37 protein-coding genes and 1 pseudogene are annotated in these 48185 nt (G+C 59.9%); 15 read left to right on the top strand and 23 right to left on the bottom strand.

Features of this window, described 5'->3' with window-relative positions; all coding sequences use genetic code 11:
• Positions 1–96: 96 nt before the first annotated feature.
• The 7 genes from A462_RS27610 to A462_RS27640 are packed head-to-tail and all read right to left on the bottom strand — an operon-like array spanning position 97 to position 9069.
• A complete protein-coding gene (locus tag A462_RS27610; protein WP_008431781.1) occupies positions 97–1497 on the bottom strand; it encodes an LLM class flavin-dependent oxidoreductase in 1401 nt (466 codons plus the stop codon).
• A 37-nt stretch (positions 1498–1534) separates the two neighbouring features.
• Complete coding sequence (locus A462_RS27615; RefSeq protein WP_008431779.1) at positions 1535–3193, bottom strand: dipeptide ABC transporter ATP-binding protein; 1659 nt, start codon at positions 3191–3193, stop codon at positions 1535–1537.
• Positions 3190–4053: an ABC transporter permease gene (locus A462_RS27620; RefSeq protein ID WP_003219920.1), complete on the bottom strand. Its 864-nt coding sequence runs from the start codon at positions 4051–4053 to the stop codon at positions 3190–3192. The genes A462_RS27615 and A462_RS27620 overlap by 4 nt, the downstream gene beginning before the upstream one ends.
• A 15-nt stretch (positions 4054–4068) precedes the next feature.
• Positions 4069–5121 carry an NADP(H)-dependent aldo-keto reductase gene (locus A462_RS27625; protein ID WP_008431776.1) on the bottom strand — a complete coding sequence of 351 codons (1053 nt, stop codon included), beginning with the start codon at positions 5119–5121 and terminating at the stop codon, positions 4069–4071.
• A 32-nt stretch (positions 5122–5153) separates the two neighbouring features.
• Positions 5154–6407, bottom strand: coding sequence for an acyl-CoA dehydrogenase family protein (locus tag A462_RS27630; RefSeq protein ID WP_003219924.1), 1254 nt, complete (start codon positions 6405–6407; stop codon positions 5154–5156).
• A 23-nt stretch (positions 6408–6430) separates the two neighbouring features.
• Positions 6431–7363 (bottom strand): ABC transporter permease, encoded by a 933-nt coding sequence (locus A462_RS27635; protein ID WP_008431773.1) that lies wholly within the window; start codon positions 7361–7363, stop codon positions 6431–6433.
• A complete protein-coding gene (locus A462_RS27640; RefSeq protein WP_443200822.1) occupies positions 7360–9069 on the bottom strand; it encodes an ABC transporter substrate-binding protein in 1710 nt (569 codons plus the stop codon). Before A462_RS27640 ends, A462_RS27635 begins: the two co-directional genes overlap by 4 nt.
• 427 nt (positions 9070–9496) lie before the next feature.
• On the opposite strand from A462_RS27640, the gene A462_RS27645 reads away from it, so the two are divergent.
• The 6 genes and pseudogenes from A462_RS27645 to A462_RS27670 all read left to right on the top strand — a co-directional run bounded on the left by A462_RS27645 (position 9497) and on the right by A462_RS27670 (position 16254).
• Positions 9497–11647 carry a TonB-dependent receptor family protein gene (locus A462_RS27645; protein WP_008431769.1) on the top strand — a complete coding sequence of 717 codons (2151 nt, stop codon included), beginning with the start codon at positions 9497–9499 and terminating at the stop codon, positions 11645–11647.
• 92 nt (positions 11648–11739) lie between these two features.
• A complete protein-coding gene (locus A462_RS27650) occupies positions 11740–12480 on the top strand; it encodes an SDR family NAD(P)-dependent oxidoreductase (RefSeq protein WP_008431768.1) in 741 nt (246 codons plus the stop codon).
• Between the two features lie 28 nt (positions 12481–12508).
• Positions 12509–13351 (top strand): CmcJ/NvfI family oxidoreductase, encoded by an 843-nt coding sequence (locus A462_RS27655; RefSeq protein WP_008431766.1) that lies wholly within the window; start codon positions 12509–12511, stop codon positions 13349–13351.
• Between the two features lie 246 nt (positions 13352–13597).
• Positions 13598–15052, top strand: coding sequence for a tyrosine-type recombinase/integrase (locus A462_RS27660; protein WP_008431764.1), 1455 nt, complete (start codon positions 13598–13600; stop codon positions 15050–15052).
• Between the two features lie 185 nt (positions 15053–15237).
• Positions 15238–15477 (top strand): annotated as a pseudogene (locus A462_RS27665) (IS5/IS1182 family transposase); the annotation flags it as partial.
• A gap of 243 nt (positions 15478–15720) precedes the next feature.
• Positions 15721–16254, top strand: coding sequence for a phosphate-starvation-inducible PsiE family protein (locus A462_RS27670; RefSeq protein WP_050550297.1), 534 nt, complete (start codon positions 15721–15723; stop codon positions 16252–16254).
• 439 nt (positions 16255–16693) lie between these two features.
• On the opposite strand, the gene A462_RS27675 is transcribed toward A462_RS27670, so the two are convergent.
• Positions 16694–17425, bottom strand: coding sequence for an IclR family transcriptional regulator domain-containing protein (locus tag A462_RS27675; protein WP_032898827.1), 732 nt, complete (start codon positions 17423–17425; stop codon positions 16694–16696).
• Between the two features lie 193 nt (positions 17426–17618).
• Here A462_RS27675 and A462_RS27680 point away from each other — a divergent pair, with 193 nt between their 5' ends.
• The 8 genes from A462_RS27680 (at position 17619) to A462_RS27715 (ending at position 25956) form a co-directional block, all read left to right on the top strand.
• Positions 17619–18878, top strand: coding sequence for an aromatic ring-hydroxylating dioxygenase subunit alpha (locus A462_RS27680; protein WP_008431757.1), 1260 nt, complete (start codon positions 17619–17621; stop codon positions 18876–18878).
• Positions 18879–18892: 14 nt separating this feature from the next.
• A complete protein-coding gene (locus A462_RS27685) occupies positions 18893–19363 on the top strand; it encodes an aromatic-ring-hydroxylating dioxygenase subunit beta (RefSeq protein WP_032898825.1) in 471 nt (156 codons plus the stop codon).
• Between the two features lie 23 nt (positions 19364–19386).
• Positions 19387–20358 (top strand): PdxA family dehydrogenase, encoded by a 972-nt coding sequence (locus A462_RS27690; RefSeq protein WP_238544208.1) that lies wholly within the window; start codon positions 19387–19389, stop codon positions 20356–20358.
• Positions 20355–21365: a 2Fe-2S iron-sulfur cluster-binding protein gene (locus A462_RS27695; protein WP_008431749.1), complete on the top strand. Its 1011-nt coding sequence runs from the start codon at positions 20355–20357 to the stop codon at positions 21363–21365. Before A462_RS27690 ends, A462_RS27695 begins: the two co-directional genes overlap by 4 nt.
• A gap of 71 nt (positions 21366–21436) precedes the next feature.
• Positions 21437–22780, top strand: a complete 1344-nt coding sequence (locus A462_RS27700) for an MFS transporter (protein WP_008431747.1) — start codon at positions 21437–21439, stop codon at positions 22778–22780.
• 230 nt (positions 22781–23010) lie between these two features.
• The gene (locus tag A462_RS27705; protein WP_008431745.1) at positions 23011–24444 is read left to right on the top strand and encodes an alginate export family protein; all 1434 of its coding nucleotides are present in this window, start codon (positions 23011–23013) and stop codon (positions 24442–24444) included.
• A gap of 479 nt (positions 24445–24923) precedes the next feature.
• On the top strand, positions 24924–25595 hold the full coding sequence (locus A462_RS27710; protein ID WP_238544207.1) for an SPOR domain-containing protein: 672 nt from the start codon (positions 24924–24926) through the stop codon (positions 25593–25595).
• A 70-nt stretch (positions 25596–25665) separates the two neighbouring features.
• A complete protein-coding gene (locus A462_RS27715; RefSeq protein ID WP_008431741.1) occupies positions 25666–25956 on the top strand; it encodes a DUF6388 family protein in 291 nt (96 codons plus the stop codon).
• 104 nt (positions 25957–26060) lie between these two features.
• Here A462_RS27715 and A462_RS27720 read toward each other — a convergent pair whose 3' ends face one another.
• Together A462_RS27720 and A462_RS27725 are read right to left on the bottom strand one after the other, a co-directional pair.
• Positions 26061–26915: a helix-turn-helix transcriptional regulator gene (locus A462_RS27720; RefSeq protein WP_008431739.1), complete on the bottom strand. Its 855-nt coding sequence runs from the start codon at positions 26913–26915 to the stop codon at positions 26061–26063.
• 189 nt (positions 26916–27104) lie between these two features.
• Positions 27105–28076: an XdhC family protein gene (locus A462_RS27725; RefSeq protein ID WP_008431737.1), complete on the bottom strand. Its 972-nt coding sequence runs from the start codon at positions 28074–28076 to the stop codon at positions 27105–27107.
• 90 nt (positions 28077–28166) lie between these two features.
• On the opposite strand from A462_RS27725, the gene A462_RS27730 reads away from it, so the two are divergent.
• Positions 28167–28946 carry an alpha/beta fold hydrolase gene (locus A462_RS27730; protein WP_008431733.1) on the top strand — a complete coding sequence of 260 codons (780 nt, stop codon included), beginning with the start codon at positions 28167–28169 and terminating at the stop codon, positions 28944–28946.
• A gap of 16 nt (positions 28947–28962) precedes the next feature.
• Here A462_RS27730 and A462_RS27735 read toward each other — a convergent pair whose 3' ends face one another.
• From A462_RS27735 to A462_RS27795, 13 genes are all read right to left on the bottom strand, one after another.
• Positions 28963–29586: a UbiX family flavin prenyltransferase gene (locus A462_RS27735; RefSeq protein WP_008431731.1), complete on the bottom strand. Its 624-nt coding sequence runs from the start codon at positions 29584–29586 to the stop codon at positions 28963–28965.
• Positions 29570–30523, bottom strand: coding sequence for a LysR family transcriptional regulator (locus A462_RS27740; RefSeq protein WP_008431729.1), 954 nt, complete (start codon positions 30521–30523; stop codon positions 29570–29572). The genes A462_RS27735 and A462_RS27740 overlap by 17 nt, the downstream gene beginning before the upstream one ends.
• A 20-nt stretch (positions 30524–30543) precedes the next feature.
• Entirely contained in the window at positions 30544–31986 is a 1443-nt protein-coding gene (locus tag A462_RS27745; RefSeq protein WP_008431727.1) for an aldehyde dehydrogenase family protein, read from the bottom strand.
• A gap of 14 nt (positions 31987–32000) precedes the next feature.
• Positions 32001–32759, bottom strand: a complete 759-nt coding sequence (locus A462_RS27750; RefSeq protein WP_008431725.1) for an SDR family NAD(P)-dependent oxidoreductase — start codon at positions 32757–32759, stop codon at positions 32001–32003.
• 11 nt (positions 32760–32770) lie between these two features.
• On the bottom strand, positions 32771–34117 hold the full coding sequence (locus A462_RS27755; protein WP_008431723.1) for an MFS transporter: 1347 nt from the start codon (positions 34115–34117) through the stop codon (positions 32771–32773).
• Positions 34118–34195: 78 nt separating this feature from the next.
• Positions 34196–35629 carry a UbiD family decarboxylase gene (locus tag A462_RS27760; RefSeq protein WP_008431721.1) on the bottom strand — a complete coding sequence of 478 codons (1434 nt, stop codon included), beginning with the start codon at positions 35627–35629 and terminating at the stop codon, positions 34196–34198.
• A 74-nt stretch (positions 35630–35703) separates the two neighbouring features.
• The gene (locus A462_RS27765) at positions 35704–37122 is read right to left on the bottom strand and encodes a sodium:solute symporter family protein (RefSeq protein WP_008431718.1); all 1419 of its coding nucleotides are present in this window, start codon (positions 37120–37122) and stop codon (positions 35704–35706) included.
• 194 nt (positions 37123–37316) lie between these two features.
• Positions 37317–38120 (bottom strand): enoyl-CoA hydratase/isomerase family protein, encoded by an 804-nt coding sequence (locus tag A462_RS27770; protein WP_008431717.1) that lies wholly within the window; start codon positions 38118–38120, stop codon positions 37317–37319.
• 19 nt (positions 38121–38139) lie between these two features.
• Positions 38140–39678, bottom strand: a complete 1539-nt coding sequence (locus A462_RS27775) for an AMP-binding protein (protein WP_008431715.1) — start codon at positions 39676–39678, stop codon at positions 38140–38142.
• A gap of 5 nt (positions 39679–39683) precedes the next feature.
• Positions 39684–40184, bottom strand: coding sequence for a (2Fe-2S)-binding protein (locus A462_RS27780; protein ID WP_008431714.1), 501 nt, complete (start codon positions 40182–40184; stop codon positions 39684–39686).
• 2 nt (positions 40185–40186) lie between these two features.
• Positions 40187–40993, bottom strand: coding sequence for an FAD binding domain-containing protein (locus A462_RS27785; RefSeq protein WP_008431712.1), 807 nt, complete (start codon positions 40991–40993; stop codon positions 40187–40189).
• Entirely contained in the window at positions 40990–43989 is a 3000-nt protein-coding gene (locus tag A462_RS27790; protein ID WP_008431710.1) for a xanthine dehydrogenase family protein molybdopterin-binding subunit, read from the bottom strand. Before A462_RS27790 ends, A462_RS27785 begins: the two co-directional genes overlap by 4 nt.
• A 163-nt stretch (positions 43990–44152) precedes the next feature.
• Positions 44153–46366, bottom strand: a complete 2214-nt coding sequence (locus tag A462_RS27795) for a bifunctional diguanylate cyclase/phosphodiesterase (RefSeq protein WP_032898812.1) — start codon at positions 46364–46366, stop codon at positions 44153–44155.
• Between the last annotated feature and the right edge of the window lie 1819 nt (positions 46367–48185).

Here is a 48185-nt window from a genome sequence, read left to right as displayed (position 1 = left end):
GCTGGGCCGGCATTCCGGGCGTTTGCCAAAAGTGACCCGCTGTAAGAGCGGAACCATAAGCCGCCGTTACCGCAGCAACGGATATGTACACAAACCTCACGCCGGAAACCGCAATGGCAACGCCGGCTTCAGCAACGCCGCCGGATCCCGATAACGCGCCCCAAAGTGGTCCCCCGGCAACCGCGCCCGCCCAGCCCCAAACAACCGCTCCCGCAACGTCTCCCCCTCGTTGTACCGCTCACGAAACCGCCCCCGACGACGCAACTCCGGCACCACCAATTCAATAAAGTCCCGCGCCGTCTCAAACGACAAATACTGCCTCAGGTTAATCCCGTCGATCCCATCCTCATCCAGCCATTTCTCAATCGCGTCCGCCACCACCGTCGGCGTACCCGCGACAAAAAACCGCTCGCGATTAAACCCACCCAGCTGCGCCAGTACCGCCCCAACAGTGGAGTCCGCCTTGTACCGGCTCAAACTCTCCCACCCCTTGACCTGCCGACTCACCAGATCACTGATCAACGTATCCCGCGGATACGCCGTCAAATCAATCGCCGACTGCCCGTGAGCCAGCGACGCCTCGACACTCACCAACTTGCGATAACTGTCGAGCTTGGCACTCACCTCCTCATCCGTCCGCCCAACGATCACCCCCGCCATCACAATAAACTTCAACCCCGCCGGATCGCGATCATGCTCAACTGCCTTCTGCCGCATCGCCTGGATATTCGCCCGCACCGCCGGCGCATCATTACCACCGGTAAACACCACTTCGGCATGCCGCCCGGCAAACTCGATCCCGGCCGGTGACCCCGTAGCCTGAAACAACACCGGCGTACGCTGCCGCGAAGGCTGGCACAAGTGTGGGCCGGCAACCTTGAAGTGCTCCCCCACATGGTTGATATAGCGCACCTTGTCCGGATCGGTGTAGATCCGACGCTCACGGTCGACAATCACCGCGTCATCGTCCCAGGAGCCTTCCCAAAGCTTGTACAGCACGTCGAGGTATTCATCGGCGATCTCGTAGCGGTGATCGTGAACCACCTCAGTGTCGTGCCCGAAGTTGCGCGCCGCATTCGGCAAATACGAGGTGACGATGTTCCAGCCCACCCGCCCCTTGGTCAGGTGATCGAGGGTACTCATGCGCCGCGCAAACGCGAACGGCGGTTCGTAGGTGGTGGAAAAGGTCGCGCCGAAACCCAGGTTCTTGGTCACCCCGGCCATCGCCGGAATCACCAGCAGCGGGTCGTTGCTGGGAATCTGCATGCCCTCACGCAGCGAGGTCTCGGGGCCGTCGCGAAAGCGGTCATAGGTGCCAATCACATCGGCCAGGAACACGCCGTCAAAGGTGCCGTATTCCAGCAACTGCGCCAGCTCGGTCCAATAGTCCAGGTCATTGAAACGGTGCCGGTTGTTGTCCGGGTGCACCCACAAACCATGGACGATGTGGCTGACGCAGTTCATCTCAAACAAATTCACGTGCAGTTGCTTGGGCACCAGGAGCACTCCTTTCGTAGATACGTTTTCCAATACGTCAGATCGCGACATTCAGGTAGAACGGGATCGGCGTGTAGTCGGTTTCAAGGGTCGGGATCGCATCGATCAGCGCGCGGGTATAGGCATGGGCCGGACGGTCGAACACCGCGCGTACCGAGCCGGACTCCACCACTTCACCGGCCTTCATCACCAGCACGCGCTCGCTGACGTGGTTGATCACGCCGAGGTCATGGGAAATGAACAGGCAGGCCAGGCCGAGGCGGCGCTTGAGGTCGTCGAGCAGTTCGAGAATCTGTGCCTGTACCGACACGTCGAGTGCCGACACCGGTTCATCGCAGATCAGGATCTGCGGCTCGGAAGCCAACGCTCGGGCAATCGCGATGCGCTGGCGCTGGCCACCGGAAAGTTCGATCGGCCGGCGCGACAAGGCGCTGGCATCAAGGCGTACCAGTTCCAGCAGTTCCAGGGCACGGTCGCGCCGGGCATGACGCGGTACGCCAGCCACCACCAGCGCTTCGAACAGCACACGCTGCACGGTGTAGCGTGGGTCGAAGGAGCTGAGCGGGTCCTGGAACACCACTTGCACCGCACGCCGGGCTTCGCGTTTTTGCCTGGCGTCGAGGTCGGACCAGCGCTGGCCCTTGATCCACACCTCGCCGGCATCGGCGGTTTCCAGGCCGAGTATCAGGCGGGTCAAGGTGGTCTTGCCGCAACCGGATTCGCCCACCACCCCGAGCGTCTCGCCGCGACGCAGCTGTAGCGACACCTGGTTCAGCACCGTGCGGGTTTTGCCGTCGGGGCCGATAAAGGTTTTGGACAGCTCGCGTGCTTCAAGCAGTATTTCGCCCTGGGGCGCCGGCTCGGGCTCCACCGCCGTGAGCAACCGGCGCGTAGGCTGGAAGTGCACGGCCTTGGCGGCCCGCAGCAGCAGTTGGGTATACGGATGACGCGGGTCTTGCAGGACCTGTTCGGTGCTGCCCTCCTCCACGATCACCCCGTGGCGCATCACGGCCACGCGATCGGCCAGGCGCGAGACCACCGACAGGTCGTGGCTGACCATCAGCAGTGCATTGTCTTCACCGCGCAGGCTCTCCAGCAGGGCGATGACCTGGGCCTGCACCGTGGCATCCAGTGCCGTGGTAGGTTCATCGGCAATGATCAGCCGCGGATTGCAGGCAATCGCCGAGGCGATCAGCGCCCGCTGGCGCAAGCCGCCGGAAAGTTGCCAGGGGTATTGGCTGGCGCGCAGTTCCGGTTCCGGCACACCGACATCCCGCAGCAGTTCCAGCACCCGCAGGCGGCGCGCTTCCAGGCCCAATGCGGTGTGCAGGTGCAACGGTTCTTCGATCTCGGCACCGACGCGGCGCAGCGGGTCCAGCGCGCCCAACGCATCCTGCATCACAAAGCCGATGCTCGCGCCGCGCAGTTGCTGCCAGGCCCGCTCGTTGAGCTGGCGCAGGTCGACGCCCTGGAAGGCCAGCTTGGCAGCCTGGACATGGGCGTCCTTGCCGGTGAGGCCAGCCAGGGTGCGGGCGGTGACGCTTTTGCCGGACCCCGACTCCCCCACCAGCGCGAGGCATTCGCCCCGGTTCAACTGCAGACTGACACCGTGCAACACTGGCTCGGCCTGGCCGAAACGTACTGTGAGGTCGCGGATATCGACCAGCGGGCCGAGGGTATGGATGTTCATCGTCATAGAGGCTTTCCTTCGCTGCGGCGCAAGAGTTCGCGGCCGATGGCACTGATGGAAACAACGGTCAGGGTGATGATCAGGGCGGGCCAGGCCACCAGCCACGGCGCATTGGCCAGGAAGCTGCGCCCGATGGACATCATCCCGCCCCACTCCGGCGCAGGCGGCGGTGCGCCGAAGCCGAGGAAACTCAAGGCGGCACCGGCAGTGATCGCGCCGCCGATGCCGATGGTGGCGAGGATCAACACGGGCTTGAACGCATTGGGCAGGATGTGCCGCAGCACCACCGCCAGCTGCGATTGGCCGAGGGTGACGGCGGATTCGACGTAGCCGGCATTACGTACGCTGAGGGTTTGCGCCCGCACCAGGCGCGCATAACGCGGCACGCCAGCGATGCCTATCGCGAGAATCAGATTGGCCGTGCCCTGACCGAAAAACGTGATGATCACCAGCGCCAGCAACAGGTCGGGAAACGACAGCAACACGTCGATCCCGCGCATCAAGGCGCCGTCCAGCCAGCGCGGCCCAAGGCCTGCGATCAAGCCGAGCAAGGTGCCCCAGGCCAGTCCCAGCGCAGTGGCGGCGAGGCCCATGAACAGCGACGAACGCACGCCATAAATCAATCGGCTGAGCACATCGCGCCCGTTCTCATCAGTGCCCAGCCAATGCACATTGCTCGGCGCCTGGAACGCCATGCGCGCCGACGCCTCCAACGGGTCATACGGGGCCAGCCATTGCGGAACAACGGCGGCCAACAGCAACAGCCCGACAAATACCCCGGCGAGCAACAGACCCGGCCGCAGTTGGGTAAACCCGACAAGACGCAACGGGCGATTGCCGATCAACGTTTCAATGGTTTGCGTCATGCCAGGCTCCTGGTGCTAGGGCGCGGGGTTGGGGATGCGCTGGTGGATGGCCTGGATCTGCGCCTTGATCTCATCGCCAAGAGTCACGTCCAGCGCGCCGAGGTTGTCGCGCAATTGCGCCAGGCTGGTTTGCCCGGTCAGTGCGCTGGTGACGAAGGGTTTGTCGATGATGAAGGCCAGGGCCAGTTGGGCCGGGGTGAGGCCATGTTGCCGGGCTATCTCCACGTAGCCGGTGATGGCCTCCTGGGCCGAGGCACTGTCGTAGCGATTGAAAGTGCGGTACACCGCCGACAGCCGTGAGCCCTCGGGCCGTGCGCCGCCCAGGTACTTGCCGGTGAGCGCACCGAAGGCCAGCGGCGAGTACGCCAGCAGGCCGACGCCTTCGCGATGGGTGAACTCCGAGAGGCCGCCTTCGTACAGGCGGTTAAGCAGGCTGTAGGGGTTTTGCACGCTGGCAATGCGCGGCAGGCCAAGGCGTTCGCTTTGCTTGAGAAACTCGGCGACGCCCCACGGGGTTTCATTGGAAACCCCGATGTGGCGCACCTTGCCGGCCTTGACCTGATCGGCCAGCACCGCCAGGGTTTCCTCGATGGCGACGCTCTGGGTGTCTGCCTGATACGGGTATTCGCGCTGGCCGAAGATGTTGGTGGTGCGGTCGGGCCAGTGCAGTTGGTACAGGTCGAGGTAGTCGGTGTTCAGGCGTTTGAGGCTGCCGTCGAGGGCTTCGACGATGTTGCGCCGGTCGTGGCGGCTGAGGCCGTCGCGGATGTGCTGCTGGCTGCTGGGGTCACGGGCCGGGCCGGCGATTTTGCTCGCCAGGATCACCTCGTCACGTCGACCACTGGCCGCCAGCCACCTGCCGATGTAACGCTCGGTGGTGCGCCAGGTTTCGGCCTTGGTGGGCGTGGGGTACATCTCGGCGGTGTCGATGAAATTGATACCTTCGGCCAGTGCCAGGTCGATCTGTTGATGGGCATCGTTTTCGGTGTTCTGGTGGCCCCAGGTCATGGTGCCGAGGCCCAGTACGCTGACTTGGATGTCGCTGTTGCCCAGTTGGCGGTAACGCATGGGTGATCCTTTTTTCTTCAAGGGTTGATGGCTCATACCGCACTCGCTTCGTCGCGGGCGGCCTGCTGCTCGGCGTCGGCGGCTTGCAGGCTGCGCCAGGCGGCGTTCGGGGTGACGTCATTGAGGTAGTAGTTGCCCAGTGCCCGTTCGCGAAAGATCGCCGGGTTGTGGGAGGCCAGGGTTCGCGCGTTGCGCCAATGCCGGTCGAAGCGACGCGACTCGCTGGTGGCGGAGGCGCCGCCGACTTCGAACAGCAGCGTGGTGGCTTCCAGCACCTGTTCCAGCACGATCTGTTGCGCCTGAAAAGCGCGAATCTCGGCCTCGGTGTAATGCTGTTCGGTTGCGTGCCCGCCCTGCTCCGCCTCGTGCACGTCCTGCAGCACCTCGGCGACGGCCAGCACCTGGGTGCGTGCGGCATAGGCCAGGCTCGACAAGCGGCCAATCACGCGCTGCACCAGCGGGTCATCCTTGGGGCTCGATTGCCCCGGCACACCAAACGCGCGGGTGCGGCCCTTGACGAATTCGGTGGCGTCACGCAGCACGGCGTTGGCGATGCCGGCCAGGGTCGCCAGGTGGAACAGCTGGTAGAAAGCGCTCAGGTAGGACTCGGCGCGCAGTTCGTCTTTCTTGAAGCGCCGCACAATGTGCTGCTCCGGTACGTTCACCGCCTTGAAGCGGGTGGTGCCGCTGCCGGTGAGTCGCTGGCCAAAGCCGTCCCAGTCATCCTCGACGGTGACACCCGGCGCGTCGGTGCGTACCGCCAGGCTGACAAAATCTTCGCCATCCAGGGCCACGGCGGCGATCCAGTTGGCGTACAGCGTGCCGGTGCAGTAGTACTTCTCGCCGTCCAGCTGCCAGCCGGAGTCGACCGCGCTGAGGGTCACCGAGTTGCGGGTGGTGTCGGTGCGCTCGGCCATCGCGGCGCCCCACAACTCGCCGTCGACGACTTTGGCGAACCAGTAATCCTGGGAAGCGCTGTCGCGGCTGGAAAGCCGGCCTTCGACAAAACCAAAATGCGCGCGCACGATCTGCGGCAGGTTTGAATCGGCCTCTCCCAGTTCAATCAACAGGCGAAACAGCTGCGGCAGGCTTGCACCCAGGCCGCCCAAGGCCTGCGGCACACGCAGTGCGCCAAAGCCGGCCTCGCGCAGCCAAGCCACCGCGTCATGGGCCAGCTCGCGTTGCTGCTCGCGGGCGACGGCGGTGTCGGCTATCCGGGCAAATACGTCAGCGAAACGCTGGTGCAAGTCGGCATAACTCACTTCAGCGGGGATCGAAGCACTCATGGTTTTTCCTTCTTCAAAGGCACTCACGCTTGGTTGGCCCGAGGGTCAATCCAGCGGTTGATCAAATCGACGGCCAGGTTCACCAGCACATAGACGGTGGCGGCCAGCAAGGTCACGCCCAGCACCACCGGCACGTCTTTGTTGCTGGTGGCATCGAGCATCAAGCGCCCGATGCCCTGGCGTGCAAACAGCAACTCCACCACCACCGCGCCGCCCAGCAGGCTGGCGAACACGAACCCGGCCAGGGTCACCAACGGCACCAGCGCATGGCGCAAGGCATGACGCAGGCGCACAGCGGTTTCGGACAAGCCACGGGCACGGGCCATGGCAATAAAGGGTTGTTCGAGGGTGTCTTCCAGGGACTGGCGCAGCAGCTGGGTCAGCACTGCCGCCACCGGCAACGCCAGCGCGATCGAGGGCAGGATCAATGAGCGCCAGCCAACGGAACCGGAGGGCGGCAACCAGTGCCAATGAAACGAAAACACCAGCAACAACAGCATCCCGATCACAAACGAAGGTGCTGAAGACAGCACCAGCTCGCTGCCTGAAACGGCTGAACGCACCCAACGCGAACGGTTGGCGGTGAGGATCGCGCACACCAGGGCCAATACCACCGCCAGCAACGCCGCGCTCAGGGACAGTTGAATGGTTGCACCGATCTGCTCGGCAATCGCCTGCTGCACCGGGATGCGCAAGCGATAGGACTCGCCCAGGTCGCCATGGGCCAGGCGCACCAGGTAATTGCCGTATTGCACTATCAGGGGTTGGTCCAGGCCGTACTCGGCACGTACCCGGGCCAGCAGCTCCGGGGTGGGCATCGAATCCGGCCCGCCGAGGATTGCCAGCGCCGTGTCACCGCCGCTGAAATTGACCGCGAGGAACGTCAGCGTCGCCGCGCCCCACAGCACGCCAATGCCCGCCAGCAGGCGCCAGGCGATGGATTTGAACAGGCTCATGGTTGCCCCCGGTCCAGCCAGATGCTGGTGAAGAACGGTACGTTGTGGGAGGTATCGAAAATCACGCCCTGGACCTGCCGGCCATACGCGGTGAGCACCTGGCTTTCCACCGAAGGCACCGCCGGGACGGTTTCGGTCAGGCGCTTTTGCGCCTCGCCATAGAGCGCCTGCAATTGCACCGGGTCGCGGGATTGGCGGGCGGCGCTGAGCACGCGATCCAGTTCGGCATCACGGAAGCGCCCGACGTTCTGGCCGATGATCTTGTCGGTGCTGATGGCCTGGCTGTGATAGAGCACAAACAGGCCATCGGGTGTGTTGGTGTGCCAGTAACCGCCCGCCAGCGCCTGGAACTTCCCGGCGTAGCGTTTCTCGGTCACGCGGGTCAGCGGCAGCATTTCGATGGGCATCTCGAAGCCGACTTTTTTCAGGTCGGCCTGGATGGCCACCGAAACGCTGGCGGGAAACGCCGGGTTGTCATAGGACAGCATCGTTGCATTCAGGCGCTGCCCGTCCTTGGTTCGATAGCCCTGGGCATCGCGCCCGGTCCAGCCGGCCTCGTCCAGCAGCGCATTGGCGGCTTTCACGTCGTAGGCCAGGGCGTCGTTGTTGGGTTGATAAAACCGGGTGTTGGCCGCCAGGAAATCCGCCTTGGCGATGTATTCGCCGAAGCCGGAAATCCACGCCAACCCTTCGCGGTCAATGGCCTTGGCCACTGCGCGACGCACCCGTACATCGTCGAACGGTGGCTGCTCGACGTTGAAGGTCATGCTGCGGCTCGGGTTTCCCTTGCGAATCCGGCTGCGCATCACCAGGTTCGGGTTGGCGCGGATGGCGGCGGCATTCTGGGCCGGTGCATCAAGCGCGAAATCCGACTGGCCGGACTCTAGCGCCGTGAAGCGGATCATGGCTTCGGGGACGTAGCTCAGTTCGATACGGTCCAGGTAGGCCTCGCCCGCGTGGCGCGTCACCGGTGGCGCCCAGTTATAGCCGGGGCGCTTGATGAACACCGCGCCCTGGTCACGGGTGTAGCTCTGCAACGTAAACGGCCCGCTGCCGATGGGGTGCTCGGCGATGGTCTTCGGCGCCTCGCGAATCTGCCTGGGGGAGATCATGCTCAGCCAGGACTGCGCCAGCACATCCAGGAACGGCGTATAGGGTTCGCGCAAATGGGCTTCGAAGGTGTAGTCGTCGATGACCTTGCCATCCAGGTACGGCGCGATATAGGCCGCGGCCAGTGGGGACTTGGTCGCCGGGTCGCGCATGTGTTCCAGGTTGGTTTGCAGCGCCTGGGCATTGAATTTCTCGCCGTCGCTGAAGGTCACGTCGTCGCGCAGGTGAAAGGTGTAGGTCTTGCCGTCGTCGGAGATGTCCCAGGAGCGGGCCAGCCACGGGCTGATATTGCCCTGCTCGTCCTGGTACACCAGGCAATCGAAGAGAATCCGGCCCATCCACTGGATGTTGCCGTTAGACAGTGCATGAACATCGAAACTGCCGGCGTCGGAGGCGGCTGAGACGCGCAAAGTTCCGCCACTGCGCCCCGGTGACGACTCATGAAAGTCCGTCGCCGAATAAGTCACTACACCGTTGGTGACCGTGCCATCAGCCGCAGACGTTTCATGTTTCGGTGCCGCAGCCGGTGAGCAGGCATTGACTGCCAGGCACAGTGAAATAACCGCCGAAAGTTTCAGGATGGTTGTCAATGACACTTCCTTAGAGGAACTCGATGAACACTGAAAGTTTGCAATTACGGGGTGTAATGCAGTGAGCATGCCAGTCTTCAAGAAACGCCATATTGACCACAAAACCAGCGCAAAACCCTTGTAAAACGGGGCGAACACTGCCAAACACTTATATGGTTATACCCGTTATACACCCCGGGATTGTTGGTAGCCTTACACACTGCTTATCAACTGTTGCGTTCGCGACAGCTGCAGCAATCCCAGCCATTAAAGTTGACTGTTGAGAATCAAACACCGATTCAAAACAAAGTATCCCGCAGAACACTTAACCTTAACTAAGCGCCCGTATTCCTTGGCCAATAGTCTTGGCATAGAAACTGCTCAGAGCGAAACAGGCATGACTATTCGAATAGAAAGCTGGGGCTCTTTTATCTATTCACAAGGAACACGCTTAATGGATCCAATCTTTCGGGGAGAGTTGCAAAAGTTGACACTTGCCGTGCGGCAAGCAACTTGGCTGGCGATGGTGGGGCTGGGCTCAGCCCTGGTTTTTTCCGCCAGTGTGCAGGCAGATGATGAGGTCACACCGACGACCGGAACACGGCTAAAGACGGTGACAGTAGAGGCACAAAAAATCACGCCCGTTGAGGCAGCCAAAAGTCAGCTGTCCGAAGTGCCAGGCGGCACCAGCGTGGTCGACAGCGAACAGGTGGCCAAGGGACGCACCGCCACCTTGCAGGACACCCTCGCCTATCAGCCGGGGGTGTTCGTGCAGTCCACCGGCGGCAACGACGCGGCCAAGATCTCCATCCGTGGCTCGGGCGCCAACACCTCGCCGGGGTATTTCCGTGAGGGCATCAAGTTCCTGTTCGACGGCCTGCCGATCACCGGCCCGGGCGGCACACCCTATGAATTCCTCAACGGCTCGGGGGTGAACTACACCGAAATCCTGCGGGGTGCCAACGCCTTCCAGTACGGCGCGCTGAGCCTTGGCGGCGCCATCAACTTCGTCAACCAGACCGGCTACACCGCACCCGGCCTGCGGGTGCGGGCGGAAACCGGGAGCTACGGCTACAACAAGCAAAGCCTGAGCGTCGGCGGCGTCGAGGGTGCGTTCGATTACTACCTGAATGCCGACAACTACCGCAGCGACGGCTACCGCGACTACAGCCTGTCGAAGAGCCAGGGCGTGGTGGCCAACTTTGGCTACCGCTTCAGCCCGCAACTCGAAACCCGGGTGATGCTGCGTTACCGCGACGAGTTCCACAACGACCCGAGCGCCACCACCCTGGATGCGGTCAAGCACCATTCCGACCGTGCCAGTGCCACCGCCGAAAGCAGCGGCGCCGGCAGCCGTCGCCCCGGCAGCGTATGGCTGGGCAGCAAGACCACCTACACCTTTGAGGACGACGCCACCCTGTCGGTGGGTTTCGTCTACTACCAGTACGCCCACAACAACAGCCCGAACAGCCCGAGCAACCCCAGCTACTGGGACTGGCATGACCTGAGCGCGGTGATCAACTACGACCGCCGCGACACCCTGTTCGGCCACGAAAGCCGCTCCAGCCTGGCCTTCACCTCCACCGAGCACCTCAAGGGCCAGGTCGACTCCACCTTCGCCAACAAACAGACGCGCAAGTTCGTCGACTACAGCTCCTCGTTCGATCACGTGTTCTCCGTGGGCAACGACCTGGAACTGGTAGACGGCCTGTGGCTGACCAGTGGCGTCTCGGCGATCAACGTGCGCCGCCATGCCGACGTCAAGGAAGCCCTGGTGGCCAACACCACCACCTACCCGAGCGACGTGACCTACGACAACTGGAGCCTGGCACCGCGAGTGGGCGTGCGTTACGAGTTCAACCCACAACTGCAAGTGTTTGCCAACGTCAGCCGCTCCGTCGACCCACCGGCGTCGTGGGAATACTCCGGCTCCGGGCCGACCACGCCGTACGTACGGCCGCTGGTGGAACAGAAAGCCAATACCGTGGAAGTCGGGATCAAGGGTTCATCGGGCATCTTCGACGGCAGCCTGGCGCTCTACCGCTCGTGGGTGAAAAATGAATTGCTCAACGTACAGATCATCCCGGCCACCTCCACGGCTGCTGCGGTCACCGGTGCATTCAACGCCACGCCGACGATCCACCAAGGGATCGAGGCCGGCTTGAATACACGCCTGTGGGAAAACACCTCGGGTGAAAAAATCACCCTGCGCCAGGTGTACACCTATAACGACTTCTACTACCGCCACGACCCGACCTTCGGCGACAACCAACTGCCGGGGATTCCGAAGCATATCTATCAGGGCGAAGTGCAGTATCAGCACCCGGCGGGCTTCTATACCGGGGTGAATGTGCAATCGGCTTCGCGTACGGCGGTGGACTATGCGAACAGCTTCTATGCGCCCTCCTACACAATCTTCGGGGCGAACGTGGGGTATGAAACGCCGAGCAAGGACTGGAAGGTATCGCTGGATTTGAAGAACCTGACCAATCAGAAATACGTGACGGCGGTGCAGCCGTTGTATGACGCGAAGGGGCAGGATACGGCATCGTTGTATCCAGGGGATGGGATTGGGGCTTATGTGGCGGTGGAAATGCGCTATTGAGTCAGCGCATAACCTTAGCTGTCGATGTTCTTATTCCTCACGCCCGGCGATGGGTAAATTGTTAGCCACGTATCTCATTGAGGAAGTGGCTAATGTCTGAGTCTCGATCCGAGCCTGTGGTGTGGATTGCCGGTGTGGGTGCCGTGGCCGGCCTGGGAGCGGCGCTGGCGCGACGCTTCGCGCGGGAGGGTTTGCAGGTGGCCGTCAGCGGCAGGAGCCCGGACAAGTTGCAGGCTGTGGTCGAGGGCATCCGTGCGCTCGGCGGGGAAGCGGTGGCTATCGTGGCGGACTCGGGAATCGAGTCCGAGGTGATCGCCGCCAGCCAGCAGATCAGCCAGTTGGGCCCCCTCAAGGCCGCGATCTTCAATGTCGGCAACTCCGTCGCAGCGCCCACCCTGGAGTTGAGCGCGCAGTTGTTCGAGCAGACCTGGCGGGCATCGACCCTGGGTGGCTTCCTGTTTGCCCGCGAGGCCACCCGCTTGCTGCTCGCCAGTGGTGGCGGCAGCCTGTTGTTCACCGGGGCTACCGCTTCATTGCGAGGCAAGCCACCGTTCGCCGCCTTTGCTGCCGCGAAGGCGGGACTGCGCTCACTGAGCCAGTCATTTGCCCGCGAGTTCGGGCCACAAAACGTGCACGTCGCCCATGTGGTCATCGATGGCGCCATCGACGGTGAGCGCGTGCAAAGCCGGGCACCGGATTACCTGGCGCGACTGGGGGAAGACGGTGCGCTGAAACTCGAAGACATCGCCGACGCCTATTGGTACCTGCACACCCAACCGCGCAGCGCCTGGACCCAGGAACTGGACCTGCGGCCCTTCAAGGAACCCTTCTGAAAACCGCCTCACGCCTGGAGGATTGTTCATGGGAACTCATCAGACTCATCTCGCCCCGCCATCGGTCATCGGCGAACTCAACTACCTGCTGGACACCGGCGAGCGACCGGTGAACTACACCTTCCCGCAGCCAGACGGCACACCCAAGCGCAACGGCGTGCTGGACCCCACCCAAGTGAGTATTCACAACGCCCGGTTGCTCGACGAACCGGCTTATCTGGATCGCAACGGTTTCGAAAGGATCGACCACACCAGCTCGGTGCCTGACCTGGAAAACGATGATCAGGTCCGTGAACACTACTATCCGGAAACCGAAGCATTGCTCAAGCAACAGACCGGTGCGGTGAAAGTGGTGATCTTCGACCACACCATCCGGGTAGACGAGCACGGACGCGAGGACCGCGGGCTGCGTGAGCCGGTGCGGTACGTGCATAACGACCAGACCGAGCGCTCGGCGATTCGCAGGGTACGTGATCATTTGCCTGCGGATGAGGCTGAACAGCGGCTGCTGGAGCGGTTTGCGATTATTAACGTCTGGCGGCCGATTGGTGCGCCGGTCCTGAGTACCCCACTCGCCCTGTGCGATGCGCAAAGCATGGCCGAGAGCGACTTGCTGCCCAGCGACCTGGTGTATCCGGACAAGGTTGGCGAGACTTTTTCGGTCAAGGCCAATCCCGCACATCGCTGGTATTACTACCCGCAGTTGCGGCCGGATGAAGTGCTGCTGTTGAAGATCCATGACTCGCGTGGCGATGTTGCAAGGCGCAGCGCACATACGGCGTTTGATGACCCGACTACGCCGGTGGATGCACCGCCAAGGAGGAGTATCGAGGTGCGGGCGTTGGTGTTTTTTGGGAATGCAGGGAAATAAAAAAGGCCGCGAGATAAATCTCGCGGCCTTTTTAAATTATATGGTCGGGACGGAGTGATTCGAACACTCGACCCCTAGCACCCCATCTCCTTTTTCATACTTCTTGATAGCTTCCAAAATTTTACTCTGGATTTTTCTAAGCTAGTATTTACTTGAGCTCCAGCGGTGTTCTGCTCTACGAGAGTCCAGSAACGTCCATCAAGAGCCGACGTTTTTGTGGGGGTAAAAGTAGGGGGAGTCCATTTCATGGCCAAAATCACCATCAAAGAACTYGAGTCGCTGACCGCCAATGATGCCGGCCGGATCCTCCGGGAGGATGGCAATCTCGCGGGTCGAATTTCCSTGCGTAAGGACGGYGTGTCGGTCAGCTTTTTCTATCGCTATCGGTGGGGCGACCAGAACAAAGAATACGCCTGCGGGTCCTGGCCACGCAAATCCCTGACAGACATCCGCAAGGCGCGTAATCAGGCCAGGGCGCTCATTGATGAGCAGATCAATCCCAACGAGCAAAAGAAAACCGCCAAGGCACAAGCATACGCAGCAGCTAACGTAGAGGCTGAACTAGTAAAAACGACGAAGGTGAAAACGCTGACCGTCCAGGATCTGGCCAAGGCGTGGCTGTTGGATGGCGTGGCGCGCAAAGATGGCAATGCTGAATTGCAGCGCCGTTTTAACAAGGACCTTTTTCCGGCACTCGGCAAGACCGCGGTGAGCAGCGTCTCCGAACACGATGTTCGGGCACTGATCCGGGCCGTGGTCAACCGCGGCGCTCACCGGCAAGCCATCAGCTTCTTCGCCGACCTCAATCAAATGTTCAGTTGGGCCAGAAAGCGCCAACCTTGGCGGGCGTTACTGGTCGAGGGCGATCCGACGGAACTGGTCGACATCTCCCCCTTGATCCCTGCCGACTACGAAGCGGAAAGAAGCCGCATCCTYTCMCCGGCTGAGCTGTTGGAAYTGCACAACCGCTTCCAGCAAATGACYGCCGATTACGACGCCCTCCCCGCGGGCCAAAAATACGACGGCATTCGWCCGCTAAAGAAGGAAACGCAGCTCGCGCTCTGGATCAGCCTGGGCACGCTGTGCCGGGTTGGTGAGTTGCTGCAGGCTGAATGGAAAAATATCGATCTGGAGCGGCAAACGTGGTTCCTCCCGAGCGAAAACGTCAAAGGCACCCGTGGCAAGAAACAAGACCACCATGTCTTCCTCTCCCCCTTCGCCCTGCATTTCTTTCAGGAACTCAAGACCCTCACGGGACATTCCCAATGGTGCTTTCCGAACAAGCTCGATGATGGGCATGTGGACGTAAAAGTGGTGAGTAAACAGGTCGGCGATCGCCAGGCGCGGTTCAAAAACCGCAAGGCCCTCTCCAGACGGCGTCATGACGATACGCTGGTCCTTGCCGACGGCCAGAACGGTGACTGGACACCGCATGACCTACGCCGTACAGGCGCGACCATGATGCAGGCCTTGGGTATCAGCCTGGACGTCATCGATCGCTGCCAAAACCATGTGCTAGCCGGCTCCCGAGTGAGGCGCCACTACCTGCATCACGACTATGCCGAAGAGAAGAAACGCGCCTGGAACCTGCTGGGCGATCGGCTCGGTGCGGTGTTGTCCTCAACCTACGAGCACACACCGACCGAGTCGATGATGTCTTTTCCAGCCTACACCGCCACTGAATCCTTGCCGCCTTCTTAAGAAGGATTCTTTAGTGCTGAGTCCTCATAGCTTCGTAGACATCTACGAGCGATTTCTTCAGCTCGATTTCAACCCGTCATGATCGGCAGTAATCGGCCGATTCTGTTGAAAAAGTAGCTCCCCTGTCTGGCCTGCGGCAAAATCTCTGCATTGGCCAGCAGGGGAAGCACACAGCATGATGGGACAGTTACGGTACCGCGCCAATACTGGCCTGGATGGTGGAAGAAAAAAACATCGAGCCGCATGTGCCAGTGTGGGACAAAACCGAGCGCAAGAACGACAGCTTCTCGAGTAACGATTTCTACTGGAATGAAGAGGCTGAGGAATACCGCTGCCCGGACGGCAACGCATTGCGTAGCGAATGGCGAGCCTTTAAGAACGAGCGTTCGCACGTAACAAAAGCCAACACCACGATTATGAAAAGCCTCTGAGACTGATTCAACCGCCAGAAAAAGGCCCTTGAAATTGATGTGGTGCAACCCATATTCGAGATCGGTCTGAGAGGAGGGGTGACCTGCCGAGTGCGGCGTCCCACCGATAGACACTGTCCATGAGCATTTGCATGAGCACTCGAGGATTCCCCTGCAAGGATTGAGATTGTATCGTTCGCGATTCGACACCAGACTGCTTTTTTGCACTGCTCAGAGTGGTACCCAAAATCGTATCGGATGTGGAGACGAGTCGTGTCAAAGCTTCATTCTGAAAAGCGTGAGAGCAACTCGACGCTTAAAAATTTCAGGCTTCAGTGGGCACTGATGAGTGCATACGAGCGTTTCGAACAAGTGGTCGTTCTTGCGCTAAGTCTCATCATTGCGTCTGTAATCATAATGGCGTTGCTACGGCTCTGCCGAAGGGTGTTGCCGCTCCTAATTGATGGTGCGCTGGATCCTTTAGACCACAATGTTTTTCAGGCCCTTTTCGGCTCAATGTTCACCGTGCTCATTGCTCTTGAGTTCAAGCACTCAATTGTTCGTCCGGCGCTAAGGCGCGACAGCATCGTTCAAGTTCGGACGGTGCTGTTGATAGCGTTGCTAGCGCTCAGTAGGAAGTTCGTCATTTTGGATTCAGCAACCACACCTGCGCTTACTATTGCCGCGTTAGGCTTCGCTACGTTGGTGCTCGGAGTCGTCTGCTGGCTATTGAGAGAACGTGAGGAGGGACGCAGCGAGGAAATGAGCACTCCCCCTCAAAATCATACCTGAGTGCTCGAGCCCATTCCGGAGCCAACTGTGCTCAGTAGTGACGGATGATATGAGCAAGCGATGACGCCGGCGTACCTCATCCTTTTTAAACTCATTAGGAGGACGGTGGTCAACCGATCACATATCGAAGATGCGCTCAATGGCGTTAAGAGGAACGAATGGAAAACTACCACATTACTAAGGCTGACAAGAACTGGACACTACTCAAGGAAGGGTCGATAGCTGCCGTTGTCGACCGGTTGAATCCACAGCCAAGAGCGGTCATACCCCGTGTAGCAGCTGTCAGGACTGCATAGTCGATCATCCAATTTTGGTCTATGGCAACCACAAACGAGGCCAAGTGCATACTCGTCCTCGCCTCATCCTGCGCTCACGCAAGCGCACGGCGAGTGCCCCATGCTCTCTTCCTCGCACTCTGACTACAGGGTAGCTGGCGCACTCAAAGCATACACCCAAGCAAGGCAGCATTCTGCTGGAGCACCGGCAGGCATTGATCGCGTAATTCCTGAAGGGTCAAACGTGCGGTAAATGTGCTGACACTCATGGCGGCGACCACTTTACCTTGGGCATTTCTCACCGGCACCGCCATTGAACGCATCCCCAGCTCGAGCTCTTCATCGGTAAAAGCAAACCCTTCGATCCGTGCCTGCTCGATCCTGTCCATGATCACTTTCGGGTCGACGATCATGTGAGCCGTGGTCGGTGACGGAGGATTAGTCAGGTAGCGGCGGATTTCTTCGTCGCTCGACCCCGCCAACAAGACCTGCCCCGTTGCCGAGCCATAGGCCGGTAGACGTGCACCAAGGCGTACGCCGGTAGTCACGACTTTTGCCGTCTCGGCACGGGCGATGAATACCGACCAGCCATCTTCGAATACTGCCAAGGAAATCGATTCCCCGAGCGCTTCACGGGCCGACGCCAAATATGGCTGCGCCAGTTGCGGTAACGGCGCTGCATCCAGATACGCCGCACCGAGTCGCAAGAACCGAGGCGTAGGTCTGAAGTGCTTGCCGTCATGGGTCAGATAGCCCAGATCCACCAGAGTAAGCAGGCATCGGCGGGCAGCGGCACGGGTGGTGTCGGTCAGTGCCGCCGCGTCCGATACCGTCAACCGCGAGTGCTCCAAACCGAACACTTCGATGATTGCCAGGCCCTTTGCTAGGCCCGACATACCTTCCGGCGCGCGCACAGCTACGCCATCAGCGGACGTATTTTTCTTGACAACCATAATTGTCCAACGCTCTAATTGTTCGAGAAATGAAACAATGTTCGCTATTCGAACAAAAATAAAACCTCATGTCAACCATGTGCTTGTCGGAAAGAACATTTTTCTGCAGCCATGAGGACCTGATCCGGGAGAAAAAATGAACATCATTACTGATCGAGTACCTGAAAACCCGCTGTGGCCCGATGGATTGACCCGTGTGCCCTACTGGGCTTTTCAGAGCGCTGCTGTGTACAAGGATGAACAGACGCGGCTGTTCCAGGGGCCTCACTGGAATTATCTGTGCCTCGAGGCTGAGATTCCCGAGCCCGGCGACTTTAAGACCAGTTTCATTGGCGAGACCTCGATTGTCGTGACCCGCGACAGCGACGGCGAACTTTACGCCTTCGAGAATCGCTGCGCGCATCGTGGCGCCCTCCTTGCCCTGGAGGACAGTGGTAAAGCCAAAGACTTCACCTGCGTGTATCACGCCTGGAGTTACAACCTGCAAGGCGATCTGACCGGCATCGCTTTCAAAGATGGCATCAAGGGCAATGGCGGCATGGCGCCTTCGTTCTGCATGGAACAACACGGCCCGCGCAAGCTGCGCGTAGCGACTGTCCACGGCCTGGTGTTCGGCAGCTTCAGCGATGACGTGCCCGATATCGAAGAGTACCTGGGCGAGGAAATCCTCAGCCGTATTGAACGCGTTCTCGGCGGACGCAAGCCAGTGGTTCTGGGCCGCTTCACCCAGATGCTGCCCAACAACTGGAAGTTGTACATCGAGAACGTCAAAGACTCGTACCACGCCAGTATCCTGCATCTGTTTTTCACCACCTTCGAGATCAACCGCCTGTCCCAGCGCGGTGCGATCATCGTTGATGAGAGCGGCGGACATCACGTCAGCTACTCGGCCATCGACCGTGAAGCCGAACGTCAGGCCGAGCGCGATGCCTCCTATGCAGAACAAAGCATCCGCTCCGACAGCGCCTATCAGTTGCAGGATCCCTCTTTGCTCGAAGGCTTCAGTGAAGTCGGTGATGACGTCACGCTGCAAATCCTGTCGATCTTCCCCTGCTTCGTACTGCAACAGATCCAGAATTCAGTCGCCGTCCGCCAAGTGCTGCCACGGGGCGTGGAAACGACTCAGCTCAACTGGACCTACCTGGGCTTTGAAGACGACACGCACGAACAACGACTGACGCGTCTGAAGCAGGCCAACCTTGTCGGTCCCGCTGGCTATATCTCCATGGAAGATGGTTGCGTAGGCGGCTTTGTCCAGCGTGGCATCGCTGGCGCCTCCAATCACAGCGCGGTGCTGGAAATGGGCGGGACTGACGCCGAATCGAGTGATAGCCGGATTACCGAAGCGTCTATCCGCGGTTTCTGGAAGGCCTATCGCGCAGCCATGGATCTATGAAGAGGGAATCATTCGTGACACATAATATTTTTGCACTGATCAGCCAGTCACAAGCTCTATATGCCCGCTGCATCGATGAAGGCCCGCTTGAAGCATGGCCGGAGTTTTTCCTGGAGAAGTGCCTGTATACCGTTACCACTGCCGATAACTACCGACAAGGATTGCCCGCCGGCATGATTTGGGCCGACAACCGCGGAATGTTGATTGACCGGGTATCCGCCTTGCGCGACGCCAATATCTACGAGCGGCACAGCTACCGCCATATGCTCAATCAGCCGGTGATCCTGGAATACAGCGGCAACCTGGTGCGCAGCGAGACTGCATTCCTGGTGCTGCGCATCATGCGCGACGGCACGACCGAGAACTTCGTCTCCGGCCGCTATATCGATTGCTACCGGGTCGACGGCGAAACAGCCATGTTGGCTGAACGAACCGTGGTGTGCGACAGCTCACGCATCGACACGCTGCTGGCGCTGCCGCTATGAGGCTGCCGGCATCGCGAATCCTCTTGAGCATCGGCGACCCCAACGGCATCGGCCCGGAAATCGCTGTCAAAGCCGTCGCGGCTCTGCAGAACGAACCCGAGTTGAATCCGGTTATCGTCGGCGATCGGTTTGTCGTCGAAGCCTATGCGCAGGACGTTGGCCTGCGAGTCAAAGAGACTGACGGCACCGCACCGGCAGAAGCGGGAGTGATCCACATGCTGCCCGTACATAGTCTGGCATCCGAGGCTTTCGTGCCTGGGCAAGTGAATGCCTCGGCAGGTGCTGCCACGGTGGATTATTTGTCTGCCGCAGTGATGGGTCTGAGCCTGGGCCGGGCACGCGCCATTGTCGCGTGCCCGCATTCCGAGACGGCGATCAATGCCGCCGGCATCGATTTTTCCGGTTACCCAAACCTGCTGGCCAAACTGGTAGGCGTCGAGTCCGACCGTGTGTTTCTGATGCTGATCGGTGCGGGGATGCGGATCGTCCACGTCACCTTGCACGAGCGCCTGGCCGATTCACTGGCCAGGCTGACGCCCGAGCTGGTGGTGGCCGCAGGTCATGCAGCAGTTTCTGCACTCCACGCGCTGGGCATCAATGCTCCGCGCATTGGCGTCTTCGGCATCAATCCTCATGCGGGTGAAAACGGCCTGTTCGGTCAGGACGATCAGCAGATAACTGTCCCGGCCGTCGAGCGCCTGCGGCAGGCGGGTATCGATGCCCATGGGCCGGTCGGCGCCGATCTGATGCTCGGCCAAAATGGCTTTGACGCCTTTATTGCCATGTATCACGACCAGGGTCACATCCCGATCAAACTGCTGGCCGGGCGTACCGCTTCGGCGTTGTCCATCGGCGCCGGCCTGATCTTTTCCAGCGTGGGTCACGGCTCGGCTTTCGATATCGCCGGTAAAAACCTCGCCGATCCCGAAGCAGTGATCCGCGCGTTGCGCCTGGTAGGTGGTGCGGCTCTTTCCAGCCAGGAGGTTTTGGCATGACGTTCGACGTAACAGTCTCTGGAACGGACATCGTCTTTCCCTGCGAGCCCGACGAGACAGTGCTGGATGCTGCCGAGCGGGCGGGGTTTTCGATCCCCTACTCCTGCCGCAAGGGCGTGTGCTCGACCTGCGAAGGCGGCTTGATCGCCGGGGAATTGCAAGTACGCGGACAAGGGCTCGCACGCGGGCCTGCCACGGGGGTGCTGCTGTGTCAGGCGCGTCCGTGCTCGCCGGTGAAAATCGCCCCCAAACGCATCGTTCAACGCGCGGCGCCGGTACGCAAGGTCATTACCACCAAGGTCCATCGCCTCACCCGCCCCAACGCCGATGTCGTGGTTCTGCACCTACGCTTCCCTTCGGGTGTGCGCGCCAAATTCCAGGCCGGTCAATACCTGAAAGTGTTGATGGAGGATGGCGACAGCCGTAACTACTCCATGGCCAATGCGCCGCATGAGAGCGATGGCGTGCAACTGCATATTCGCCATGTTCCTGGAGGGCGCTTTTCCGAGGGCGTGTTGGCGGGATTGGAAAAAGGCGACACGCTCAACGTCGAGCTGCCCTATGGCGAATTTTCACTGGACGAAGAGGTCGACCATCCGGTCATCCTGCTGGGCACCGGTACGGGCATGGCGCCGCTCAAGTCCATCATCGAAGACCAGATCAAACGCGGTGGCTCAAGACCCATGCACCTGTTCTGGGGGGCACGCAACAGCGACGACCTGTACCTCGGCGACCTACCGGCACTATGGTCCAGGCGCCTGCCCGGGTTCAGCTTCACCCCGGTGCTTTCCGAGCCCGAGCCAGGCTGGTCCGGCCGTACCGGTTGGGTGCACCGCGCAGTTCTCGAGGATTACCCCGACCTGGGTGCCTATCAAGTGTATGCCTGCGGTAATCCGGTCATGACAACCGCGGCGCTCAATGACCTGACTGCCGAAGGCCAGTTGTCGCCTGACGCATTCTTCTGCGACGCATTTGTACCCTCTGGAGAGATCCAACCGCCTTCATAGGCGGTTATTTCTCCGCCTGCGTGTGCACGCAATAAAAACAAAAAAGGCCAAAATGGCCATGAGGAAAAACCATGTTGCCCGAATCAAAGCCCTTGCAGCTTCCGCAGTTCGTGGATGAACGACCCGTAAGTCCGTTTCAGTACTTGGTCATCATCCTGTGCGGCCTTGTCATGTTCCTCGATGGATTCGATACCCAGGCCATTAGTTACATGGCGCCTTATATAGCCAGTGAATGGAACCTGCCCAGGCATATGCTGGGACCGATATTTTCTTCGTCGCTCGCTGGTTTGATGATCGGCTATCTGGTGCTTACCCCACTGTCCGAACGCTTTGGACATAAGAAAGCAATCATCGTCAGCACCATTGTCTTCAGCATTTGCACCTTGGCATCGGTATGGGCCGACAACGTGACCGAGCTGATGATCCTGCGCTTTATCACCGGGGTCGGCCTGGGCGCCGCAGCCCCAAGTGCGATCGCCATGACCGGCGAATACAGCCCCAAACGCTTTCGTGCAACCTTTGTTCTGGCTATTTACTGCGGTTTCTCCCTCGGATTTATCGCGGCGGGCCTGGCGGCGAACTGGTTCATCCCCCACTACGGCTGGCGCTCGATGTTCTGGATCGGAGCCCTGGCGCCGTTGATGCTGGTACCCGTACTGATTCGTTTCCTGCCGGAATCCATGGTGTTCATGATCCATCGCAAGGTGACAGCCGAACGAATCCTGAAAATTTTCCGAAAAATAGACCCAACCATTGCACGACAGGAGAAGCCGACATTCATCGTCGACGCTCTCGAGCAAGGGCAAGGGCAACGTGGAGCACTCGCCAGTCTGTTCACCCGTGATCGGGTATTGGGCACCGTACTGTTATGGCTGGTGTTCGCGATTAACCTGGGTGAGTTCTACGCCTTGCAAAGCTGGTTGCCATCGATCATGACGGGGCTCAACTACCCAATGAGCACCGTGGTGATGGCTACCACACTGACCACCGTGGGCGGTATCGCGGCTGCGTTCATTACCGGCCCCTCCATGGACCGGTTGGGCGCCTACAAAACCCTGGGCATTCTTTATCTCGTCGGATTCGTGTGCGTGGCATTGACCGGTCTGGCGTTCAAAAGCCCGCTGTGGATGCTGTTGACCGCCAACTTCCTCGCAGGCTGCTGCATCAGCGGCGGGCAAAAAAGCCTCATCGCCCTGGCGGCGGTTTTCTACCCGGCGCCGATACGTTCGACCGGAGTCGGTTGGGCATTGGGCATCGGGCGGATCGGCGGGATTACTGGCCCCATCGTGGTCGGCGCAGCCTTGGGTATGGGCTGGTCACCCTCGGCGGTTTTCTATGCCATGGCCGTGCCGATGTTGATCGCCGGGTTACTCGTCCTGTTTCTCGGTCGACGATACGGCAGCAGCACGCTTTAAAACACGAGCGGTACTACTCGACAACTTCAATGAAAGCTCACCAAGGGATGAATAAGGATTTACGTCCCTTGAAATCAACCCACTCTTTATTCAACGCAAACGCAGAGCGCTTCTTTCCAAAGCAGCGAAACGTTTAAACCGGAACAACATCGACGCGAATTCAACTTCATGTTGAGGCATCCCCGCGCGTGTCTACCTGCCCTACGAACAATAAAAACAGGAGTCATCTGATGTCCAGCACAACACTGAAGCGTTACTCGTTCCACCTGCCGATCATTATGGCCCTCGGCCAAACGGTCCTGTCGACCGCTCAGGCCCAAGAGATTCAGTCCACGCCTCCCTCGCCCCTTGAGGTATCCCGCCCTTTGCGTCCGGGACCTGCGCGCTGGGTGGAGGATTATCGCTTTCTCGATAACCCGGCAAAACGCACGGACCCGTTCGATGCATTACGTTTTCAGCGCCTGTCGGACTCTGCCTGGCTGCAGACCGGAGCGGAACTGCGTTATCGCGCCGATGCGGCGGACCAACCGGTGTTCGGCCTGCGCGGAGTAAAGGACGACTCTTATTTAATGCAACGTGCGCAAGTACATGTCGACCTGCACTTATTCGACGACAGCCTGCGCACCTTTATCCAATTACAAAATACTCGGACATGGGGTAAGGACTTGCCCAGTCCTTCCGATCAGAGCCGTAATGAAATACAACAGGCCTTTATCGACGGCAATCTTCATTACCAGAGCGGCACATTGACAACGCGGGTCGGTCGGCAGGAGATGGCTTACGGTAATCAGGTACTGGTGACCTATCGCGAAATCCCCAACATACGGCAGTCGTTTGATGGTGTGCGCCTGAGCTGGATTGCTAAGGATGGTTACAAGCTGGACGCGTTCGCCACCAGACCCGTGGTTAGCAGAGACAATGGCTCGTTCAACGACACAAGCAATCATCAGCAAAAGTTCTACGGGCTCTATGGCACCCTGCCCCTGTCCAGCGTATTGAAAGCCGATCTGTACGCCTTTGGCCTGGAAACAGAGCAGCGCAAGCTCGACGGTTTTACCGGAGAGGACAATCGCTACACCTTCGGCACGCGATTGTTCGGCACATGGAATAAATTCGACTGGAGCTGGGATCTGATGAAGCAGGTGGGCCATATGGCCAGCGCCGACATCAACGCCTGGGCGGTTTCCAGCGATAGCGGTTATACCTTTGCGGGTCCCTGGAAAGCGCGTCTGGGTTTGCGTGTCGATGCCGCGAGCGGTGATAAGGATGGCGATCACAAGGCTGGTACTTTCGATCCATTGTTTCCCAAGAACGCCTTCTACGGTCAGGCCAGCCTGACAACGTTGTCGAACATCATTCTGGTAGGCCCGACACTCAGGTTCTCTCCCTTCAACAAGTTCCGTTTCGAACCGGGCGTATTTGCTGCCTGGCGAGAAAGCAACGATGACGGCGTCTATTTGCCAGGCATGACCACAGTCCCCGGAACAACCACCAGCAGCGGAAAACGCTTGGGCACCCTGTATCAGGCCAACGCCAATTGGACGCCGACCGCTAACGTTTCCGTTGACCTCGACTATTTGTTCTACGACATCGGTTCGGCGATCAAAAGCGCCGGCGGCAACAACTCGCAAATACTGGTGCTGCGCTCCACGTTTCGCTTTTAGGCATCAAGAACATCCGGCAGGAACGCTGCTCGGCAATTCATTAAATTTGCCGTCGACAAAGACGTTGACTGTGCGCACCAGATTGATATCGGTGAATCGTCGAGGCTTTCCGACAGTAAGGTGCTTTGGCCTCGATATTCACCTTGAATACAAGTGTTTTAATGCATCACCCTAAAATCCATCTGATACGGTGTTTTTTCGATCACCTGAGCCTTTTTCGTCAACCAACAGTCTATAAAGTGCATGCCCGATGTTCTTTCAAACAACAAAAAGCAGCCAACTAGTTTTGGCTCTTGGGCGCACTGACGCGCTCAAGAATTTAGACCATCCCAGGATCAACAATAGAACCCTGTTTATCAGAAAGAAACGGGACAAATAACTATTCACTTGATTTGGAGATGACCGCTGTGCGAAAGCTTGGCTTGGGCTTCCTGGTAACTGGCATTTTGGGGCAACTATCAGCACTACTATGGACCTACATGTCTACAGGACCCATTTGTCAAAATAACGTCGACAATTCGTACATCCAGCAAAAAGTGACAAAGTTCGAACAACTCATCGATGACACCGCTAATAAAGTTGTGACAGAGCTCAGTACAAAACATTCCGACGGGCTCACGTCCCTTGCGAAAAACGGGTCCCACCTACCCGATTCAACGGAGGCTGACGCCGTACAGTTTTTGGTCGAAAAGCCAGACGAAACTCCAGTACTTACGCTGCCTTCATTGCCCGCACAGGCACACAAATGGACGATTATTCTCAGCGGTCTGATCACTGTTACCGGCCTGCTCTTGGCCGTATTCGCCCGCAAAAAAACCATTGATCCGCAATGGCACGTCTTTCGCACCGTGCCAGGCTCGCTAATCACGCTGGAACGCCCGTGTTTGACGTGCGGCGGCTTCATTTCCCATACTGCAAAACCCGCTTCAGTCACGCCTTCATCCGGCTTATGGGTGATCGAAATAGCGTTGAACACACCCAACCGTCATCGCGCCACAAAAGCCATCAAGCAGCTGGAGTTGCCGGTAGCGCGTAAAGAAAACAACTTTGTCGTCATCGGCCCGTATAAACAGAAGCAGGACGCGGCTCGAGTCGTGAAAGAGTTGAGTGAAAGTCATGGCGTTAGAGGATGGATGATGGCGGGAAATTGACATAGCCCGATTTAGCGCTGCACCAACCTCAACCAAACGGCTACTTATTTTGTGACACAAGAGAGCATTCATGATTGCAAAAGAGCTTAGAGCCGAACTCGCCCTGAAAAAGTTCCTGGCCGCCAACTTATGGATCCAACTTGAACTCAGCGAGCTGAACTACAACCTCGCTGAAAACTGCGGGCTTTCGCCAGAAGAATATCGCCTGAAATTTCTGCAAGAAGCATTTGAAGCAGAAGCAGACGCTCACGACTGCGATTGCTGGGACTTCATTCTGCAGTGGGTGGCTGACACTAAGGAAGAGCTTGAGTTGATGCGTGAAGAACGCATGAAAGAGATTTATGATTTTCTGGACGATTAGTAGACCCTACAACTTTCGTAGCCTATACAAGCCGCCAGTTTCAAGATGAAAGACTAACTTCATAGGCGGGAGGGTTGCCCAATACCCCCCGCCCTCCTCTCGGTTCAAACCGCCGCATAGCAATCCACTACACGCCGATACTGGCTGGGAGAAGCTCCGATGTGTTGACGGAAAAACCGGGTGAAATGACCTTGCTCGGAGAACCCGAGGTTCTCCGACAACAGGCCCAACGTTCCACTGCGCTCACTCTCCAGCCAGGCAAAAGCCCGGCGCATACGCGCGTCGTTAAGCAGCAGGGTCGGCGTCATCCCGGTATCTTTCTTGAACAGCGCAAAGAAGTGCGCCCGCGACAGACCACAAGCCCGCGCGGCGTTGTCGATCGGGTTCGGATCATCGAGGTGCTCAAGCAACCAGGCGGTGCCACGGCGCACGCGCGCGTCCCGGAACTCACCTGAGTTCGGCGCACCCAGTAGCGACAAATGCCGCCAACTGGAAAAGTCCTCGATCAGTTCGATCAGGAAGTCGAACAGCATGAATTCCATGCGCTCTTTCGGCACGATCCCGCAGCCATGCGCTTCGGCGACCAGGATGTCGGCCAAGGTGCGATTACGACTCGACAGCTCGATACACGGCTGGGCAAAAAAGTCCGGTCGACCGCTGAGCGCCAGCGACTGCTGGGCAGTGGCCAGCCAGGCGGGCTCGATGTAGAGCGCCAGGATTACGGTGGCACCGGCACCCGGCTGCGGATCGTAGAAATGCGGCTCCCAGGCGTTGACCAGCACCGCCGTGCGATCGCTGAGCGGAACCCGCCGACCGTTGACGTTGAAGTAAGTGTCTTCGCCAGACACTTTGACCAGCACATGGCATTCGGAATGGGTGTGGGTGACCAGCGAACGATCCATATTCAGCAAGGCGACCCGGCCAAACCTGCCGTGGAAAACCCGTTGGGCAATCGACATCAGATTCCTCCGCTCGCTAGAAGCGATATTGTTTTCGGCCACAATGCAGGATTATCGCGGCGTCTATGTGTTTCTGGACCCCGGCGGTCACTCAATGGTTCAGCAACACGTGGCTGGCTACTATCGCGCGCGAAGGATTGAGGGTCTACCTCGACTTTCGCAGCCCCCACGCTCATCGGATAAACCGCCTTACAAGGCATCGCGTTCTTTCCCGTGATAAACGCGCAGGATATCGGCCACCACCGCCAGAGCGATTTCCGCCGGGGCCTTGCTGCCCAGATCGAGGCCGATGGGCATGTGCAAACGGGCAATCTGTTCATCCGTCAGACCACCGATGCGTTTGAGCCGCTCGGCGCGTTTGGCCGAGGTTGCCTGAGACCCCATGGCGCCGATGTAAAACGCTGGAGTGTGCACCGCTTCCATCAGCGCCAGATCATCGATTCGCGGATCGTGAGTCAGCGCCACCACCGCGGTCGCCGCATGGCAACCACCGGCGGCGATGAACATCGAGGGCAGCACGCGTTGCATCTCCACGCCTTCGAGCTGGATATGCAGCATCTCTTCCCGGGGGTCGCAGGCGATGACTTCGCAGCCGATGGCGCGGGCGAAACTGGCGCAGACTTCCGCGACCGGCGACAGCCCGGCCAGAATCAGTCGTAACGCCGGGCCAACACTGATGCGCACCCTTTCGTCGACGACTTGCACCCGCTCGCTGCCGTGTCCGGTGTCTGCGTCCAGGCGCAAGGCACCGTTGCTCAGCTCGACGTGACGCAGCAGACGGCGCTGGCCCAGTAACGCCGCTTGCAGACTCTCCAGGTGCGCGGTCCATTCGAGACTGGCAGCACGGTGCTCGACCAGCACGATCAGCACGCCACCACAGGGCAATCGTAGACGGTGGCGTTGCTCGACGCTGTCGCCATAACTGACGATCTGCGCCGGTTCGCGTAACTCACCGCGTGTCAGGCTTTCGAGAAACTCCTCTTCGACGCAGCCACCCGACAGCGAGCCGACGTGTTCGCCAGAGCCATTGGTCACCAGCATCGCACCCGGCGCACGCGGCGCCGAGCCATAGGTGGAGAGCACCGTGCACAGCCACTGGGCCTGCCCGGCGCGAGCCCATTGCAGTGCCTGGTCGATCACCTGAACATCAAGATGACGCATGTTTTCTGTACCTCAAGCAAAGCGTGGTGCTGCATGCAGGGTTACGTTTACGGTAACCTTCGAGCAATCTTGTTCAATCGTTGATTCAACATGTCGCCACAACAATTTTTGCAACTTGGGCCGCTGCGCCTGGAATATCGCCATCTGCCTGCGGCTGACCCATCGCGACCGACGCTGGTGCTGCTGCACGAAGGTCTCGGCAGCGCCGACCAATGGAAAGACTTCCCCCTGCGCCTGGCCCAGGCCAGCGGTTGCGGTGTGGTCACTTACAGCCGTCAGGGTTATGGGCAATCGAGCCCGGTAACCCTGCCGCGTCCGCTGAACTACCTGAGCAGCGACGGCCCTCGTGAACTGCGGCAATTGCTCGATGCCTTGCAACTGCCGCAAGTGGTCTTGCTCGGTCACAGTGACGGTGCATCCATCGTCCTCGCCTATGCCGCCGCCAACGATCCGCGCGTGTTGGGCAGCATTGCACTGGCGCCTCACGTGATTGTCGAGACCGAGAGCCTCGATGGCATTCGCCATACCACCGAGGTTTGGCATCAGGGCGAATTGCGCGAACGCCTGGCACGCCACCATGGGGCCAATGTCGACGGCGCTTTTCACGGTTGGAGCGACAGTTGGTTGCACCCGGACTTTTCCCTGGACGATCTCGAAGCGCAGTTGGCTTATATCGAAAAGCCGTTGCTGGTCATTCAGGGTCGCGAAGACCACTACGCCACACCCGAGCAACTGGAGGTCATCCAGCGACAGGTGCCTGGACCGTGCCGCTGTGTGTTGCTGGATAACTGCCGGCACTTTCCCCAGACCGAAGCGACCGAGCGGACCTTGCAATTGATCTGCGAATTCCTGGAGCGCCTCCCCGCCTGAATGCACCGAACGTGACTCAACCATCGACCACCTCATCCAGCGTTGCTACGCGCTCCGGCCGTTCGCGCCAGCGACGGACGACACCCAGTTCGATATCGAACATATCCAGCACTCGTCCCACGGTGTGATCGATCATGTCTTCCAGGCTGGTCGGCTTGGCATAGAACGCTGGCACTGGCGGCGCGATCACTGCACCGAGTTCAGCCAACTCGGTCATGCTGCGCAGGTGATTGCGGTGCAGTGGCGTCTCGCGAACCATCAGCACCAGGCGCCGGCGCTCCTTGAGCACCACGTCGGCGGCGCGGGTCAGCAGTGTTGAGGTCACGCCGCTGGCGATCTCCGACAAGCTGCGTATCGAACACGGCGCGATGATCATGCCCATGGTTTTGAACGAGCCACTGGCAATGGCCGCGCCGATGTCCTGATTGACGTAGCTGACGTCCGCAAGGGTCTTGATCCGGGACCAGGACATTTCGGTTTCATGGGCCAAAGTAATCAGCGCCGATTTGCTGACCACCAGATGGGTTTCAATCGGCGTGTCGCGCAACAGCTCCAGCAGACGCACGCCATAAACGGCGCCGGAGGCACCGGAAATTCCTACGATCAGACGCTGCGGTCGGGTATTACTGGGAGCGCTCATAGTCGCCTTCCTCTATCGGACCTTCTTTATAGAAATGGATGGTGTCGAGTGCGGTGGTCATGGTTTTGCCGATCATCTCGATGAACAGCATTGCCGCCGGGGTCAGTGGTCGACGGGCGTCGTGCACACAGACCATGCGCCGGCTGATCCCTGGCGCGGCCAGCGGATAGGCGCGCAACGCGCCTTCGTGCAATCCGCGATGCAGCACGGTTGCCGGCAGCACGCTGACCCAGTCGCTACGACGCAAGAAGTCTTCGATGACCGCCAGATCGTCCACCTCCAACTGCGGGGTGACTTCAATGCCCTGGGCGGCAAGGTGTTGGTCGATCACCCTGCGCAACCCGTGACGACGCGAGGGCAGCACCAGTTTGAACCCCGCCAGACTGGCCAACGGCAATGGCAACGCTCCGTTGAGGCGATTGGCTGCACCGGTGGCGACCAGTAACTCCTCATCGAAGATGTCGTGGCCGATCAAGTGCTCATGCTGGAAGCTTTGGTTGATGACCGCGAAATCCAGCACACCGGTCAGGACCTTCGCGATCAGTTCCTGGCTGTAGCCCGAGGTGACGCGCAGTTCGACCTGCGGGTGATGCTCGACAAAATGCGCCAGAGTGCTGGCCAACGCGTTGTTGGCGGCAGACGCGATCAGCCCTGCGCTGATGCGTCCGCCAATCTGGCCACCACGGTCGATCAGGGTCTGACGCGCCGCAAGCAGTTGGCCAAGGATCGGCATGAACAAGCGATAAGCCTGATCTCCGGCCTCGGTCGGCGCCATGCCCTTGGAGCTGCGCTCGAACAACGTCTGCCCGAGTTCTTCCTCAAGCCTGGCGATCTGCATCGACAACGCCGGTTGCACGATATTCAAGCGCTGCGCAGCCCGGGTGACGGAGCCCTCTTCGTAGAGACAGGTGAAATACTTCAGATGACGCAGCTCCATAGTCACCCTCGCGTTTGCGCTCAATTGAGCGTGCCGACGTTCTGATAAATGTGTTTGAGCTCGCTGAAATCCAGCAGCGCATCGACACCATGCAAGCGCCCCAGACCGCTCTTGCGGTAGCCACCGGTTTCCGCCTCGGCGAACAACTTGTTGTGGTCGTTGAGCCACACCGTACCGTTGCGCAGTGCCCGAGCGACACGCCAGGCGCGAGCGCCCTGCTCGGTCCAGACACTCGCGGACAGACCGAACTCGGTATGGTTGGCGCGCGCTACAGCCTCGGTTTCGTCTTCGAAGGACTCCAGTACCAGCAACGGGCCAAAAATTTCTTCCTGACAAAAGAATGCGCTGCTGTCGCGATGGGCGATCAGCGACGGCGCGAGAAATGCGCCTTTGCTCAGTTCACCCTGCGGGCGACCTCCGGCCAGCAGCACTTCGTCACAGCTGTCCAGCGCCTCGCCAATGCGCCGCTCAACGCTGTCCCGGGATTGCCAGTCGATCAGCGGTCCCATGTTCTTCGCTGGATCGAGGCCATTACCCAGGCGGATCTGCCCCAGTGCGGCGCTCAGCGCGGTTTTCATTTCGGCGAAACGGCTGGCATGCACCAGCACGCGCCGGGCGGCAGTGCATTGCTGGCCAGAGATAATGGTGGCCGCCGCCGCCAGTTTCGGCGCGATGACGGCGACGTCGGCATCTTCAAAGACCAGGCAGCAGGACTTCCCGCCCAGCTCCAGGGAGAGTTTTTTCATGGTCGCCGCGGCGTCGCGCATAATGCGCTGGCCGGTAGCGGTCGAGCCGGTGAAGCTGAGCACATCCACCCGCGGCGAAGACACCAAATGTGCGGCCCCGGCATGCCCGCTCTCGGCGAACAGATTGACCGCCCCTGCCGGTAGGCCTGGCAACGCGAACAGCGGTTCGAGCATCGCAGCGTTGAACAGCGCGGTCTGCGGCGCGGGTTTGATCACCACTGTGCAACCCGCCGCGATCGCTGGCGCCAGAGCACGCACCAGCAGCACCGCCGGGGCATTCCATGGAATGATCAACCCGGCCACCCCGGCGGGTTCGCGCAGCATGCTGGAGAACTCACCGGGCGCCACTTCGAGCATGTGCCCCGGGTTATGCCGGGCCAGGCCGGCGTAATAAAGAATCTCGGAAATCGCCCCGCCGATCTCCCCTCGGGACTGCACCAATGCCTTGCCGTTCTCGCGGGTCAGCAACTGCGCGAGTTGTTCCTGACGCGCCTTCAGACCGGCAGCCCACTCCAGCAATAGCTGCTGACGCAGGCGTGGATTCTGCGCCCATTGCGGGTCGTTGAAGGCTCGGCCAGCAGCTGCCACCGCAGCTTCAGCTTCGGCCTCGCCGCCGTCGGCAAAGCACCCGATCAGCTCACCGTTTGCCGGGTCGAGACTGTCGGTCCAGCGATCCGCAGCGGTCCATTGTCCATCGATGAAGTGTTGGCTTTGCATGAATCCTCCTTGAATCAATGGGTCACCGAACCGCCGTCGACCACAAGGGTCTGGCCGCTCATGAAATCACTGTCGGTGCTGGACAGAAACAGCAGCGCGCCGATCAGATCCTGCGGCACCGCTTCGCGTTTGATGCAGCGGCTGGCAATGTTGTTGCGCACGATATCCCCGGCCCAGGCGGCATTGGCCTGAACGTTGGCGCTCATGGTCAGGCCGGGCGCCAGGCAGTTGCAGCGGATGCCGGCGTCGCCGACTTCGCGTGCTATCGAACGTGTCAGGGCAATCACCGCGCCCTTCGACGCGACATAAGCCGCCATCATCGGCGCGCCTTTGAAAGCCGTTGCCGAGGCAATGTTGACGATCTTGCCGTAGCCCTGACGGCGCATCACCGGCATTACCGCCTTCGCACACTCGAAGGAGCCGCGCACATTGACCGCCATGATCCGGTCCCATTCCGTCGAGCTGGTCTGCTCGAAAGGTTTGAGTTCCAGGGTGGCGAACAACGCGGCGTTGTTGATCAGCACGTGCACACCGCTGAACTGCGCCACGGCTTCCTCGACCATGGCTTGCACCGCGGCACCGTCGGTCACGTCGCAAGCGATTGCCAGGGCCGTACCGCCCTTGTTGCGGATCGCAGCAGCGGTTTCGTCAGGCGCCTTCAAATCGCAAAGCACCACCTTCGCGCCCTCGGCCGCCAGGGCCTGGGCATAAGTGGCACCGATGCCTTGCGCGGCACCGGTAATGATCGCGACTTTTCCATTCAATCTGCTCATTGCGTTTTCCTTTACTTGAAGTTGCCTTGGGTTTCCGGAATCACCACGCTGCCGATCAGGTAGATCACCGACAGGCCGGCGGCGAAAATCGCCAGCACCACGGGAATCTGCGCGGGGCTGCTGCTGAACAGGGACACAAAGGTCGGCATGGTTCCGCCGAGGGCGAAACCGATGTTCCAGGACAACCCGGTGCCGCTGGCGCGCAGCTCGGTGGTGAAGCGCTCGTTGAGGAAGATCAGGATCGGCGCGATGATCGCCCCGCCCATGAAGGCGATGCCCACGCAATACAGCGCGGTTCGGCTCAGCGAGCCCGGTTCGGCGACACCGAGGAACAACATCGGCAGACCCACCAGGTTGATCACACCCAGCAGCATGAAGGTCTTCTTGCGACCGATCAGGTCACTCAAATAGCCGAAGGCCAACGCCCCGACAATCGTTGCCACCGAGCCGTACATGAGCAATTGCGATGTCTGCGTATGGGGCACGTTGGCCACCACGTTGAGCAATGTCGGCAGATAACCGCAGGCCAGGTAATACGTGGCACCGCCGCCGAACGTAATCAGCAGATTGACCAGCATCACGCCGCGGTACTCGCGACCAAACAGACGCTTGAGTGGCGACACGACCACTACCGCCGGCCCCTTGGTTTTGCGGGCTTGTTGCAGTTGCTGCCAGACCGGGGTTTCTTCCAGGTAACGGAACATCACCAGACCGAAAAACGTGCTGAGCAGGCCGCAGAAGAACATGAAGCGCCAGCCCCATACGTCAAATTCCTCCCCGGGAAATATCTCCGACAACACCAGATAAGTGACTGACGCCAACAGCGCGCCCATGCCGGCACCGGCGCCACCGATCAACCCGGACATCAAGCCGCGATAGCGCGGCGAGATGGATTCGGTGCCGATGGTGTGAGTGGAGGCAACGATGCCGCCAACGAAAACGCCCTGAATCACCCGCAATACCAAAAAAAGTACCGGGGCCAACACCCCGACCTGGTGAATGGTCGGCAACGCGCCAAACAGTGCCGTGGAAATACCGACGCCGACCATCGACACCATCAACGCACGCTTGCGGCCGTGTTTGTCGGCATACGCGCCGAAGATCGCCGAACCCAGCGGACGCACCAGCAAAGCCACGGCGAACGAGGCATACACCGCGGCCAGCGACAGTGTCGGGGTTTCCGAGGGGAAGAACATGCGGCCGATGATCGGCGCCACGTAGAGCAGAATGAACAGGTCAAACAAATCCAGCGCCCAGCCGAATGTCGAGGCAAATGCCGCCAGCAAGGCCTTGCCCGGTGGAATCTGCGGTGTATCGGTAGCGACGCTGGTTGGCGGTGCAGTTGTTGTCGTGGTCATGGTTGCCTCACACAAGACGTGTCTTGAGCTGGTTGGAGCTATCGGGAACAGGCCGCTGAACACCAGCGGCCGCCGGTTTCAATCGTGCGTCTGGAGCACGCGTTGCCAGTCCTGCGGGGCCGCGTGCGCCACCTTGTCGAGTTCGACTTCCTGTTGGCCCGGCACCTGGATTCGTTTGAAGCGCATGGTCGGTGCCGACAGCGGCACCGTGGCGTCGTAGCCCATTTTCGAGCCAACACCGTCACGGGTGGACGGGTCGAGTTTCGAGCCCTGGGATTCTTGGATCAGCACCAGGTCGCGGTCGGCCTGGAAACGGGTGGCAATCGCCCACTCGACTTCGGTGGGGTTATGAATGTCCACATCCAGATCCACCACGGTGACGTGCTTGATGTCGTAGTGACCGCCCAGCGCGCCGAGGATGACGTTTTTGCCCTCGCCCTCGGAGCGTTTGTCGATCTGCACATAAAGGTGATAACGACACACTCCACCCTTGCTCAGATGCACGTCACGCACGCACGGAAAGCTGCGGCGCAAATGCGCGAGCATGGTCGCTTCACGCGGGATGCCGCCGAGCAGCAAGTGCTCCAGGCCGCCGCCGACGATGGTGTGAAAGATCGGGTTGTGACGATGGGTTACGGCGTCGACTTCGATCACATGTCGCTCGGCACGCTCGCCGTAGTACTGCGGAAACTCGCCGAACGGCCCTTCCATCTCCCGCGCCTTGGCCAGCAACCGGCCCTCGATGACGATCTCGGCGTCGGCAGGCACGCGAATCTGATGGGTCACGCAGCGCGTTACCGCCAGCGGACGGCCATGCAGCGCGCCGGCGATTTCCAGTTCGTCGTGATCGATCGGCACGATGGCCTGGGACGCCAGCAAGGTCAGCGGATCAGCACCAATGACCACCGCCACGTCCAGATCCTCACCCAGCGCCTCGACTTCCTGAAAGAAGGCCAGCGCATGGCGTGGCAGCAGCAATGCACCCAGTCGATTTGGGCTGCTCACCTGCAAGCGGTGAATCGAAACGTTCTGCACCCCGGTGCGCGGGTTGCGGGTAATCAGCAGGCCAGCGGTGATGTAAGGGCCGCTGTCGTGCTCGTTGTGAGTGGGAATTGGTAGCAGTTTGTTCAGGTCGATCTCGCGATGCACCACTTGCTGACAAGCTGCATCGCTGACTTCGCGCCACGGCAGCGGATTGAGGCTGGCCGCCTCGAAACGCGCCAACACTTCAGCGGACTCCACGCCCATTGCCTCGGCCATCCACTGCCGGTCGGACAGCAGGCCGGAAACCACCGCAATCGAGTGGCCGCCAGGCTGGGGAAACAGTGAAGCGCTCTTGCCGTCCAGACGATTAGCAATCGCTGCAACGCCGAAACGCAGGTCCACGCCGGGACGGATCATTGCCAAACGCTGCTGGCGCTGTAAATGTTCGAGCCAGCCACGCAGGCTGGCGCCTGCTGGCAAGTCCCCGGCCATGTCGGCTTCGGGGGTGGAAAGGGTCACAGGCTGCATGGCCTTACCTCGTCATTATTGTTTTGGTGGCATGCCCGGTCACCCGACGGCATGCCCGTTTAATTCGTTGGGGTTCAGCTTCCGGTTGCGCTCGTACTGATGGGGATGGCGCTGTCGGCGTGTTCGGGTTTGCCGCCTCGCAGCAAATGGCTCAGGGTCATGATCACAAGTGGCGTGGCCAGCGCGATGTAGGCATTGTCGATGCCGTAGGGATTGCCCATCAGGAACCAGCCGATGGTGATGATCAGTGACGCGATGATGCTGATGAACGCCCCCTGCCGCGTGCCGAATGTCGGCGCGTAAAACACCATCAGCACCAGTACCGCGAGTGAGGCACGCAAGGCCTTGGCGAGGAAGGTCACCACCAGAACGTCGGAGGCGTACAGCGCCAGCGTGATGGGGAGCAGGCCGGCGATGATGGTCGCGGTCCGGGCAAAATTGAGGTTCTTGCGATCATCACGTTGTGGGTTGAAGAACGGCTGATAGAAGTCCTTGAGCAACAACGTGGCGATGCCCATGGTTAGCGCGGCCATGGTGCCGAACAGCGCCCCGGCCAGTCCTGCAACGACGATCCCGGCCATCCATTCGTGCATGTGCCCGAGGATTTGCGGAAAGGCCTGCAACGAGGGAATCTGCGGAAACAGCACCGCGCTGCACATTCCCACCATCGCAGCGATCAAGCCGTAGGGAATCAACATCAATGCGCAGTAGAAACTCGCGTGTTGGGCCTTGCGCCCGTCGCTGACGGTATTCACCGCCTGCACCACGTACTGGGTGGCGAACGTCGCGCCGATACCGGCCACCAGCCAGGCGAAAATCTTCGGCCAACCGACGTTGCCGACTTCGAACATCGGCGCTGGCAGTCGCGCCACCAATTCGCCCATGCCGCCAACCTTGCTCAAGGCAAAACCCAGGGCGAGGATGATCCCGGCGTACATCATTATCGCGTGCAAGACGTTGGTGTAGATTACCGAACGCATGCCGCCGATGCCGACGTACAGCACCGAAACAATACCGACGATGATGATCGCCGACGTCCGCTCGATACCCAGCAAAGTCGCGAGCACTGCCCCGCCGCTGGCATAGATCGAGACCGCAACGATCGACAGCGCACAGATCATGATCACTGACGTGGCGAAGCGTACCGGCTCGCCGTAAGTGCGGGCCAGCGCCCCGGAAATGGTGTTCTCGCCGAGGTCCTTGTACTTCTTCGCCAACAGCATGGAGAAGATCACGAAACCGACGCCCAGGGCGGCGATGTTCCAGGCTGCGGAAATGCCATAGGTGTAACCCGCCTGAGCCGTACCAATGCTCGCGGTAGTGCCGATGAACTCGGACATCATCAGAAAACCGATCAGCACCGCCGGGAAGTCCTTGCCTCCGGTAGTGAAGTTTTTCGCACTTTGTGTAGAGCGTCGAACCCAGAAACTGATCAACGCCAAGACCACCATGTAGGCGGCCACGATGGTTAATACCAGCCAGCTAGAAGCCATAAGTGGAACTCCGATTTTTATATTTATTGGACGGATTTCGGTGCAGCCGATCTCACCCTAAGAGCCCTGCAGCGGGTTTTCTATTAACGAATATTGATGCGCCCTATCAGTTTCAGTGAAGGGGCGGCAGGCCCTGCTCCGTAGGGGCGCACACCGTTGCCGACATGCTCCCGGGCCTGCTCGCCGGTACGCATTTACTCGCCGGTGAACACTGCCGGACGCTTGCTGTGAAACGCTTCGACGCCTTCCTTGAAGTCCTTGGAGCTGCGCAGACGGCTGTAGCAGTGACCTTCCATTTCGATCGCGACGGTCAGCGGCGCATCTTCGTTGTCGTTGATCAATTTTTTCGCCGTGCGCTGAGCCAGCGGCGAGAAGCGCCGCAGTTCATCTGCCAGCGCATCGACGGTGCTTTCCAGTTCGGTATCCGGCACGACCTCGGTAGCGATACCCCAGGCATAGGCCTGGTCGCCCGTGATGCGTTTGGCACGCATCACCATGTGCTTGGTGCGGGTGATGCCGATGATTTTCTGCAGGCGTGCGGAGCCACCCGAGCCCGGGATCTGACCCAGGTTCTGCTCAGGCAAGGCGTAGCGAGTGGTTTGCGACGCAATGCGGAAATCGCAGGCCAGGGACAGTTCGAAACCGACACCGAAGGTGTAACCACGGTTGGCAACGATCACCGGTTTTTCGCAACGTGCCGGTGCCGCAACGTTCCAGGCCAGCTTCGAAACGTGCTCCGGCGAAGCTTCAAGGAAACCCTTGATGTCGCCGCCGCTGGAGAAGTGTTCGCCCACCGAGCGCAGCACGATGACGCGCACGTCTTTGTGTGCATCGAGGGCTTCGAAGACCAGACGCAGTTGATCGCGCTGGCCCATGGAAATGACGTTCAACGGCGCCCGGTTGAGGATGATGTCGGCGCGCTCGCGGGACACATCGACTTCAACCTGGAAGCCATCGAACTGAGTATCGAGAAATTGCTGGATCGCTTGTTGTTGCATGGGAGTGTCCTCTGGATGATTAGCTGATGGCCTTCAAGGCCTGTTCCTGAAATTGGGCCAGCAGCACGCGTCGCAGCACCTTGCCCACTGGAGATTTGGGAATCTGATCGATGAACTGGTAGCGCCGTGGCCGCTTGAATTTGGCCAGGCCCGAAGCGATGCAATGGGCATCGAGGTCGCATTCCGAGACCTCGGCGCGCAGCTTGATAAACGCAGCAATGATCTTGCCCCACTGCTCGTCCGGCAGGCCGACCACCACCACTTCTTCCACTGCCGGGTGCAGGGAGAGCATGTTTTCGATTTCCGCCGGGCTGACGTTTTCGCCGCCGGTGATGATCAAGTCATCGACGCGACCCGTGACGAACAGATCGCCCTCCAAATCGAAGTAGCCGATGTCACCGGTGAAATACCATCCGTCACGCAACGCCTTGGCGGTCGCTTCGGGACGGTTCAGGTAGCCTTCGAACGCCTCGTCACTCGCCAGGTCGGCGATGATCTGGCCCTCCTCCAATGGGTTGGCCTGCACGTCCACCGTTTCAGCATCGATCGGCACCACGCGCACTCGCTGGTTCATTGCACTGCGCCCTGACGAGCCGGGTTTACGGCTGGCCTGCTGGTCGATGGTGAAGGTGTAGATCTCCGAACTGCCGTAATGATTGACGAACAATTGCGGCTGGAACGCCTGCTCGACGCGACGCATCAAGCCATCGCTCATCGGTGCGCCGGCAAAGCCAATTTTCTCCACACTGGCTACTCGCTCGCGGGCAAAGGCCGGGTGTTCGATGAGCATGTGGTAGAGCGTCGGCACCAGGTATAGGTTGGTGACCTTTTCCCGATCGATGGCTTGCAGCGTGGCTTCCACGTCGAACTTCGGCACACAGACGAAATGTCCGTCGATCAGCGCCATGGACAGCAACGAACGCACGCCCATGGTGTGGTAAAGCGGCATGACACCCAGCGTGCACTCGCTCTGGCGGTAGAGGTTTTGCGCTACGTGGGCAACCGCCGCGGCGCGTTCGGAACGGTGCCGACGGGGCACCCCCTTGGGCTTGCTGGTGGTGCCGGAGGTGTACAGCAGCAGTGAAAAGTCTTCGGCGTCGGCCTGCAAAATGATTCCGGACGGGGTCTGCGAACACAGTTCCTCGAAACTCAGGTCGGTGTCGACGGCACGGATACCGGCGGCGATCCGTGGCAGCCTTGTGGCGGCGCTGCAACCGGCCACCGCGGCCACCGTCGAGTCGTCGTAAGCCAGTGCACGGATTTGTGCATCTTCGATGCAGTAGCCCAGCTCATCGGCAGTCGAGCGCCAGTTCAACGGGGTCATGACGATGCCCGCAAACTGACAGGCCCAATGCAGAGTCGCCATCTGCCAGCGGTTCTGCATCGCTACCAGCAGTCGGTCACCCCGCTGCAGCCCGAGGCGTTGCAAGCCCCGAGCTGCGCTCTGGATATCGACGAACCAGTCTTCATAGGTTTTCTTCAACGCACCGTCACTGACCGCCACGGCGTGCGGTCGGCGTTCAACGGCAGCGAGGAAGCTGCGTCCGAGATCGAACATTATTGTTATACCCCTTTGTTCGTTTGGCGCTGGGCAGCGACTTCGAGCACAGCCTGGACGATGCCGGTGTAGCCGGTGCAGCGGCATAGATGCCCCGAAAGCATGTCGCGTACCTGGGTCTCGTCCGGGTTGGGTACCCGTTCGAGAAAATCCACGCAGGACATGAGAATGCCCGCAGTGCAAAAGCCACACTGCAAGGCGTGATGACGGCGAAAGGCTTGTTGCAGGTCGCTCAGTGTGTCGTCGTCGGCCAGGGACTCGACGGTCTCGATACGCCGTTCGTGCCCCTGTACCGCGAGCATCAGGCAGGAACGCATGGCGACCCCGTCCACCAGCACCGTGCAGGCACCACAGACACCGTGTTCGCATCCGACATGGACACCAGTAGCACCGAGGTCGTGGCGCAGGAAGTCGCAGAGTTGGGTCCGCGGTTCGGCCAGCGCTTCGCGGGGGCGGCCATTGAGTTCCAGGCGAATCGCAAAGGTTTGTTCGGCAGTTACACGCATGTTCAGACTCCTTCGATCAGCTGGTGACCCAGCTCGCGAATCAGTTGGCGGCGATAGGCAGCGCTGGCGTGCACGTCGTCTTGTGCATCGAGCGACCAGGCGGTTTGATTGAGCGCGTCCGGCAGCGCCGCACCACGAGGCAGACTGCGACGTTGCGGACGGTCGGCGACCCCGCCGATGCCGAGTTCGACCTGGTCCGTGCCGATGGCTGCGGCCAGGGAGACAATTGCAAAGTCGCCGTGGCGCATGGCGATTTCGCGGAAGCGATAGGTGATGCCTTCGCGCTTGAGCGGAAAACGCACCTCGACGACCAATTCATCTGCACGCTTGTCGGTGGTGAGAATGCCCTGGAAGAAGTCGGCAGCCTTGACGATGCGCTGGCCTTTTTTCGACTCGAGGACGATCTCGCCGCCCAGCGTCACCAGGCACAGCGGCAACTCGGCGCTGGGGTCGGCGTGAGCCACCGAACCGCAGACTGTGCCGCGATTACGCGTCTGGAAGTGGCCGATCCAGGGCATCGCCAGTGCCAATAAAGGCACCTCGTCCATCAGGGTCGAACGCGCCAGCAACTGCGCCTGTCGTACCCCGGCACCGACCGCCAGGCAATCCTTGCGCAGTTCGATATAGGCCAGCTCAGCCACATGATTGATATCGATCAGCAACTTGGGTTGCGCCAGGCGCATGTTCAGCACCGCCATCAGCGATTGGCCACCGGCGATGATGCGAGCCTCCTGGCCGTACTCGGCGAGCAACTCAACCACCTGACGACGGTTGCCAGCCCGAACGTAATCGAAAGCAGCCGGTTTCATTGCGCACCTCCCTTGCCAAACAGCGCGCCAAGCGAGGCCCGCAGCCGCGCCCACCAACCGGTGGAGATGGCTTGGCCACTGACCCGTTGCGACAGGCGAGTAAATATTTGTCCGATGATCACTTTCGAGGCCCCTTGCAACATTCGGCCGCCGACCGCCGCGACTTTGCCGCTGACCGCCACCTGGTATTGGTATTCCAGACGTGTGTGGCCATTTTCCAGTTCGACGAAACGCACCTTGGCCTGACCCTGGGCCGAACCCATCGAGCTGCTGCCGGAACCGGACAGACGCAATGAATGCGGAGGGTCCAGATCACTCAGGGCAACCTTGGCCTCGAAGCGCGCCCGGATCATGCCGACGCCGACGGTGACGTCTGCGCGGTAACGGTTTTCGCCTTCAAGCACGAGGTCGTGACAACCGGGAATGATCGCCGCCAGCGTCTGCGGGTCGAGCAAGGTATCGAACACCTGTTGCGGCGAAGCAGGAATCACCACCGAGTCGTTGGCCCGCAGTGCCGGTCCACCGGCAGATGCTGCGTCCAGATTTTCATCGGGCTCCATACCGGCGGGCCGTGGCGGCTCGTCGATGCCGATGAGCGTGCGTACTTTCGATGGCGTCAGTGGCAGACGAATGTCCGAGCGACCGAGGGCGTCGGCCACCGCGTTGGCGATGCACACCGGCGTGCTCATATTGTTGCCCTCGCCCACCCCCTTGGCGCCCAGCGGGGTGAATGGCGATGGCGTTTCCATGTGCAGGATCACCGGTTCGATCACTTCCGGTGCGGTCGGCACCAGATAATCGGCGAAGGTCCCGGAGAGGAAGCTGCCGTCCTCGCCATAAGCGAACTCTTCCATCAGCGCCGCACCGAGGCCTTGGGTGAAGCCACCACGAATCTGGCCATCGACCAGCGCCGGGTTGAGCAGGCGGCCGGCGTCATGGCAGGTGACGTAGCGATCGATGTGGATCTCGCCGGTCATGCGGTCGATTTCCAGCCCACAGATGTCGAAGACAAAGCCGTAGCACAGCGAGCTGTTGACCTGATCCTGGTCGTCCGGGGCCACCAATTGCGGCGGGCTCCAGAACGCGGTTTCGCGCAGACCGCCGCTTTCACCTTCCGGCAGCAGGCCCGGCGACCAGTGGGTCGCACCGGCAATCCGATGGAATGGCGCCACCGCCCCGCCATTGACCACAAAAATCTTGCCGCCGGCGAAACGAATATCTTCAGGACTGGCCTGCAATTGCTCGGCGGCAATCGCGGCGAGGCGATCGCGGATCTTCAGCGCCGCCTTGTAGACCGCACCGGCCACAGCACCGGCGAAGCGGCTGGAATAGTTGCCAGAGGCAATCGACCAAGCGTCCTTCTGGGTATCCAGCTCGACGTTGACCACGATGGATTCAAGCGCAACCCCAAGCACTTCAGCGACGACCTGAGCGACGGTGGTTTGATGGCCCTGCCCTTGCGGTGCCGAGGACACGTGCACACTGACGTCACCCAACGGGCCGACGTTGATGGTTGCGGTGGCGACAGCGCCGTTTTTCGGACCGGCTTTACGCCGCTCTTCGGGCGTCATCGCGGTGGTGATGTAGCCCATGTTGGAAATCGAAGGCTCGATGACGGCGGCATAACCGATGCCGTAGATCCGGCCTTCGGCACGCGCTTGATCACGGCGTTTGAGCAACTCGTCGAGACCGCCGTCATCCACCGCCAAGGCAATGCCGGCCTGGTAACTGCCGGAATCGAGCAACGCACCGGCGGCGGCGCGATAAGGGAAGGCATCGGCCGGCACCAGGTTGCGACGGATCACGTCCAACGGATCAAGCTTCAACTGCACGGCGATGTGTTGCAGCAGCCGTTCAAGGGCGAAATACACCTGCGGGCCACCAAAACCACGGTTCAGGCCGGAAGGGGTTTTGTTGGTCAACACCACTCGGTTGCGCACTTGCAAATTGCGGATCGCGTAGGCCCCCGTCAGGTTGCCGTGCATGCGGTAGAAAGTCGCAGGTTCAGGCGCTCTCAGGTAGGCACCACAATCGTCGATCTGGTCATAACGCAAAGCGGTGATGCGGCCATCTGCTTCTACCGCCGCTTCAATTTCGGTCACCCGATTGGTCGCCGAAGAAGCCCCCTGCAAATGTTCCAGACGGTCCTCGACCCACTTCACCGGTGCGCCGACCTTGCGTGACGCCAGGCCCATCATCACCACGTAAGGGAAAACCCCTTGCTTGATGCCAAAGCTGCCGCCGGAATCTTTCGGGGTGCGCAAACGCAAGCGGTTGCCGGGCACATTCAGTGCACGGGCCATGACTGTGTGCAACGCATAGGGACCCTGGAAATTAGCCAGCACGTCATAAATGCCGGTGGCGCGCTCGTACTGAGCCAGCACCACATAGCATTCAATGGGTGTGCAGGAACTGCGCGGAAACTTCACTTTGAGCGAGACCTTGTGCGGCGCCTGCTCGAACGCCTGCTCCGGCTCGCCATAACGAAAGCGCCGTTCGTTGACCACGTTGCTGCCGACTGCTTCGTGCAGGATCGGCGCCTGTTCGGCGGTGGCCAGTTCGGGATCGATGATCGGGGGCAGCGGCTCGTATTCAACGCGCACACCTTCGAGGGCGTCCTCGGCCAGATAGCGGCTCTCGGCGATCACCACGGCCACCGGCTCTCCGACATAACGCACCTTGTCCACGGCGACGCACCAGTGCTCCATCGGCTGACGCACACCCACCGGGAACGGCAGCGCCCAGCGTTTGACGTCTTCGCCGACCAGCACGCCGTGCACGCCTTTCATCAGCAGCGCTTTGGAAAAGTCCACCGAGGTGATCCGCGCATGAGCGTGGGGTGAACGAATGATCGCCGCATGTAGCGTACCCGGTGGGATTGCAGCGTCATCGGCATAGCAGCCGAGACCGCGCAACAATGCGGCGTCCTCGACACGGGCCTGACGGGCGCCGATGTGGCCGGTCTGGCTTTCGGTAGCAGGTTGGAAACTGGTCATTTTTTTCGCGGCTCTTGTTGTTATGCAGCGCGATAGCGTTAGAGCCGAGTGTGTGAGAAAGGCGCAGGGAGCGCCTTGCCTGGGGAGAGGGAGTTCTGCGTTGGGGTCTGAAAATTTGCCTTAGCGTCTGATTTTAAGGGCTGGGACTGGGCAGAATTTCCGGTCAGGGATGGGACGCGGGATGGCTCAGGAAAGCTTCGATTTCTGCATAGGGCATCGGTTTGGCAAAGTAATACCCCTGAAAAACATCGCACCGACTGCCCTTCAGGAAATCCACCTGAGACGCAGTTTCCACGCCTTCGGCGACCACCGTCAGGCTGAGGTGATGGGCCATGGAAATGATGCCTTGGGTGATCGCGGCATCGTGATGGTCGGTGGTGATTTCCTGGATGAACGAGCGGTCAATCTTGATCTTGTCGATGGGCAACCGCTTGAGGTAGCTGAGGCTGGAAAAACCGGTGCCGAAATCATCGAGAGCAATGCGCACCCCCAACGCCTTGAGCCGGTGCAACGTGTCGATCGCCTGTTCAGCGTTATGCAACAGAAGCGACTCGGTGATCTCCAGCTCCAACTGCTCACCACGGAGACCATGTTTCTCCAGGGTGGCTTGGACACACTGGACGAAATTGCCACGCTGAAAATGCATCGGCGAAATATTCACCGCCATCGAAATGCCCGTGATGCCCTGCTCGCCTAGCTGGCGCAGCTGCGCGCAGGCCGTATCGAGTACCCAAAGGCTCAGCGGGATGATCTGACCACTGTCTTCTGCCACCGGCACAAACACCGCTGGTGAGATAAATCCTTTTTCCGGATGCTCCCAGCGCAGCAACGCTTCGATCCCGACTACCCGACACGTGTGCGCTTCTATCTGCGGTTGATAATGCAGCTTGAACGACTGAGTTTCGATAGCCTTCTGCAGGTCATTGCGCAGGCTCGCGTGCTCGCAAACGCGCTGATTAAGATCGCTGGTGTACCACTGAAAGTTGTTGCGCCCTTGCTGCTTGGCTTTGTACATGGCCATGTCAGCCTGCTGGATCAGCTGCATCGGCTGCTCGATGTGACCATCGCTCAGGGTGATGCCGACACTGGCACTTACGTGCAGGTCAATGCCCTGGATGCAGTAGGGTCTGGCAATGCTGGCCATCAATCGCTCCGTCACCGGTACAACGTCCTCATCACGCAGCAGGTCCGGCAGCAGCACGATGAATTCGTCACCGCCCATGCGCACGATGGTGTCACCGGGACGCACCTGCTGGGTCATACGCTGCGCCACCTCAATCAGCACCTGATCGCCGAAGTAGTGCCCGATCGAATCGTTGATGGATTTGAATCCATCCAGATCAATGCACATTACCGCCAAACGACGCTTGCGCCGACGACTGATGTGACAATCCAGAATAAGCCGATCTTCAAGAGAGACACGGTTAAGCAAACCGGTCAGCCGGTCATGGCTGGCGTTGAAGCTCAACTGGCGCTCGTAGTGCTTCTGCTCGCTGATGTCCCTGGCAACTCCGAATACCCCGACGATCTCGCCATTGACCATGATCGGCAGGTTGGAAATGTCCATGGTCAACAGCTTGTCGCTCACGTCGCGAACCCGGGCCTCGAAGCGCTGGGGCTCTCCGGTGCTGGCTGCAGAGAAATGCCGACTGACTCGTTGCAGGTCTTCTTCGACCACCAGATTGGCAAAGTGATGACCGATGAAGTCGGTTGCGGTGTGCGGCTTGAGCTTCAGGCCCGCTGGATTCACGCTCTGGATGTTGCCGGCCAGATCGAGGGCGAACACCGGGTTGGGGTTATAGGTGAACAAAGAACGAAAACGTTGCTCGCTTTCCTCCAGACGTTGGCCGTCACGTTCATGGCGGATCGCAATGGCTGCCAGTTGGGCCGCGCAGGCCAGTCGTTGAATCTGCGCCTCGTCCGGCGCATGGGCGCGGTTCTGGTACAGGGCAAATGTACCCAACACGCTTCCTTGATGGGAGAGCAAAGGCACCGACCAGCAGGAACGTAGGTTATGCCCCAGCGCCAGGCCGCGAAAACGCTCCCAGCTTGGGTCCCGGGCGATGTCTTCGGTGACCACCAGCTCGCGACGGAACGCTGCGGTGCCGCAGGTTCCTTCCTGTGGACCAATGGCCATTCCATGAATCGCCTGGCTGTATTCAGCTGGTAGACTAGGCGCCGCACCGTTCAGCAGGTGCTTGCCCTCGGCATCGGTGAGCAGTATCGAACAAAGCGTGTAAGGATCTTGTGCGTCGAGCATCAAACAGATGGCGGCAAGAATGTCGTCCAGTTGATGATTGGTCGCGATCATGCCGAGAATGTCACGCTGCGACTCGGGGAGAGCCACGCTGTGAAATCTCGTGCGGCGGGTATTCATGGTGGTTCCTGAGGACTGCCGAGACCATCCGATCTTCAAAGAGTCTGGAAAAGTGGGCGGCCGGGCACAATCCGCTCGCACTCCGGTCGCGCACTTTATAAAGCACCGACCTAGCCACAAAAAAGGCTCAGATCCACCATAAGAAACCGTATCAGATTGCTCCCATTCGGCTGGCTTCGCTGTCCTCAAGTCGCGGCAAAATTTCTCGGCCAACTTCTTCCACCACCTGAGCGGCATCGCGTTCGCCGTACTTGAAATTCGAAACCACATGGTTGACACACCGCACTCAGGCGTTCGAGAAACTGCAGGATCACATTGCACCCGGCGCGCAATATCAAGTGAATCGGGCTCGGTGGATGGTCGGGATGTTCGGCCATTTCGATGTAAAGCGACTGCACGAAAGGCTTGAACACACCCGGTGCATAAGCTGTTACCGCTGCCTGCCAGCGTGCGACCATTTCCGCCTGCAATTGAAGACCGCGTGGGTAAGTGATCCAGCCATCGGAATTACGCGCAATCCCCATCGGCTGACCGCTGTCCCGGTCACCAGCGTCGGCAGGTGACTGGCGGGCTTGGGTATCTCACACCGAACATTTCGCCGTAAGGGGATTGCAGGAACTCCACGGCCTCCTCCCCCCACTTCACGACCAACACCAGCCGGCCACCGGACAGGCACCCAAGCCGAGCGATAGCGACTTTGCGCCCCTAGGCCTGCTCGCCAACGACAGCTGCACACAAAACCTGCGCAATTAATGACCAGCACATTGCAAGCCCTGTATTCCGCAGTGCCTGGGTCATTATCCACAGATATACCCACGCCTTTTGTGGATAGCTTTGACACCTATACGCGCACTCCTCAGAAAAGCAGAGGGACTCTGCGGCCTGCGCGGCTCCCAATGGCTTTTCAATCCTGGAATCTCCAAGAAGAACCACCGGTACGCGGGAAGGCTCCGTCGGCCTGACGAGTACAAACTGATGGGCACCCTGTCGATGGCTTGAAAGAGAAGAACACCTTAGATACTGAAAGCAGCAAGAAAGGGCGACAACGTCGTCCTAAAAAACGTGCTAGAGAGCGCCAAAGCTGGCTTCAGCTCAACACGGAAGCGGTGAGGATTCCACCGAAAGCCAGACGATTTGTGGGAGTAAAACCGACAGAAAATAAAAAGGGGTCGCGAGATAAAATCTCGCAACCCCTTGAATTATATGGTCGGGACGGAGTGATTCGAACACTCGACCCCTAGCACCCCATGCTAGCGGGCGTTCTGAAACCCTTTACACAACAGCTGTTTACGTAGGCGCCCACTGCAATCGACGCCTAACGATGTTGGACTACGATTTACGAATCCCCGCAAATCTCCCTACAGGCGTTCACTCAGAAAATCCCTGCGCCCGGCGTCCTGCCGACCAAACGGAAACCACCATTAGCCAATAAATAGTGAGATACATCGTATGGCCGCGCTCGGCCAGACTGATCAGGTGGAGAAGGTCAAAAGAGCCTCCGAGAGGCCTTCTTCAAAATACCCAGACCTATGCCGTTCAACTACTGACGAAGGGCATGCCTCAATCGATCTGCTCGCAGAACAGATGGGCTAGGCCAACTGGACTATGATTGCAGGGTTGTACGGTAGGTTTGTGCCTACGGCTGATGACAAGCTGGTTCCGGAGCGGAACTGTTATGGTGAGATTCATCCTAGGCAAGCTCGCCTAAGCAAAGAACGCTAAACAACTCAGGGCGGTTGCAGGAGCTGAGTGCAACACAGTTACTGGATTGAGGCGGGAGCCTCGTGATGCTTGGCCATCAGCTCGGTCATGACCTCGA

This window comes from Pseudomonas sp. Ag1 (assembly GCF_000278565.1).
In the GTDB taxonomy this organism is placed as follows: Bacteria; Pseudomonadota; Gammaproteobacteria; order Pseudomonadales; family Pseudomonadaceae; genus Aquipseudomonas.
The sequence above is the reverse complement of the archived record's forward strand: the minus strand, read 5'-3'. Positions and strand labels throughout refer to the sequence as shown.

Bases quoted from the DNA above. Each gene is read 5' to 3' on its own strand.
- A462_RS27725 (WP_008431737.1), bottom strand. From the start codon at position 28,076: ATGCGTCATCTTGATGTTCAGGTGATCGACCAGGCACTGCAATGGGCT.
- A462_RS27620 (WP_003219920.1), bottom strand. From the start codon at position 4,053: ATGACGCAAACCATTGAAACGTTGATCGGCAATCGCCCGTTGCGTCTT.
- A462_RS27715 (WP_008431741.1), top strand. From the start codon at position 25,666: ATGATTGCAAAAGAGCTTAGAGCCGAACTCGCCCTGAAAAAGTTCCTG.
- A462_RS27770 (WP_008431717.1), bottom strand. From the start codon at position 38,120: ATGCAACAACAAGCGATCCAGCAATTTCTCGATACTCAGTTCGATGGC.
- A462_RS27780 (WP_008431714.1), bottom strand. From the start codon at position 40,184: ATGCGTGTAACTGCCGAACAAACCTTTGCGATTCGCCTGGAACTCAAT.
- A462_RS27740 (WP_008431729.1), bottom strand. From the start codon at position 30,523: ATGGAGCTGCGTCATCTGAAGTATTTCACCTGTCTCTACGAAGAGGGC.
- A462_RS27775 (WP_008431715.1), bottom strand. From the start codon at position 39,678: ATGTTCGATCTCGGACGCAGCTTCCTCGCTGCCGTTGAACGCCGACCG.
- A462_RS27760 (WP_008431721.1), bottom strand. From the start codon at position 35,629: ATGCAGCCTGTGACCCTTTCCACCCCCGAAGCCGACATGGCCGGGGAC.
- A462_RS27730 (WP_008431733.1), top strand. From the start codon at position 28,167: ATGTCGCCACAACAATTTTTGCAACTTGGGCCGCTGCGCCTGGAATAT.
- A462_RS27720 (WP_008431739.1), bottom strand. From the start codon at position 26,915: ATGTCGATTGCCCAACGGGTTTTCCACGGCAGGTTTGGCCGGGTCGCC.
- A462_RS27705 (WP_008431745.1), top strand. From the start codon at position 23,011: ATGTCCAGCACAACACTGAAGCGTTACTCGTTCCACCTGCCGATCATT.
- A462_RS27795 (WP_032898812.1), bottom strand. From the start codon at position 46,366: ATGAATACCCGCCGCACGAGATTTCACAGCGTGGCTCTCCCCGAGTCG.
- A462_RS27650 (WP_008431768.1), top strand. From the start codon at position 11,740: ATGTCTGAGTCTCGATCCGAGCCTGTGGTGTGGATTGCCGGTGTGGGT.
- A462_RS27765 (WP_008431718.1), bottom strand. From the start codon at position 37,122: ATGGCTTCTAGCTGGCTGGTATTAACCATCGTGGCCGCCTACATGGTG.
- A462_RS27700 (WP_008431747.1), top strand. From the start codon at position 21,437: ATGTTGCCCGAATCAAAGCCCTTGCAGCTTCCGCAGTTCGTGGATGAA.
- A462_RS27710 (WP_238544207.1), top strand. From the start codon at position 24,924: ATGTCTACAGGACCCATTTGTCAAAATAACGTCGACAATTCGTACATC.
- A462_RS27745 (WP_008431727.1), bottom strand. From the start codon at position 31,986: ATGCAAAGCCAACACTTCATCGATGGACAATGGACCGCTGCGGATCGC.
- A462_RS27615 (WP_008431779.1), bottom strand. From the start codon at position 3,193: ATGACGATGAACATCCATACCCTCGGCCCGCTGGTCGATATCCGCGAC.
- A462_RS27635 (WP_008431773.1), bottom strand. From the start codon at position 7,363: ATGAGCCTGTTCAAATCCATCGCCTGGCGCCTGCTGGCGGGCATTGGC.
- A462_RS27785 (WP_008431712.1), bottom strand. From the start codon at position 40,993: ATGAAACCGGCTGCTTTCGATTACGTTCGGGCTGGCAACCGTCGTCAG.
- A462_RS27630 (WP_003219924.1), bottom strand. From the start codon at position 6,407: ATGAGTGCTTCGATCCCCGCTGAAGTGAGTTATGCCGACTTGCACCAG.
- A462_RS27675 (WP_032898827.1), bottom strand. From the start codon at position 17,425: ATGTCGGGCCTAGCAAAGGGCCTGGCAATCATCGAAGTGTTCGGTTTG.
- A462_RS27695 (WP_008431749.1), top strand. From the start codon at position 20,355: ATGACGTTCGACGTAACAGTCTCTGGAACGGACATCGTCTTTCCCTGC.
- A462_RS27655 (WP_008431766.1), top strand. From the start codon at position 12,509: ATGGGAACTCATCAGACTCATCTCGCCCCGCCATCGGTCATCGGCGAA.
- A462_RS27645 (WP_008431769.1), top strand. From the start codon at position 9,497: ATGGATCCAATCTTTCGGGGAGAGTTGCAAAAGTTGACACTTGCCGTG.
- A462_RS27670 (WP_050550297.1), top strand. From the start codon at position 15,721: ATGTGGAGACGAGTCGTGTCAAAGCTTCATTCTGAAAAGCGTGAGAGC.
- A462_RS27790 (WP_008431710.1), bottom strand. From the start codon at position 43,989: ATGACCAGTTTCCAACCTGCTACCGAAAGCCAGACCGGCCACATCGGC.
- A462_RS27750 (WP_008431725.1), bottom strand. From the start codon at position 32,759: ATGAGCAGATTGAATGGAAAAGTCGCGATCATTACCGGTGCCGCGCAA.
- A462_RS27680 (WP_008431757.1), top strand. From the start codon at position 17,619: ATGAACATCATTACTGATCGAGTACCTGAAAACCCGCTGTGGCCCGAT.
- A462_RS27735 (WP_008431731.1), bottom strand. From the start codon at position 29,586: ATGAGCGCTCCCAGTAATACCCGACCGCAGCGTCTGATCGTAGGAATT.
- A462_RS27755 (WP_008431723.1), bottom strand. From the start codon at position 34,117: ATGACCACGACAACAACTGCACCGCCAACCAGCGTCGCTACCGATACA.
- A462_RS27625 (WP_008431776.1), bottom strand. From the start codon at position 5,121: ATGCGTTACCGCCAACTGGGCAACAGCGACATCCAAGTCAGCGTACTG.